This window comes from Streptomyces sp. R33 (genome assembly GCF_041200175.1).
Classification (GTDB): domain Bacteria; phylum Actinomycetota; class Actinomycetes; order Streptomycetales; family Streptomycetaceae; genus Streptomyces; species Streptomyces katrae_B.
The window spans coordinates 7,168,593-7,226,263 of sequence record NZ_CP165727.1 but is presented as its reverse complement, the minus strand read 5'-3'; the positions used below and the strand labels follow the sequence as shown (position 1 = coordinate 7,226,263).

The window sequence follows — 57,671 nt, the reverse complement described above, 5'->3', positions numbered from 1 at the left end:
GGCCGAGCAGACCCCGGCCTCGGTGCACTACTGGCTGAGCCTGGTGGCGGACCTGCTGCCGCCGGGCGTGGTGAACATCGTCAACGGCTTCGGCGAGGAGGCGGGCAAGCCGCTGGCGTCCAGCCCGCGCGTGGCGAAGATCGCGTTCACCGGGGAGACGTCCACGGGGCGGCTGATCATGCAGTACGCGGCGGAGCACCTCAAGCCGGTCACCCTCGAACTCGGCGGCAAGAGCCCGAACCTCTTCTTCGACGACATCTGGACCACCGACGACGACCTGCGCGACAAGGCCCTGGAGGGGTTCAGCATGTTCGCCCTCAACCAGGGCGAGGTGTGCACGAGCCCCTCGCGCGCCCTGATCGAGCGGGGCCGCTACGGCGACTTCCTCGACGCGGCGGTCGCGCGCACCGAACTGATCGTGCCCGGACACCCGTTGGACACGGAGACGATGATCGGCGCGCAGGCCTCCGAGGAGCAGCTGCGCAAGGTCCTCTCGTACGTGGAGATCGGCCAGCAGGAAGGCGCGAAGGTCCTCACCGGTGGCCGGCGGATCGACCACGGCGGCGACCTGGCGGGCGGCTTCTACATGGAGCCGACCATCTTCGAGGGCGACAACCGGATGCGGATCTTCCAGGAGGAGATCTTCGGCCCGGTGGTGTCGGTGACGTCCTTCCAGGACTTCGACGACGCCGTCCGGATCGCCAACGACACGGCGTACGGCTTGGGCGCCGGCGTCTGGACCCGCGACATCAACACGGCGTACCGGGCGGGCCGCGCGATCCAGGCCGGCCGCGTCTGGACGAACTGCTACCACGCCTACCCGGCGCACGCAGCCTTCGGCGGCTACAAGCAGTCGGGCATCGGCCGCGAGACCCACAAGATGATGCTGGAGCACTACCAGCAGACGAAGAACCTCCTGGTCTCGTACTCGCCGAAGCGTCTCGGCTTCTTCTAGAGGCACGAGAAAAGGCGCCTGACCTGGGCTTTTGCCCGTCAGGCGCCTTCGGCTCGACTCGCTCGACGCGAGATGCGATTTACTCTGTTCCTCCCAGTTCCTCCCACCCCTATCCCGCTCCTGACCAGCGCTTCCGGACCAGTCACGGATCAAACCGGTCTCACCCCGTAGGTCCCGCGCCCTGGCTGACGCGGTTCCACTCCTCCATCGATTGCTCGATGAGACGGTTGGCCTGCTCCTGCACACCGTCCAGGAACATGGCGTAGTGCTTGAACAGGACATGGATGGTGTGCCCGGCCCGCCGTGCACACTCAGCGGGGGGTCAACCCCGGAGTGCAGCCAGAACGAGATCCCGGCATGCCGGAGGTCGTAGGGCCGCTTGGCCAGACCCATGGCGAGTTCCGTCCGGGTCAGGACGTACTTCCTTGCCCTCGACCACGTGATGCCGTACGCCCCGGCCTCTACGTAGTTGCCCGCCTGATTCCGGCACAGCCGCCCGTCCGGGGCAACACCGAAACGGTCGATGTGCGCGCGAAGCACGCTAACGAAGTGGGGCGGGATGGGCACAGGGCGCGTCGCCGTAGCGGCACGGCGCTTGAGCGAGTGCACTTCGTACACCTCGCCGTCGTCCGTCCAATCCTTGCCCGCGGCGACGACACCGCCGGACAGGTTGAGCAGCCCCCATCCCGTCTTGGGCAGGTGGCATTGCTCGATGCGGAGGTGAATCACCTCCGCCGGCCTCATCGCGGCGTAGTACATGCAACCGAAGAACGCCTCGAGGCGAGGGCCGCGCCCGCGCTGCTGCCCAACTGCGGCCAGCAGCCGTGCCACCTGGAGGGGGTTGGGCACGGCGGCCGGGTCCACCTCGTCGTTGACAGTCGGCGCGTTCCACCTGATCCCGTTCAGGGGGTTGTCAGCGAAGTACCCTTACTCCACCACCGTGTTCAAGGCCTCGTTGAACGCTGCCCGCTTCCGCCGCGCGGTCTTCGCTGAAGCCGGCTTGCCGTCGAGCTTGCGAGACAGCGCGTCCAGCGCGCGCCGCAATACATCCACCTCCGCCAGGGAGCTGACGGGGAGGGAATTGTGTTTGATCCAGTCGAGTGCGTGCTGCCAGTCATCGGCAGGCTCTTGCTCCCAGGCATTCTTGTTGAAGGCCCACGAGTACAGAGCCCGTCGCAGGACGCGTGGCTCCGCATACGTTGCACCTGGCCGCATCAACGCGGGGGTGATGGTGGCTAACGCATCAGCGAGCGTGCGGCGCGTATTGCCCGGCGTGCGCGCCCATCGATCGTCAATGTATTCATGGGCCAGGTCGTACCATGTCGTTCTCTGCTTCAGGGTCCGCAACTCGGATGCCGGAAGCCCCGTCTCCTCGTCAAACGGCTGCCCGTCCCGGGCTGCGGTCATCAGCTTGGAACGTCGACTGTCCGCGAGACCGACAGTCATGAACGATTCAGACTTTTCGAGCCCGCTGACCGTCCAGCGGCGGACCATAAACGGCTTTCGCCGCCCGGCACGCTCGCGTATTTCCCAGAAGCGGACGTTGTAACTCAGCGCCAAGTGTCAGAATCCTTCTCACAAGCATCCCACCAGGCGTCCAGATCGGAACGACGGCACCTGAGTTCGCCGTTTGGCAGTTTGGTCATCCGGGGCGCTTGCCCTCGCGCGCGCATACGGTAGAACGCCGACGGACTCATGCGGATCTCCGCCAGAACCTCCGCAAGCTTCAAGGCAGGCGGTGACTCCGATTCCGGAGCAGGCTGCTCCATGTTCCCGTGTCTTGCGAATCAGACGCACCCTGACGTCTGGCACCGCGCCTCCTGCGTTCCCGCTTTCAGGGGGCCATCCACGGGACACGGCAGCGGTGGGAGACCTTCCCCTCCGGGCACAGGGCCGCGATCACCGCCTTGCGGAGGGCTCTACGCCTCCGAAGGGAACACACCAAGCGGACACGCAACTCGATCGGCTGCCGAGCGCCACTGGTCCGGGCGGGATGTTCCACGGCCCACTGCTGCGCCAGGAAGTCGTACGCATCGGCGGGTGACGTCTCGCTCACACCGACGATCCGGGCGCCGCGAGAGCCCACGGCGTCCTCGACAAGCGTTTTGACCCAGGCCAGCCCCTCCACATCCGCGTACAAGCCGAACGTGAGGTCGCGCGTCCTCATGCCGCCGCCCCTGTGAACCAGGAGTGAACCGGCGCGAGGGTCGATGAGGGGGGCCATCCGTTTGCCGTCGCCAGGAGCTGCCAGTAGCGCTCCACGAGCGGGTCGGTGTTCGTGCGCAGGCGGGCGAGGAGCCAGCGGCCCAGATCGCTCTCCTCGGCACGCTCGAACGTCTGGGCGTAGAGCTCTCCCAGTGGGTCGGCCGGGGATGCGTCCGCGGTGGAGGCCGGAAACAGCCCGGTAGACACAGCCTCGTTGATCCGTTCGCGCATCGCCAGGTTGAGGGACTCTTGCAGCGCGATGCCGCCCCTCCGGGAGAGCTCTTCCGCTTGGTCCTCGGCTGTCCGCCGGATCGCACCACGGAAGTCCGCTGTCTGGCAGAGTTCGGCAAGTCCCACCCAGGCATCGACCTGCTCGGGCGTGGGACTTTCGGGTAGTTCAGGCAGAACGGATTGCATCAGGCTCACGAACTCGGCATTGGTGTGAAGGCCCGTGAAGGCTTCGTCGATGAAGTCGGCCACGAGTCGATGGCGTTCGGTCCGGGAGAGTGTGGCAAGTCGGTGCACGAGGTCCATCTCCAGAGGAGTAGGGCGGCCGCGCCCGGCGGCCGCTCGAAGAAGGGCGCGGCGCAGGCTCAAGGTACGGATCTGCACGTCCAAGGCGTCGGCGTGAGCTTGCATGACCTCCGACAGGGAAGCCTCCCGGTCCAGCACCTTGCGCACCGTGGCCAGGTCGAGCCCCAGTTCGCGCAGTGTGCGGGCCAGCTCGAGGCGGGTAAGCGCGTCCGGACCGTAGAACCGGTAGCCCGCCGGGCTCCGGTCAGTCGGCGGGACAATGCCCCGGTCGGAGTAGTACCGGATCGTCTTCACCGTCAGTCCGGTCCGGCGGGACAACTCCCCGATGGAATATTGCGTGTCGCTGCGCATACCCCCAGCCTTTCGTCTCCCCCTACGGGAGACTCAACCGGGGCGGACACAACAGGGTTTATGCCGCCGTCTTGGATCACCACGGCTGCTTGCACCTTGTCGCACTTCATTCCGTCCCCATCTTCTTCGGGACCGCCGGGTGACCCAGAGGAAGCACCTTCCTGGCGGGTGCGCGAGGCCGACTGCAGCACTCTGGTGCGTTGTCGGAACGCCCCGTATATGCCCAGTACGGGAAACGCCCCTCCGCATTGCGATGCCCCGCAGCAGACGCCGTGCGCTGATCCACCACGGTTACGGGACAGCCCATTAGGTGGCAGCCGCCCTGCCCCCCATCCGTGGGGCGGACGGGGTACTCCTCGGGTTCGAGTCACAACTGTCCCCACGCACCCCGCGCGAGATTCAAGCACGGGACGTGACGGCCCGACGGGCGGGCGTGCTGGACGCCTGGCAGACGGACAGCCAGGACATGGCGCGGGACACGACGGTTCCGCGGTTGCGTACCGACCGCATTTGTGGCGATATTCAAGGCCTCTGCCGTCGTACTCGGCGCCGATGGTGGGCAGGGCTCCGTTGACGTCCCAGGACGAGGTGCGGAGCACTGTGCTGCCCTTGGCAGCCGTGACGCGATAGCCGTCGGAGTCACAGGCGAAGCCGTGACGGTTCGGGCACGTCATCCCGGCCCTCGTTGTCGGCGGGTCGCGTGCGGTGCAGGTCGTCGAGCCTCCAGCCGGTGCCCAGGCCGCCCACAGCGCCCCGCTGCCTTGCTTGGGACACGAGTCGGCGGCATCCGCTGAACTGCAGCCGTACCTCTGGTCACGCGCTATCGGCCGACCCGTGGCCCGGCGGGTGCCGGTTCGGCGAGAGCGAGGCCGGTCCGGTCGAGCGGGCGCACTCGGTGGGAGTCTGACCGTAGTGCTTCTTGAAGGCTCGGGTGAAGTGACTGCCGTCCGCGAACTGCCAGTGTGCGGCGAGTTCCGAAATGCTCAGGCGACCTGACGGCGAGACAAGGGCGAGCCGGGCCTCATGCAGTCGCCGGTGGCGGATGTAGGTGCTCACCTGCTCTCCCACCGCGGCGAATGCCCGGTGCAGCGTGCGGACGGAGACGTTGAGTTCACGCGCAAGCATCGCCGGAGAAAGTTCGGGATCAGCGAGCCGACGGTCCGCGAGGTCCTTGGCCGCCTGGGTGAGCGCGGGAGCCAACCGGGGCTCTACGTCGTCGAACCGGCCCTTCACCACCGCCTTGGTCAGCTCGATCAGGGTACCTTGGGCAGCTGCCACACCGGCCGGGCCGAGGTCGGCCACGGTCATGTGGATCATGTCTGCAAGGGCCGTCAGCAAGCGCACCTCGGCCGAGTCCGCCGGCCCGGTGACGACCCGGTTCCCGAGCAGGGGTTTGAGCTCGCCGGGGGGCAGGACGAGGAACTTCGCCGTGAGGTGCGCCGTCGTCTCGAAGGCCGTCAGGCGCCCGAGGTGCCGGACGAGGAACTGCCCGGCCGACACGGTCTGGTCGCCGTAGCCGGACGGGCCGCCCAGAGTCCATGCGCCGCTCCGCACGACGTACATGGCAACCAGATCCTGATCGCCGCCCGGGACGTCCGCGGTCCGGGTTGCCGACGCGGCGTGGAGATCGGCGATCGCCGCGCCATGCACCTTGGCAACCTTGCCCTTGACCCGGAAGTCACCGATCGTGTCCGGGCTGAAGGCCGGCAGTTGGAAGACATCGTCGCCGACCTGCGTCTGCCACCCGCGCCGGAAGACGTCGAGTCCCCGCGGTGCGGAATCCGGGGCGGTCGAGTCCACTGCGAACACCCCGCGCGCGCCGTCGACCTCCGCTCCAGTACCGTGCATCCCTCTGCGATCCTCTCGTCTTCATCGCTTCAACGCCGTCCTGTGGTGGTCGTGTTCCGCAGGACGCCGCCATGACCCATGTGGACACCGTGCCAATCTTCCTATAGACGGCTCGCATTGCAGCGGCCGGGAGGCAGAGCTGATGTTTCCGATTCGGCGAGATGAACGACGCGACCCCTGACGATCAGGTCGCAGCCTGATCGTCAGGGGTCGCACTCGCGCTCGGTCCTCCCTCATGGGCTCGTGCCGGGGACGTCTTCGCCGCCTCGGTCGGACCTTTCGCCGGAGGTAACGGTTAGTGGCCGGCACGGAGTTCGCCGTGTGGGCCGATGGCGTCGGCCACGCCCACGCAGGTGCTGCCCCGGAGGCACCGAGTAGTGCACAGCCCCGGTGTCGACGGAACGGACCGTGAGCGCGACCTGGTAGTTGCCCGGGTAGGTCACTCACCGAGCCGCAGCCGAATCCGGGCGTCTTCCGGCCTGCGGGCCATGCCGATCGGCCTGCCAAGCCGTGTCGACCAAGATCATCCTGTCGCGGTCGTGTCCCACCGGGAACCCATCCGTGCCGGTGCCGGCTCCGGTCACCTGCAGGTTGCGCGGCTCGACGGTCAGCGGGCGATCGACATCGCGAAGGGGGTGAATCCGATGGACCGGATGACGTGCGGTACGAACAGTATCGCGGCCTCCGTGGCGCGAGCGGTCTGGATCCCGCCGAGGTCGGTGATCCATTCCTTGCGCCAGCCGAGGTCGATGAGCAGTTCAAGGACGGTCCGCTTGGCCTCCGGTTCCTCGCCGGAGAGGAAGGCGGTTGGCGTCTGGGTGAGCGTGGCCGGGGCGGTCATCACCGGGAAGAGCATGGTGTTGAGCGTCTTGACGACGTGCGTTTCGGGGAGCGCTGCCTGGAGTTGCTCGGCGAGGCTTGAACCGGGGTAGATCAGGGCGGCGGGCAGTCCGTCCGGTCCGTCGACGGTGGCGTTGGAGACGTCCACGAGGATCTTGCCGTGCAGCTCTTCGCGCAGGGCGGCGAGACGTTCCAGGGAGCCGGCGCCCGGGGTGGCGTTGATGACGATCCGGGCCGCCCGGGCGGCATCGGCGGCGGCGCCCGGCGCGCGGTCCGCGACGGTCACCTCGTGCCCTGCCAGGGTGAGGGCTTTCGCCAGGTTGCCGCCGACGCGGCCGTTTCCGAGAACTGCGATCGTGGTCATGATGTTCTGGTCCTTGCGTTGGGTGCGGGTTGTGGTGTGCGGGGTCAGCGGGAGAGCGTGGCGACGGCTTCGGCGTGGACGCCGGGCGCGGCGGCCAGGAAGCTCTCGCTCTGCGGGGTCCAGGGGCGGCCCTCGGCGTCGGAGATCTGTCCGCCGGCCTCGGTGACGAGCAGCGCGCCGGGCAGCAGGTCCGCTCGGGCGCCGGCGAACTGCCAGAAGGCGTCGATGCGGCCGGCGGCCACGTTCGTGAGGTGCAGGGTCGCGGGCACGGCGGTGCGGACGACGAGCGCGTCGAAGAGCATCGCGGTGATCGAGGAGCCGACGCGCCGTACGACCTTCTCGTCCTCGTCCGGCCGGGCCTGGCTGGTGGCCACGATGCTCAGGCCGAGGTCCGCGGTCGGGGAGACGCGCAGCGGCCGGCCGTCGAGGTAGGCGCCGGCGCCGGTGAGCGCGGTGTAGGTCTCGCCGGTCAGCGGCAGGTGGACCGCGGTGAGCACCGGCTGGTTCTCACGCACGAGGGTCGCGGTCACCGCCCACTCCGGCAGCGCGTGCAGGTGGTTGACGTTGCCTTCGGCCGGGTCCACGACCCACCACTCGCCGGGCGGCAGCGCCCCGCCGTCCAGCTCGTCCTCCACCCAGCCGGCCTCCGGGCGCAGGCTCGTGAGGCAGGGGCGCAGGATGTCCAGGGCCGTGTCGTCGTTGACGGCGAGCGCACGCATCAGCTCGTCACGGGTCTCGTAACGGACCACATCGCCGAAACGCTCGCGCAGCGCCGCACCGGCGGCGCGCACGGCGGTCGCGGTGCGGTCGAGCAGGTCGGCGTCGGAGGTGACGGCGTCAGTGGTCTGAAGCGTTTCGGACATGGTGGTGCTCCTGTCTGAGGAGGGGTGATGAGGCCGGTCGGGGTCGCGTTCGACGGACGACGGACGACGGACGACGGGGGGATGAAGCGCGTTGTGGAAGCGCCGTGGGCGCGGAAGAAGGCTCAGTCGATCAGTTCGGCGGCCCGTTCGGCGATGGCGTAAACGGTCGCGTTGGTGTTGGCCGAGGGGATGGACGGCATCACCGAGGCATCGGCGACACGCAGTCCGGCTATTCCGTGCACGCGAAGGTTCGCAGGGTCGACGACGGCATCGGCGTCGGTTCCCATGCGGCAGGTGCCGGTGAAGTGGAAGTAGGGGCCGGTGGCCTTGCGAATGAACTCGTCCACAGATTCGCCGCTCGTCCCGGAGCCCGGCACCGCTTCCTGCTTGCGCCAGTGGGCGAACGCGTCTGCCTCGCCGATGCGGCGTGCCACTGCCAGGCCCTTGCGCATGACCTCCAGGTCACGGTCGTCGCTCAGGTAGCCCGGGTCGACGACGGGAACACTGGCGGGATGGGCGTCCGCCAGGCGCACGGTGCCGCTGCTGTGCGGAGCCATCGCGGAGAAGGCTATGGAGTAGCCGTTGGCCGGCGGCTGGCCCCAAGCCGACGGGAGCGGTGCGGCGACGATGTAGACCTGAAGGTCCGGCCGGGCCGCGGCGGGATCGCTGAACAGCAGGCCCATCATTTCGGCCGGCGGGTTGGCAGGAACGAACGGTACGGGCTGGTCGGCCTCGTACACCACGCCCGCCATCGGATGGTCCTGCAGATGGGATCCCACTCCCGGCAGGTCGGCGACGACGTCGATACCGTGTTCCTCAAGGTGTTGGGCCGGGCCGATCCCTGACAGCATCAGGAGGTGCGCGGAACCGATGGCTCCCGCGGTCAATATGACCTCGGCGCTGTCGATGGACAGGTGCTCCCCACCGATGGTGTACTCGACGCCGGTGCAGCGGCCCGCGGTGGTGCGCAGCCGCTGCACGGTCGCGTCCGTGACGACGTCCAGGTTCGGCCGGTCGAGGAACGGACGGATGTAGGCGTCGGCCGCGCTCTGGCGGGCGCCGCCGGGCAGATTCATGTCACTCCACCCGAACCCGGTCTCCAGCCCGCTGCCGATGTCATCGGCGCGTGCGAACCCGGCCTCCGCTGCGGCGTCGACGCCCGCCGTGGCCAGGGGATGGGGTTCCGGGACCGGGGCGACCGCGACCGGCCCGTCCGTGCCCCGCACGGAGGCATCACGGCTGCGAGTGCTCTCGCTGCGGCGGAAATACGGCAGCAGATCGTCGAAACCCCAGCCCGGAGCGCCGAGGCCGGGCCATTCGTCGTAACCGGACCGGTGCCCCCGCAGGTGGTAGAGGCCGTTGATGCTCGACGATCCGCCGAGCGCCTTACCGCGCAGCACGTCAGCGGCCCTGCCTGTACCGGCCTGCACGGTCGAGGCGCCCAGCCAGAGGGATGACGGGTCAAACCCCAGGAACCCCCAAGGAGATGCCATCGCCTCGGTTGCGTCCCCGGCTCCCGCCTCCAGCAACAACACCCGCACGCCCGGGCGTTCCGAAAGCCGGGAGGCAATCACGCACCCCGCCGTCCCCGCTCCCACCACGACATAGTCATAAGGACTCTTGCCCATCATGTCTCCGCTTCCCACGGCAGCACTGTCCGACCACCGGGTTTCAGGAAAAGGCTCCTCGACGATCAAAGAGCTGATTGCTTGCACGAACTAATGGGGCCGAGAAGTCCGAGCTCGGCGCGCAGAAGGCGTGGAACCGGCTGATCAGCAGCGAGCGGGCTCCAGTGGAGCGGGGCTGTCCGCAGGCAGGCCGCGCGCGCTGCTGGTGCTGACGGACACCGAGGTGGCCCGGCGGCAAACGATCACCTTGATCCGACGGGCCTGGGAGCGCCCGGTCCGGCCATTGCCGATCACCCCGTTGGGGATGTCCATGCCGGCGCATGTGCCTGCGATGACGGCCTTCCGGCTGGACTTCTCTTGTTTCACGCGTTTCTTGTCCTTGGTGTGTACCCGTCCTGGAACAGCCCGGGTTTCCCTTCTGCCGTCGAATCTTAGGAAAACGGACACGGCGCGTACTTGAACCTCCGCGACGTTCGTTCGGAACCTCAGCGCCATACGTGTGGCGAGACAGTCGGCGTCACACAGCACTGGGTCAGGCTGCTCGTACACGCCGACCGACTTCTTGCCCTGCCACAGGTGGCCGCCCTTTCCCACCGACGGCCGCGTGAACCTGGGTCGGCAGCAAGGACGTTAGGCGGCCGCAGTTCCGGCCACGGCGGGCCCGTGGCATCGGGGATGGGTGCGGATCCTCACGTCCGTCCACCGGGAGATCGACCTCTGGCAGCAGGTCGACGAGAACCTCGGCCCGGAAGCCACCCTCCGCCTGCTCTCCTGCACGGCTCCCACACCGAGTCGATCGGCGAGTGGTGGGGCTCCGGCTGGTACGAGACGATGTTCCGCCGCGCGGTTGTCCGCGCGGCGGACGACGGAAGCCTCCCGGCAATCATTCCCAGAACTTCCCGGCCCACCCCACGCCAGGAGCGTCACCTTCCAGGACCTCGCCGACTGGAACCTGTCGGCGACCTACGTCATCTACGCCGTGTTCGCCTTGCTGTCCACCCCGTTCGTGGTGTTCTGCATCAAGGAGACCAAGGGCAAAACCCTGGAGGAAATGGGCTAACGCCCGCTCACCCGGCTGGCCGGGCTGGATCCGACCAGCCGGGTGACCAGTTGATCGGCCAGCTGGCGGACCGGGCCAAGGCCGACGGGACCAACCTCACAGGCCAGGGCGGGCTGCGGGCCCTCGGGCCTGGGCTTGGCCCACCGGCTCGTCAATCAGCCGGTCATCCACAGACCTCGACAGCGCCTGCTCAGTCGGCTCGGCAGACTCGTCCACGGTCACGTTCTTGCTGATCATCGATGCACTTCCATGATCAGGAGTTACACCGACCTTTTACAGTCCCCCGGCAGCGGGAGGCACTCCATGGCCGGCGCGTGTTCACGTGACCTGCCGCGGACACTACGTCGGGCCTCCGGTCGGCTGGTGCCCCGCGTCCTCGCACCGGTCGACGAGGATGACCGCCACGTCGTCCGCGAGGCGGCTCTGGGCGTTGCGGAGCAACGCTTGGCGCAGGCCCTCCAGGAACGCCTGTCGGGTGTGGTCACGCATGGCCATCATGGCCTCGGGCAGGTCGAAGAAGGTGTCGTCCCAGTCGCGGGCCTCGATGACGCCGTCGGTGTACAGCTGCAGCCGGTCCCCCGGTGCGAACTGATAGCTGTCCGTCAACGCAGGAGGGCCGCTGATGAATTCCTCAAGCCCGAACGGCGGCAGGGGGACGGTGGGCATCAAGGGCCGGACCGTGCCGTTGCCCAGGAGCAGCGGCAGCGGGTGACCCCGGTTGATCGTCTCGAAGTGCGGGCTGTCCGGGATCTGGGCCACGAGCGCGGTGACAAATGCCTCCAGGAGGGCGTCGTCACCGCCGACCACGCCCGCGACCGCGACGACGGCGTCCCGGCGCAGGGCCTCTCCGCAGTGGTTGATGACCTCCGACCAGGTCGTCCTCGTAGTGGACGACCTCCCGGAACGCACCCAGCACGACCGCGGCGGCCCGTACGGCGGGCAATGCCTTGCCCCGGACATCCCCGACGATCATCCGGACCCCGTACCGGGTCTGGACCACGTCGTACAGATCGCCGCCGATCTGCGAGCCCGTCTCGGCCGCCAGGTACATGCTGGACGCCCGTACGGGGCCCAGCCGGTCCGGCACGGGCCGTAGGAGGACCTCCTGGGCGGCCGTGGCGATCCGGCGAACCTGGTTGAGCTCGTTCTCCCTGCGCGTGCGCGCAGCGCTGCTCGTCATGAAGCTCGCGGCCGAGACCAAAAACAGGGCGAGGAAGTTCGTGTAGACCTGTTGGCTGCCCCAGGCCTGGTTGTAGGTGGCGGTGGCCAAGCTGACACCGACGGCCGCCCCCACCGCCGCGAGCGTGCCCTTCGGCCCCATCGTCACCGCCGCCAGAGCGGGTGTCGCCACCAGTGGCGGGACGGTGTACCCGACGTGCGCGGGCGTGAACTCGATGAGGAGCACCAGCAGGGCGATCGCGAAGGGCACGCACTCCGGAAGGGCGAAAACGACCTGGTGGTGGCCGCCGGCTCCCGGTCCCGGGGGCGAGCGCAAGGGCTGGGCCAAGGCCGTCTCAGGCTGAGGGCGGGGCGGTCCCGTCCAGGCGTGCGTCCGCCTGTGCGGGCCTCACACCGGTGGCCACTGCGCTCACGGCCGCTGTCCGGTCCGCCTGCGGGCCGTGTCACCGTTTGACCGCGTTGTGGATGTACTGCCTGACCGCACCGCCGAGACCTTCGCGGCCTGGCTCACCGAGCACCCCGGCGCGTCTCGGAAGCGCCTTGCTGATCATGCCTGATGGGGTCCTAGAAACCCCCATCATCGCAAGCCACAAGGAACTTCTTCGTTTCCGGAGGAACTATCCATCGAGCCGGTGGATCCGGGCTCAGCAGTTCGATCAGAGGCAGATGCTGGGAGGGGCCGCGTTCGGGCCAATGTTGCGAACCCAGGTGTTGGCCGTGCCACCGGTGCCGGTGCCGGTGGTGTTGTCGCGGCAGTCGAGCATGCCGCTGCCGCGGGCGACGTTGAAGCTGATGGTGTTGCCCCCGTTGCCGCCGGCATCGATGCGGATGCCGTCGCCCGCGTTGCCGGTGGCGATGTTCCGGGAGATGACGGAGTTCGCGAGGGAGTTCGCTGCCACGCTGATGCCGTGGCCGACGGTGCTTGATTCGGAGTTTCTGATGGTGTTGCCGGTGATGGTGACGTTGGTGTTGGGCGAGAGGCCAAAGGCGTTGGCCCGCACGCCCAGGAAGCCCCTCTCAATGAGATTGGAGGTGATCCTCAAGTTCGTATTGCTGTCGCCGAAGAAGATCCCGGGGGCGCCAAAGTTGTCCCGGATGGTGTTGCTCCCTACGGCGACGTTGCTGGACTTGAAGATGAACGCAAAGGCCCTGTCCTCCAAGGATGTGTTTCTGTTTACTCTGACATTATCGACTCCTCCGGGTGCCAGTGCGTCCAGAAGGACACCAGAGTTCTCGTTACCGGAAAAGGTGTTATCTTCGATGTCCGCGTTCTTCAAGCCCGCATCCGAGTAGACTCCATTGCCGCTTGCGGAACCGGGTTCATTGTTCTGGCGGATACAGTTCTGTTCAACCTCGGAAAGGATTGCGCCGCTGGAGTTGAAATAGACTCCGAACACATTACCCTGGATCAAGTTCTGCCGCACTTGGTGGCCCGAGTGTGCCGCACTCATGACAATGCCATAACTGGAGGTATTGTTCTGAACGGTGAAGCGGGAGAACCTGATGCCGTTCTCCGCCAAGCGGACAGTGCCTGAACCGTCCGCCGACTGAATGATTGCCTGACTAGTCGGATCCGGAGCTCCGACCTGGCGGCACGCTGTCCCTCTGGGGGCGGCGGCCGGTCCGACCAACCGCAAGTTCGCCTTGTTCACGGTGACAACCTCATTGTATGTGCCGGCGCAGACCCTGATCTCGTCTCCCGGCGAGGCCGCGGTAATCGCTGCCTGGATCGTGGTGAAAGCTGCCTCCGGGCATTGCGCTCCGTTGTCATCCACAACGAGTACGGCCTGAGCTGCCTGGCTGGGCACTACCGGGAAGGCTGTAGCCGCTGCCACGCACACCACGACAAGAATGGTCTTCTTCATGGTCTTCTCCTCGACTCTCGGCGCAGACCGCGATCCGGTAGTGCGGCAGTACAGTCGGCTAGTGCTGTGACCTGGCAGCCGGACTGATGAATTAGCTTCCATTTGCCGACTCCATCAGTTACGTAAACTGAACGAAGCCCGGGCAAGCACAGGCTGATTGCGAAGCTAGGCGGGGTCACACTGGGTGTGCAAGCGGTAGTACTCCGTACGCGTCGCTGGGAGCTCCCAGCACGATCACGGTTGGGCTCGCTTGAGGCGTCGCCCGTAGATGAGGGCCGCAGGCGATGGAGACGAAGGCGTCGTAGAGTTCGGTGCGGCGTTCCGATACCCTCCATGCGCTCCCGGATCACGTCCCGCCTGAAGCGCCCCGTCGAACCGGGCTGCTCGGAGCGCGGCCCGGTTCAGCCGGAACACGGCGTGCGCGTCCCGCCACCTCGGCCACCATCAGCCGTTCCTGCCGGGCGCGGGTGTCGCGCGTTCTGTGGGCGCCTGACGAGCTGGCTTACGGCGCACTCGCGGGCACGGTCCTGCTGCCGGATCGGATCCGCACCCGGAGCCCAGGCCCGTAACCGGAGCGGGGCCCACCAGACAGAGGACCTGCCCCCCCTTCTGCGACAGTGACGCGAGGTACGACGGGGCATGCCCTTGCCCGCCCAGGAACGGGGCCCCGTAGTCGTCGGAATTCCTGAAGCGTGTGGCGATGTTGATCTCGTCGACCTCACGTCCGCCAGGCCGGCCGCTCGCAGGAACTCGTCCAGCTCCCGACTGCCCTCGTCCAGGGAGACTGCGGTTCCCAGAAGTAGCGGATGAGTTCCATGCCTCCCTGGGTGTAGTCCCAGAGGTACGCGGGGAGCGTCCCGCCGGGGCGCAGGATGCGGGCCATCTCTGCAATGGCCGGCTCAGGAGCAGGGACGAAGCTGAGGACGCCGCTGTTCGCCACCGACGCCCGCCGTCCGCGAACGGCAGCCTCATCGCATCGCCGCGTACGAACTGGGCCCGGGAATCCATGACGTGCACCGCACAGCCCTCGACTCGATAGGAGCCATACCAACTGCCGTTTGCCCTGGTCAGCGTGGGTGCAGCTGCTGTACCACCAGGAGACGAAGAACCTCCTGGTCAGCTACTCCCCCAAGAAGCTGGGTTTCTTCCAGTTCTCACGTGGACCACGAGGGAGGAACGCGCGGATCAGGGACGTAGACGCAGTAGGTTCCCGTGCGGATCGTCCGGTCGAGGTGGTCGCTGAGGGCCGGCAACACGTCGTGGAGACGGCCGATGGCCTTGCGTACGGACTGGGTGACGGCGGCCCGGGCCCGTTCGGAGGCTGCGCCGGCGTGCCGGTCGCGCCCGCCGAGACCGACGGCCCGGGTGAGTTCGCTGATCAGGAATCCACGTTCGAGTTCGCTCTGTTCCTGCCTGGCGATGTCGTTGTCGGCGCGGGCCTCCTCCATGTCCTCCTCGATCTCCGCGAGCCGCCGGCGGTACATCTGCTTGGCGCGGGCGTCCAGGAGGGGGCCGGCGTCGCCGGCGCGGGCGAGCCTGGCTGCGGCGTCCGGGTCGGCGGTGTCGGCGGCGGCGAGGTCGAGGACGTGGAACTCCCGGCCCGGCGCGGCGAGGAGGCGGGCGAGGTGGTGCATGCCCTTGCTGTCCCGTGCGGTCACGCGCCGGCCGTCGAAGACGACCCTCCAGTAGTCGCCCTCCCGGACGAAGGAGTCCAGCTCGGCCCCGTCCGTCTGCGGCTCCTCGGCCGCGGGAGCGCGGGTGATCCGATCGAGCTCGGTGCGCGCCGCCTCCCGCTCCAAGGTCTCGGCCCGGAGGTTGCCCAGGGCCCGCTGGGCGTCCGCGAGCCGGAGCCGGCACTCGGCCGTCTCGTAGGGGGCGCCGACTTCGTTCCAGGCCCGGACGGCATCGGTGAAGAACGCGGACGCGCCGGCCGCATCGCCCTCGGCGAGCAGGACTTCCCCCCGGGCTCGCAGTGCGGATGCGGCGAGCGCGTTGCTTTCGAAGGCGGCGGCCACCTCCTCGAGCTCGCGGGCCGCGACCCGTGCCGTCTCCAGGTCGGCGCCGGCCACGGCGATCCTGACCTGTGCGTCCAGCAACGGTGCCCGCCGCAGTTCGGAGGTGGGGGGCAGTTCCTTCGACGGCACCGGCAGCGGCCGCGCCAGTGCCTCCCGGATCGCGGTGGCCGCCGTGTCGACGTCGCCGTCGGCGAGCCGGACGAGCGAGAGCCCTGGTTCGGGATCCCATCCGAGGCGATGGGCGGCGAGCAGCGCCTCTTCCGCGCCGGTCCGGTTGCCACGCCGCAGCCGGATCCGGCCCAGCTCCGTCAGCGGCCAGCCCAGCTCGCGCCGCACGTAGGGGCGCAGCTCCTCGCACGCGAGCAACACCTGCTGCTCGGCGCTCGCGCACTGGCCCCGCAGACGCAGGATCTCGGCCCGGTGCACGCGGCACCGGCCGTGCAGGCTGCCGATCGCGTTCGTGCGCGCCCACCGCTCCATCGCCTCGGTCCACTGTTCGGCCAGGTCGTACTGGGCCAGGCCCTGCAGTGCGCACACCAGCTCGCAGTAGACGACTCCGGTCGACAGCGCATCGAGGTCGCCGGCCATCGCCGCCGTGCCGGCGTCGTCGAGGAGTTCCAGGCCCCGTGCGACGTCACCGTCGAGGATCACCAGTCTCGCCTGGGCCACTCGTCCGATCGCCGCCGCCGCCGGATCGGTGTGCGAGCCCGTCTCGATCGCCCGCTCTGCCCAGCTCCGCGCGGCTTCCAGGTCGCCGCTGAGGAGGCGCTCGAAGGTGCGCACCGCCGCGAACCACGCGTGCGCTCCGGTGAGCGGTGGTGGGGTGGCGAGCAGGCGGTCCGCGCGGCGTAGCCACCCTCGTACGGGTGCCATGAGTGCGGTGTCGAACAGCAGGTGCATGGCGACCCGTACGGCGGCTCCGGCCGCTGCGTTGTCCTCGCCGAGCCGGGACAGTTCGCCGTGGAGCTGCTCCCAGGTCTCGATCGTGACGTCGAGGTGTCCGGCGGCATACGCGACGTCGGCGAATTCGGCGAGCCCGTTCGGGTCGAGATCGCCCGCTTCCCTGGCCGTCAGGAACCCGGCGTAGGCGTCCGACCACGCTCCGCAGGCCGCGGCGTTCCGCGCCCGCTCCAGGCCGGTTCCGTCCCCAGCGGCGTGGGTCACGGGCATTCCCTCGATCCCGGGCTCGGTCGGTTACGGCGGTAAGCGTCCTGCTTACGCCTCCATGGTGAGCCACAAAACCGCATGGGAGGACGTCATGGACACCGCCACAGTGAACGGCATCCGGCTGGAACACGAGATCCGCGGAACCGGGGAGCCGGTCCTGCTCATCAGCCCGGTCCTGGCCGATGGGTTCGCCCCGCTCCTCGCCGAACCGGCACTCACCGAGCGCTACCGGCTGGTCCGCTACCACAAGCGTGGCTGGGGCGGCAGCACCCACACCCCCGGGCCGGTGGCCGTCGCCGACCACGCCGCCGATGCCATCGCGCTGCTCGACCACCTCGGCATCGGCCGCACCCACGTGGCCGGACACTCGAGCGGCGCGGCAGTCGCCGCCCAGATGGCCCAGGACCACCCCGACCGCATCGTGACGGTCGCCCTGCTGGAGCTCTCCCTGCTGTCCGTGCCCTCGGGCGAGGCGTTCTTCGCGCAGGCGGCGCCGGCGTTCGGAGCGTACGCCGACGGGGACGGCGAACGCGCCATCGAGCTGTTCCTGTCCCTCGTCAGCGGCATGGACGGGGAACGCTGCCGGGCCCTGCTCGAGGAACGCATGCCGGGCAGCGTCGAGCAGGCGGTCAAGGATGCCGACACGTTCTTCGGGATCGAGCTCCCCGCCCTGGCCGAGTGGCGGTTCAGCCCGGAAAACGCCGCGGCGATCCGCCAACCGGTGCTGTCCCTGCTGGGAAGCGGCACCCTGCAGCTGTGGGTCGAGGTCGCCGAGTTCCTCCGCTCGACCGTGCCCGACATCGAGGAGTGCGTCATCGACGACGTCGGCCATCTGCTCCACATCGAACGGCCCCGGCCGGTCGCCGAGGCCCTGGCCCGGTTCCTGGAGCAGCACCCGATCGCATCCTGACCACGGGCACCACGACAGCGCCCGGGGCACACGATCGGGTTGCCCGGTCGACCGTGTCGGGGGCTCAGGGCGAGGGGAGGTGCAGGATGCTGCCATGGACCGCCGACAGATCAGCTCCATCGCCCACACCGGCCACCCCGTCGCCGCTCCGCTGAGCGACGAGTCCGTGCACAGGCTCCTCGAACGGGCCCTGCCGAGCAGCGACGTCCGGCTGCTCGACCTCGGGTGCGGATCGGGCACCTGGCTGATGCGTGCGCAAGCCGCTCGCCCGGACCTGCGTGCCGACGGCGTCGACGACGACGCGGAGGCCATCGCCGCCGCCGGCCGCGCCGTCGACGAAGCGGGGCTCGGCGGCCGGATCGCCTTCCACGCCCAGGACGCCGCGGAGTTCACCTCGCCGCACCGGTACGGCCTGGTCCTCAGCATCGGCGCCACGCACGCGTTCGGAGGACTCCTCCCCACCTTGAAGGCCGTCGACGGCCACCTCGCCCCGGGCGGAAGCGTCCTCATCGGCGAGTGCTTCTGGGAACGCGAACCCGACCGCAAGACCCTCGACGCCGGTTTCGCCGCCGACGACTACGCCGACCTCGCGACGACGGTCGACCGCATCACGGCCGACGGCTGGGTGCCGGTCCACGGACACGTCAGCAGCCTCCAGGAGTGGGACGACTACGAGTGGTCCTGGACCGGGTCGCTCTCCCGCTGGGCCCTCGACAACCCGGAGCACCCTGACCACGGCCAAGCGCTCGAGGCCGCGGCCAGCCACCGCAAGGCCTGGCTCCACGGCTACCGGGGCACGCTGGGCTTCGTCACCCTGCTCCTGCGCCGCCCGGCCCGGCCCTGAAGCCCGGCCGGGTCGGGACGTGGCTGCGGGGTCGCGCCCCGTTCAGCCGTCGGTGCGCTGGTACAGCGTCCCGTCGCTCCAGATCCGGGCGACCCTGCCCCACTCGGCGGCCGAAGCCACGTCGGGGAAGAAGCCGTGCCCGTTGAGGTTGGCGCTGGTGTTGCAGAGCACCGGGACGCCGCTGAGCCGTCGATAGGCCGACAGGACGGCGAAGAGCAGGTCGTCGTCGTCCGGGCCGACCGTCTGGAGCCGCGCGGTGCCGTCGAGGTGGATGACCGCGGGGATGCGGTCCACCCATTCCGCCCGGACCTCGTGGTCGAAGAGCATGTGCGGGTCCGGCGTGCCGGGAGCGAAGATCGCCGGTGCATCGGCCTCGAGGCAGATGGGGGCGACGGGCCGGTAGGGCTCGCGGTCCTTGACCCGGTTCAGCTCGTCCTTCATCGACGCGCTGACCGGGGCCGCCAGGATGCTGCGGCCGCCGAGTGCGCGGGGGCCGAGCTCGGCTCGTCCGTGCAGGACCACCACGGGCTCTCCGGACTCGTGGAGGATCGCCGCGAGTTCCTCCGGAGCACACGCCGACGCCGACCAGCCGGCGGGCAGCTCGGGCGACGGCGTCAGCGCCGGGCCCAGCCGGGGGTTCCACGTGAGCGGGGCGAGGCCGTCGCGCTGCGCCCGGCCCAGAACGGCCGCTCCGATGGCGGAGCCCGAGTCGTTGGGGAACGGCGGGACCCACACGTCGCGGAAGTCCGGCGCCTCGCGCAGCGCGCTGTTCCACTTGATGTTGAGCGCGCAGCCGCCGGCGAAGCACAGGTTCCAGGGGCCTTCGCCCTTGGCGGCGCGGACCTTGGCGGTGATCCGCTCGACGAGGAGGTCCTCGAAGAAGGCGTGCACGCTCGCCAGGACGTCCTCGTCGCTGATCCCGTTCTCCGACACCCGGGTGCGGACCGCGGAGAAGAACTCGTGCACGGGAGGCACGGACGGCTCGAAGAGACTGCCGTACCCGCCGACCGCCGCGCGGTACTCCACGGCCGCCGGCTCGTCGCTCTCGAAGACGCGGTGGAACTCCTCCCGCAGAACCGTGAGGACGCGCTCGTCGACCTGGCCCAGCGCGATGTACGCCATGAGCTTGCCGGCGACCGAGAGGTCGTCGACCGTGGGTGACTGGACGGTCTTGCGGAAAGGCCCGAAGTGGTGTCCCGCAATGGCGTACGCATGGCCGAGGAGGGGGAAGAGTTCGCCCAGGTTCTCCACGCCGTCGCGCGGGTCCACCCAGTAGAGGCGGGGGAAGAGTCCGCCGTCCCAGACCAGGACGAAGGAGCCTTCGCCGCGCTGGGCGAAGGGGCTGGATGCGTAAGCGCTCGCCACGTGTCCGGCAGCGTGCGGGAAACTGGTGTACGCGTAAGTCTGGCCGTCCATCGGGAACTTGCCCGAGACGCTGGGCGAATCGAGCGCCGGGCACGCCGCCGACTCCCGGTAGGGACCGACCACGATCTCCGTGGGCACCCCCTGGTCGAGAAGGGCCACTGTTCCGGAGACGTCTCCGTCCCAGCCGTCGACGACCCACTGGTCGACGTCCTCCGGCTTGTAGCCGAAGTCGGAGAGGATTCCGGGGATCAGGCTGAAGTCGGCAACGGTGCTGTAGCGCAGACCGTTCCCCAGCTTCTCCATCTCGACACTGAACACGAGACGGTCGTCGTCGAGCAGGGCGACGGCACCATCATGCGTGAGTTTCAACCCGCAGATTATCAACTGTGTCACTCCTTGGTCTGCTTGAGTCGGCACATGGAAGTGCTTCGGTCTCCGACGGCTCGGAGGTGAATCTCAACTGGTAGAGGCTGGATCTTCGGCCCGGACGGAAGAGGGCGCGCCATTCGTCACGGATCTCGCTCGCCGGGACTTCCGAGAAACCCAGCTTCCCGAACCATTCGCCGCTGTACTGGGTCAGGGCCAGCAGAGAGCCGTATCCGAGTTCTCTGCCGATGGTCTGGGCGATACCGACCAGGTGCCGGCCGATCCCCCTGCCCTGCCAGTCGACCGCGATGCACAGGTTGTAGACGAGCAGGCTGCTCCCGGAGGGTGCCACCCCTGCGCAGCCGACCATGCGGTCCCCCTCACAGGCGACGACGAAGCCCTGTGACCTTTCGGCCAGTTCGGCCAGCGGGCGAGCCACCAGCAGGCCCTGCTCGACGAACGGGGCCGAGAGCAGGGCGATCTGCTCCGCGTCCTCGGGGCGCGCGGGTCGTGCAACGAGCACGTCCGTCGCGGTCAGGAGCCGGGAGGCGGTCTGCGCGGACTCACGCACCCTCCGCACCACCCGGCCGGGCGGTCGGACTGCCGGCCACGCCGAGCCCGAAGTGCTGCTCGGCCGACATCAGTTCGATCATGTTGACGTTGACCCGGGCGGGCTGCGAGAGACACCAGGCGACCGCCTCGGCCACGTCGTCGGCGGTGAGCGGTTCGATGCCCTGGTAGAGCGCGTCGGCGCGCTCCTCGTCCCCGTCGTAGCGGACCTTGGCGAACTCGGTCTTCGCCATACCGGGCGCCACACAGCTCACCCTGACGCCGGTTCCCTGGAGGTCGACGCGCATGTTCAGCGACAGCTGGTGGACGAATGCCTTGGTGGCGGCATAGACGTTCCCGCCCATGTAGGGGTAACTCGCCGCGATCGAGCCGATGTTCACGACGTGCCCGGACCCGCGCGAGACGAGGCGGGGAAGCACCAGACCGCTGAGGTTGAGCAGACCGGAGATATTCGTGTCGATCATTTCGCGCCAGGCATCACCATTGCCCGATTGAAGGGTGTCGAACCCTCGCGAGAGGCCGGCGTTGTTGACGAGGACCGCGATGTCACGGAATTCCGGAGGCAGCTCGTCGAGGGCCATGGCCAGACCTTCTCGGTCACGGACATCGGCGGCCACCGGCAGAATCGCTCCTGTGGAGTCCTCTTCCGCCAGCTCCTTCAGACGGTCCGCTCTGCGGGCCAGAGCCACCACGGAGTAGCCCTGCCGGCTCAGCACCTGTGCAATTCTCCAGCCGAATCCCGAAGATGCACCCGAGACCACGGCCACGCCACGCTTTTCCTGCGTCATGCACACACCCCTTCGGCCCCGTTGCGCTGTATCGCGACGAAGCCTTCACGCGTTCAACCCGCACTCCCGTCAGGGGCGGGGTTCTGGACACCTGCTTCAGCGGCATCGGGGTCTCCTTGCACGCCGACCGGCCAGAGTTACGCCTCGTTACGCCGAAACACCCTCGCCGACAAGGCTCCAGGTCGACTGACCTCTTACCCGTAAACTCCTCGCCAGTGAATCACGGGCCGATGCGGCGGTGGCAATTCTTCCATTTCACTTCCAGCCGATCGGAAGCGGGGCTCAAGGCGGACTCGACCGGGTTCACGGTATAAATCGTCGGGTGGGTCGGCCTGAAGGACGATGACGTGGAGGGTGCGCCGGTTGCCTGTTGACATTCCAAGTCCACTCCGTGATAGGAATGTTGGCCAAGAGGCCGGGAGCTGTGCATTTCGAGTCGAGTCCCACTCGAGGGTCAGTGCATGACGACCGCTCCGGACTTCTCGTACCGCGCCCTCCGTTGAAGTCATTTCCGGTCGCCGAGTACGAACACCGTTCGCGACCGCTGAACGCCACCTTCGACTGACAGGGGAAACCGTGTGCCTCCATTCAGAAGTGCCACGTTCACGTGTCCGTCTTAGCCCGGCCACTGCCGAATCGGTTCTGCCCGAGGTGCTCCGCGCGCCCGCCGACGACATACGGGGGCGGCTGTGAAACCGGGGCCCCTCGTGGAGTGGGACCCGCCGCGCACCGCGAAGGCCCTCCTCGTGTGCCTGCCCCACGCGGGTTCCGGCGCCTTTCAGTTCCGCACCTGGCAGGAACTGCTCGGCCCCGACATAGCACTGCTGGCCGTTCAGCTCCCGGGCCGCGAGAACCGGTGGCGCGAGGAGCCCGCGACCGGCATGGCGCAGGTGCTCGACGAGCTGGCGCCGGCCGTCGCCGCCCGGCTCGACCTGCCCTACTTCGTGTACGGCCACAGCATGGGAGCACTGGTGGGCTACGAGCTCGCCCGCGTCCTGGGGCGAGAGTACGGCCGGTGGCCCAGCGGATTCGTCGCCTCGGCCTCCCGGGCCCCGGACGACCAGGGCGAGCCCTCCGACACGCCTCGGCTGACCGACCGGCAGCTCGTCGACGAACTGGTCGCGGAAGGCGTCGTGCCCGCGGCCGTGGGCGCCAACAGCCGCTTGGCCGCGGCGGTGGCCCGGCCCCTGCGCGGCGACAACGCCATCTGCGACTCGTACGCGCCACCCGGCGAGGACGCCCTCCTGCCGTGCCCGCTCGGCGCATGGCGGGGGCAGGACGATGCAGGCGTGACCGACGACCACATCCGCAAGTGGCCCGCCTGGTCCGCCGCTGCCGGCACCGTACGGACCTTCCCCGGCGACCACTTCTACCCACTCGCCGACCCCCTCCGTGTGACCGCCGAACTGAGGGCGTTCGTCCTCGGCCAGCTGTCACCGCACGGCTGACCGGCGACGCTCCCGAGCGTCGCCCGACGGCAGAACCGCTCAGTACCTCCTGTCCCCCCGACCGCCCCGGCCACCCGGGACGGGACAACCCCGAAGGATTCGCATTGCCAAGCAACAATCCGCTGCCCGAGCTGGGGGATCCGGACCTCCGGTCACCCCGGAGCTATCTTCGATGGCTGATCGGCAGGCAGTCGAGCACACTGTTCCTCGGGGTGTTGTGGGGCTGCCTGTGGATGGCCAGCATGGGCCTGACCCCCTTCGCCATCGGCCGGGCCATCGACGCCATGACGGAGAAGGACACCGACCGGCTGCTGGTCTGGACCGGCGTCATCATGGGGCTCGCCCTGGTGACCACGGCCGGCAGCGTCCTGCGCCACCGCTGTGACACGATCGGCCGGCTCAAGGCCAACTACCTGACCTTCCGCCTCGTGGCCGCGCACGCGGTACGGCTGGGCGCGACCCTGCCCAAGCGGATCTCCACCGGCGAGGTCGTGGCCATCGGCACGGCCGACATCACCCGCATCGGCGCCCTGCCCGGCGCCGTCGCCCGGGGCATCGGCAGCGCGGTCACCGTCGTGCTCGTCGCCCTGGTGCTGCTCTCCACCTCGGTCACCCTCGGCCTGCTCGTCCTCATCGGCGTCCCCGTCCTGCTCGCGGGCACGGGACCGCTGCTCAGGCCGCTGCACAAGCGGATCGGCAGCTACCGCGACCTGCAGGGCGACTTGACGAACCGGGCCGGCGACATCGTGTCCGGTCTGCGCGTGCTGCGCGGCATCGGCGGCGAGGCCGCGTTCGGCGAGCGTTACCGCAAGGACTCGCAGCGGCTGCGGCAGGCGGGCGTCCACGTGGCGAAGGTCGAATCGGTGCTGCCCGCCGCCGAGGTGCTGCTCCCCGGGATCTTCGTGGTGGCGGTCGTCTGGATCGGTGCCCGCCTCGCCGTCGGTGGCGGTCTCACCGCCGGTGAACTCGTCGCAGCCTACGGGTACGCCGCATTCCTCATGCTGCCGATGCGCACGGCGACTTCGGCGGTGCAGTCGTTCGTCGGCGCCGATGTGGCGGCGCAGCGCGTCGTGCGCGTACTGGCCCTCGAGCCCGACGCCACCTCCGACATCGCACGGGCCGACCTCTCCGAGGCGCCCGACCTGTACGACGCGGAATCGGGGCTGCGGGTCCGGCCGGGACTGATGACCGCGATCGCCGCCTCCACTCCGGAGGAGGGCGCCGCGATCGCCGAACGGCTCGGGCGCTACGCCCCGGGTGAGGTGACCGTCGGCGGTGTGCCGCTGGACTCGCTGCCGCTGGAGCAGGTGCGTGAACTCATCCTCGTGGCCCGCAACGAGGACACCCTCTTCTCCGGTGTCCTGGCCGAGGATCTGGGCGGACGCTCGGACCAGGTGCGCGCGCAGGCCCTGCACGACGCCAATGCGGACGACATCGTCGAGGCCCTGCCGGACGGTCTGGCCACCGTCGTCACCGCAGGGGGCTCCGCCTTCTCGGGCGGCCAGCAGCAGCGGCTGCGGCTGGCGCGCGCGCTGGCGGCGCAGCCCGGGGTCCTCGTCCTGGTGGATCCGACCAGTGCCGTGGACGCGCACACCGAATCGGTGATCGCCGAACGGCTCCACAGGTCCAGGGCGGAGCTCACGACCGTGGTCGTGAGCAACAGCCCGCTGTTGCTCGACCAGGCCGACGAGGTCGCCTACGTGGAGGACGGCAAGGTCGTCGCGACCGGCACACACCGTGAACTCGCCACCGGTGCGTCCCAGTACGCCGCCGTTGTCATGCGGGAGGAGACGTGATCGTCACCGTCCCCAGTCCTTCCGACAGCCGCCCTCAGAGGAGTGCCCAGTGAGTCTTCCGGTAGCCGACGCGAAGACGGTCCGCCGTCACGTACGGGGCCTGGTGCGCAGCCATACCGGTCTGCTGACCCGCACCGTGCTCTGGTTCGTCCTCGCCACGGTCTGCGGTCTGGTGGTGCCCGCCCTGCTGGGCCGGCTGGTCGGGCAGGTGGAGAAGGGCATCACCACCGACCAGGTGGACTTCACCGTGCTGACGATCGCCGGACTCCTGCTGCTCCAAGGCGTGTTCACCCGTACCGCCCGCCTCCAGGGGGCCCGGCTCGGTGAGCTGGTCCTGGCCGACATCCGCGAGGGATTCGTGCGGCGGGTGCTGACCCTGCCCCTGCACACGGTGGAGAAGGCCGGGGCCGGCGATCTGCTGACCCGCAGCACCCGCGACGTGGATGCGCTGTCCAACGCCGTGCGCATGGGGGCGCCGTCGATCCTGGTGGCCAGCCTCTCGGTGGTGCTGACGCTGGTGGCGCTGGTCGTGACCAGCCCGATCATGGTCCTGCCTTGCCTCATCGCCGTCCCGCTCATCGTCTGGTCGACGCGCTGGTACCTGGCGCGCGCCCGGGATGCCTACCTGGCCGAGGCGGCCGGCTACTCCGACCTCGCCCAGGGCCTCTCCGAGACGGTCACCGGCGCCCGCACCGTGGAGGCGCTGCACCGGTCCGGCCCGCGCATCCGCCGCACGGACGAGGACGTCGAGCGGGCGAACGGCGCGGAGCGGCGCACGCTGTTCCTGCGCAGCGTCTGGTTCCCGCTGATGGACTTCGGCTACGTGCTGCCGGTCGCCGCCACGCTGCTGTTCGGCGGGCTCTTCTACATCGAGGGCTGGGTGAGCCTCGGCGAGGTGACCGCCGCGACCCTCTACACCCGGGCCGTGATCGACCCGCTGGACGAACTCCTCGGCTGGCTCGAGGAGCTGCAGGTCGGCGACGCCTCGCTGGCCCGCCTGATCGGCATCGAGGCGGGGGCCGGACCGGAGAGCGACTCCGGTCGGCGGCCCGAAGGCGACCGGCTGGCCGCGGACGGCATCGCCTATGCCTACCGGGCCGGTCACGACGTGATCGAGGACGTCAGTCTCAGCGTCGGATCCGGTGAGCGCATCGCCATCGTCGGCCCTTCGGGGGCCGGCAAGTCGACCCTCGGCCGCATCCTCGCCGGCATCCACGAGCCGCGTACCGGATCGGTCACGCTGGGCGGAGTACCGGTCCACGAACTGCCGTTGGAAGAGCTGCGCCGCAACGTCGCGCTGGTCACGCAGGAACACCACGTGTTCCTCGGGACCGTGCGCGAGAACGTCGCACTGGCCGCGCCGGACGCCACGGACGAGCAGGTGACGGCGGCCCTGGCTGCGGTGGCCGCCGAGGAGTGGGTCCAGGCCCTTCCGAACGGCCTCGACACCGAGCTGGGCACCGACGAGAACCCCGTGTCGCCCGGCCAGGCACAGCAGCTGGCCCTGGCCCGGCTCGTCCTGGCCGATCCGCACACCCTGGTGCTCGACGAGGCCACCTCGCTGCTCGACCCGCGGGCCGCCCGCGACCTCGAGCGTTCGCTCGCCGGCGTACTGCGCGGGCGGACCGTCATCGCCATCGCCCACCGGCTGCACACCGCCCACGACGCGGACCGCGTGGTCGTGATGGAGGCCGGCCGCATCACCGAGCAGGGGGCTCATGACGAGCTCGTCTCGGCGGGGGGCGCGTACGCCGGACTGTGGGAGTCCTGGCACGGGCGCGGCCCCTCGGCCTCTTCGAAATCCCCTGTTCCTTCACCTTCTTTGGACCAGTCCGAACACTGAGCGCCAGGAGAGACCGTTGCAAGCTGACCGCACACGCATACTCGACGCCGAAGCCATCGCCACCATCGTCACGAAGGTGGGGCTGGGGCAACTCTACGATCTGACGATCGCCCGTCTGGAAACCGTTCTCGCCACCGGCCGCGACGCACCGGTGGAGATGAAGCAGCGGGACGGATTCCTCATCGAGACACCCCATCTGGGACTGCTGGAGTGGATGCCCGCGCTCCGGCACGGCGCCACGGTGTCCATGAAGATGGTCGGCTACAACCCGCACAATCCGGTCAAGAACCAGCTGCCCACCATTTTGTCCACCCTGTGCGCCTTCGATGCCGACAGCGGCCACCTGCGGACGGTCATCGACGGGACCTTCGCCACCGCCATCCGTACGGGCGCGGCGTCCGCGCTGGCCAGCCGGGTGCTGGCGCGTCCGGACTCCGCGGTCCTCGGTCTCGTGGGCTGCGGCGCGCAGGCCGTGACCCAACTGCACGCCCTGTCCCGGGTCTTCTCCTTCTCCGAGATCCTGGTGTGCGACGAGGACGTGCGGGCGGAGAACTCCTTCGCGGCCCGGTCCCGGCTGCCTGCCGGGGCCGTACGGATCGCGCCGTTGGCAGAGGTGGAGGAGCGGGCCGATGTGCTGTGCACCGCCACCTCGGTCGCACCGTACGCGGGCCCGGTCATCCGGGGAACCAACCTCAAGCCCTGGGTGCACATCAACGCCATCGGCTCCGACATGCCGGGGAAGACCGAGCTGCCGCTGGAGCTGCTGCGCAGGGCGGTCGTCTGCCCCGATCACGTGGCGCAGGCGCGGGCCGAGGGCGACTGCCAGCAGCTCGCTCCCGAGGAGATCGGGCCCCCGCTCGCCGAGATCCTCCTGGACCCGGAGGCCCACCGGAAGCTGTCCCCGGTCACCACCGTGTACGACTCGACGGGTCTGGCGCTGCAGGACCTCGTCATGGTCGAGGTGTTCGAGGAGCTCGCACGGGACCTCGGCGTCGGTCACCACCTCGCCATCGAGGCGACCGCCGACGACCCGCAGGACCCTTACTCGTTCCTGCCGGGGCCGGTCACCCGGTCCTGGGAGGGGCAGCCGGGGGCACGGCGATGACCGCGGCGTCCCCTGCCCCGGGGCACGCCGGACCGGTGGTGGACATCGGTGTGTCCTCGGTCCTGGAGCTCATCGACCGCGAGGTGGCCGCGCACCCGGGGGCGCCCGCGGTGCGCGAGCCGGGCCGGGAGGTGTCGTACGCGGAGCTCGACCGTCTCGCGGACACCGTCGCGGACCGGCTCGGGCGGGACTTCGGCATCGCGCGCGGTGACACGGTGCTCATCGCCGCCCGGGCGGGTGCCGACTTCACCGCTGCGGTCCTGGGCACGCTGCGGGCCGGGGCCGCCTATCTGCCGGTGGACACGACGTACCCGCCGGAGCGCATCGAGCAGATCCTGCGCGCGAGCAGCGCGGCACTGCTGGTCCTGGCCGATCCGGGGGCGCTGGACACCGGTGCCTCGGGGACGCGGGCGACCGCTCTGGCGGGTCTGGTGGCACCGGACCCGGCGGGCGGTGCGGCGCCGGCGGCGGTCCGCCGGCGGCCGGCGCCGGAGGATCCCGCTTACGTCATCTTCTCCTCGGGTTCCACCGGCAACCCCAAGGGCATCGTCCAGACCCATGGCTGCCTGGCGAACTTCATCTCCTGGCAGGTGGACGGCTCCGGGCTCGGGCGCGGACGGCGGGTCCTGCAGGTGGCGCCGCTGACCTTCGACGTCTCGGTCCAGGAGATCTTCTACACGCTCGCCTCGGGCGGGTGCCTCCATGTGCCGGAGCCCCATGTGCGGCGCGATCCCCGGGATCTGATCGACTACGTCATCGACGAACGCATCGAGGTCGTGGACTTCCCGCAGTCGCTCATCGACGTGGTCATGGCGCTGCCGACGAACTTCGAGCACGCCGCGGACCTGCGCCACATCATCAGCGCGGGCGAGACGGTGCGGTGCACGGAGGCTCTGGAGGGGCTGCTGACGCGCCGGCCGGAGATCACCCTGCACAACCACTACGGGCCGGCCGAGAACCACATGGTGGCCAGCCACTCGATGAACGCGGCGGCCGGCAATCTCGAACCGAGGCCGCCCGTCGGGTCACTGGTGTGGAACACCTACGTCTACGTGCTGGACGAGCACGGTGTTCCGGTGCCCGACGGGGAGGTCGGGGAGGTGTACATCGGCGGTGCGGGGGTGGCCCTGGGGTACACCGATCCCGAGCTGAGCGGCACCGCGTTCGTGCCCGATCCGTTCCGTCCGGGCAAGCGGCTGTACCGCACCCGGGACCGGGGGGTGTGGCGGGCCGACCAGACGCTCCAGTTGCTGGGCCGGATGGACGACCTGATCAAGATCCGGGGCAATGCCGTGGAACCGCGGGAGGTGGAGGCGCGCCTCACGGACTTCTCCGGGGTCAAGGACGCCGCGGCGTTCGCGGTGGTGCGGGCCGGCGGGGCGGTGGAGCTGCACGCTGCTCTCACCGGTGCTCCGCCGCCGGCCTCGGAACTGCGCCGGGCGCTGCTCGCGGTCCTGCCCGACTACATGGTGCCGGTCCGCTGGTGGCTGGTGGACGGCCTGCCCGTGTCACCCAACGGCAAGCTGGACCGCAAGGCCCTGCCCGGCGACGGGGCGCAGCCCCTGTCCCTGGTGCCTCACCAGGCGAACGCCTCGCGGTAGCCGCGCTTCTCGATGCAGTACGTCCGGAACGCCTCGGCCTTCTCGACCAGCGCGTCGTCCCCGGTGCGCACGGCGGCTTCGACGAACCAGTCGAACGCCGCCGTCGCATCGGCCTGGCGGGTGAAGTGGACCGCGGCGAACTTCCGGAAGGAGGCGCGCAGGTCGGTGGCGTTCATATCGGCCGCGGAGGACATCAGCTCGGCCACGTCGGCGTCCGAGACCGGCGGACGCGAAATGATGCGGACGGGCAGCTCGGACTGGATGGTGTTCTTGATTTCAATGGGGGCTTCGGCGTCCGAGAAATCAAGGCAGAGGGACAGCCTGGGAAGTCGCGAGACGCTCCGGGCCGAGTGCGGAACCGTGGTGTGGATTTTCCATACCTCGCCACGGCGGAGGTGATAGACGATGTCGTTCTCGGAATGCAGGGAATCCTCGTCCGTGCGCAGGGGTATCTGAAGCCTCGTACCCGGCTCGGAGAATTCTAGAAAATCGACATGGGGCGCGAGAATTCCGTCACTGAGGCCGAATATACGGACCCACTGCAGCCTCTCGAGGGGGAAGTTGTCGGTGACGAGCGACATGATGTTGGGAAGCTTCCTGCCCAGCTCAGTCAGGGCAAGCTGCCCCTCGTAGGGCCGGAAGGCCGTGTCCTTGGCGCTGCCCCCGGAGTTCGCGAGGACATGCGCGGACCAGTGGCCGAAGGAAAATGCGTCGTACTCGCCACCGGCATCATTGGAATCGATGACCGAAAGCTCCTCGGCCAAGTCGTAGGAATCGATCGGAAGCGTGGCGAGCCTTTGTGATTTGAGCATGCGAGATCCCGTCGGTTGATGAGCGCACTGTGGCGCCGGACTCCGATGATCGGCAATCATAACGATTGCCGGAAGAGAGGGCAATGGCCGACCGTGGGCATCGGATTCATGATTGACAAGGGTTATTCACCTTGCGCAGGATCTTAAGGGGACATCATGTTCGTCGGAACCATCGAAGGTATTGGGTGAGCGTACAAAATGCTGAGTGACAATGCCCTGAGTGAATCCTGGCTCGCCCGGCTGGTGGCCGGCCGCGGAGTTCCCTTCCTGGATGTCGTGTCCCCGGACGGAGACACGCCGGAATGCGTCCTGGAACCCGCAGTCACCGAGCGGCTGGACGCCCTGACGGGCGGCGACGCGACCGGCCTCCTGCTGCTGACCGTCGCGGCCACCCGGCTCGCGCTGGCCGCGCTCGACGAGGAATCCGGGCACGTGGTCCTCGTGCCCGTGCCCACCTCGCCGCCCGGGGCGGGCTCAGGGACCGGCACGGACGCGGTGCCGCGCGAGCTCGCGCTGTGCGCGCCCCTCGACCGCGAGGCACCGGCCTCGGCCTTCCTGATGGCACTGCACGCCGAACTCGAATCCGCCCTGCCCCTCGCCTGGCCCGACCGGGAGGCGATCGCCTCCCGTCTTGAGCTCGCCGGGGTGCCCGTGGGCCGTGCGCTCGGCCGGCTCGGAGTCGTGTGCGAGGAGGCGGGCGGCAAGCTGCTGCAGCCGGTCGGCCTGTGCCTGACCCTGCGCCGGGCCGACGGCCGGCTGACCCTGACCGCCGAGGCGGACGGCGAGCTGCCGGTGGCCGCCGCAGCCCTGCTGCGTTGCACGGCGGCCGCTCTCGCGGAAGTCGGCCGCTCGCCTCGGCGGCCGGTCACGGAGCTGGACGTCCTCGGTCCGGCGCAGCGCGCCGAACTGGAGCGGTGGTCGGGCCTGCCCGTCGTGGCGGACTTCGCCGACGCGACCCTCACCGGCATCGTCGACGACGCCGCGAACCGCTTCCCGGACCGCGAGGCGGTGTCCGACGACGACGTGGCGTGGAGCCACCGGGAGCTGGCGCTGCGCTCGTCGCGGGCCGCGCGGTCGCTCACCGTCGACCACGGGGTGAAGCCGGGCGACCGGGTCGCACTGCTGCTGCCGAAGAGCCCCGAACTCGTGCTGGCGGTGCTGGCGGTACTGCGGGCCGGCGCCTCGATGGTGCCCCTCGACCCCTCGCACCCGCCGGAGCGGGTCGCCCGTCAGCTGCGCCTGAGCGGAGCGGTCTGCGTCATCTCCGCCGAGGACGAACTGCCCGGCCAGGTGGCCATCCCGGTGGTGTCCCCGCAGGCCCTCGCCACCGCCGACGGCCCCGGGGCGGCGGCCGCACCGGGTCCCGACGACGAAGCCATCCTCTTCTTCACCTCCGGATCGACGGGCCTCCCCCGCCCGGTGGCGCTCACCCACCGTCAGCTCGCCCACAAGACCCTCACCTCGGGGCGGCTCCTCGGTTTCGACGAGGAGATCCGGTGCGCCCTGCTGTCGGCGGTGACCTCCGACGCCCTGACGTACCAGATCTTCACGACGCTCGCCGCGGGCGGCTGCGTGGTGGTCATGGGCTCACCCCAGACGCTCTCGCCCGCGGAGTTCTGGGCGGCGACGCGACGCCTGGGCGTCAACGTCGTCAACTGCGTCCCCTCCCTGCTCGCCGTGATGGCCGAAGGTCTGCCGGCAGGAGCCCCGGAAGACGTGCGCATCGTTCTGCTGGGCGGCGACGAGATCCCGGCGGGCCTCCTGCCCCGGCTGGCGGACCGACTGCGCGTGGGCACCTTCGGCAACCTGTACGGGCCCACCGAGGCCACCATCGAGGCCACCACCTTCACCTGCCCCGGCTCGGCCTTCCCCGAGCTGACCACCGTCCCGGTCGGCAGGCCCTCCGAGGGCTTCGGCGTGCTGGTGCTCACCCCCCACGGGGACCACGCACCGCCCGGCGTCCCCGGCGAGATCCACGTACTCGGCCCCGGCGTGGCCCGTGGCTACGCCGATGACGAACCGACCGGCCCGGGGCGGTTCTGCGAGCTCCCCGCGCACCCCGGCGTCCGGGTGTTCCGGACCGGCGACTTCGGCCGCTGGAACCAGCGGGGCGAGCTGGTCTTCCTGGGCCGCCGGGACAACCAGATCCAGATCCACGGCAACCGGGTCGAGCTCGGCGAGGTGGAGGCGGCCCTCAGCTCCGTCGCGGGCGTCGTCTCCGGCACGGTCCTTCCCTTCACCGCTCCCTCGGGACCGCCCACCGTCGTGGCCGTCTACACCTCGGACCAGAGTCTCGAACCGGCCGACGTGCGCAGCCGGCTGGAGCTGCGCCTGCCCGGCTACATGGTCCCGGGCCGCATCCTGCGGCTCGACGAGCTGCCCGTCACCCTGCACGGAAAGATCGACCGCGTGGCCATCCTGGCCCATGTGGCCGGCCTGGACGGACAGGTCTGGCAGCCCGACGACGAAGCCGGCCGCACCGCCGCCCGGATCTGGGCCGACGTGCTCGGCACCGCTCCGCGCACCGCAGACGAGGACCTCTTCGCGGCGGGCGGCCACAGTCTCACCGCCGCCGTCCTGGCGGGCCGGCTCGGCGCGGCTGCCGGCGGCGGCGCCATCACCGTCCGCGACGTGTTCACCGCCCGCACCCCCGAAGGGCTCGGCGCGCTGCTGCGCCGCGCCGCGGCCGACGGGCCCGCAGCCCCCGCCGCCCGGACACCGTGGCCCGAGACCCCGGAACCCGTCCCCGCGAGCAACGCCCAGCGCCGGATGTGGTTCCTCGAGCAGTACGAGGGCGGGGAACTGCGCCCGTACAACATGGTGGAGGCCTTCCGGCTGCCCGGCTCCCCCGAAGCGGCCGACGTGGCGGACGCCCTGGAGCGGACGGTGCGCCGGCACCAGGCCCTGCGCACCGTGTTCCGCACCGACCCCGACGGCCTGCGCCAGATCGTGCTGGCTCCCGAGCGGGCCCGGCCCGCACTGCAGGTCCACCGGTCGGACGCCGGGGGCACCGCCGGTCTGCTGCGGCGCATCGCCGATGCGGAGCAGCGCCACGTTTTCGACCCGGCGCAGGGCCCCCTGCTGCGTGCCCACTGGCTCGTCGAGGACGGGCGCCCCGGCGGCACCCTCCTGCTGTCCGTCCATCACAGCGTCTGCGACGGCTGGTCGTTCGCGGTGATCCTGCGCGACCTCCAGCGGTTCCTGAACGGCACGGAACAGGTACCGGATCCCACCCAGTACGGCGCCTACGCGCTCGACCAGCACGCCCGCGGGGACGATGCGCGGAGCAGCGCGTTCTGGCGGCGCGCCCTGGACGGCGCGCCGCGTGTCGACCTGCCGCTCGACCGCAACCGGCCGGCGGAGCGCAGTTCGGCGGCGGGCACGGTCCGCCTGACGCTCGGCGAAGGCACGACCCGGTCCGTGCAGGACCTGTGCCGGCAGCTCGGCACCACCTCGTTCACGGCGATGGTGGCCGCCGTCCGAGTCCTTCTGATGCGCTGGAGCGGGGCGGACGACATCGTGCTCGGCACGGTCGTCTCGGGCCGTGACCGTCCCGAACTCGCCGACTCGGTGGGGCTGTTCGTCAACACCGTGGCGCTGCGCACCCCGATCGGGCCGGAACTCGCTTTCACCGATGTGGTCGCGGCGGTCGCGGCGCACGCGCGGGAGGTCCGCGCCCATGAGGAGTACCCCTTCGAGGACCTCGTGGAGGCCATGGGGCGCGAACGCATCGCGGGACGCAATCCGCTCTTCGACGTGCTGGTCGAGGCCGCCGTCTCCGGTACGGACCCGCTGGGCACCGAGGAGGGCCCGGCAGCCGAACACATCCGCCTGGACAACGGCGCGGAGGGGTTCGACCTCACCTTCAGCTTCGGCGAACCCGGCCCGGAGCGTCCGATCGAGGTGGCGATCACCTACCGCGAGGACGTACTCGACGCGGGGACGGCGCACCGGCTCGCCGAGCAGTTGGACCACCTCCTGACCGCTCTGGCCGAGGCCCCCGGGACCCCCGTCGGCACGGCCCCCCTGCTGCCCGGTGCACAGCGCGCCGCGCTCATCGCGGCCGGCACCGGGGAGAGCCCCTCCGCCGCGCAGTCCACCGGCACCCTCCTGGACCTCGTACTCGCGCAGGTGCAGCGCGCGCCCGAGGACCCGGCCGTCGTCTGCGGCGACCGTGTCCTGACCTACCGCGCCCTGGACCGCCGGGCCGATGTGCTGGCCGCCCGAATCGCCGCGCTGGCGCCGACCGGCCCCGACCGCTTGGTCGCGGTGCTGTGCGAGCGCTCCGAGTGGATGCCGGTCGCGTTGCTCGCCGTCCTCAAGACCGGTTCGGCGTTCCTTCCCCTCGATCCGCAGCAGTCGCCGGCCCGGATCGCGCGAGTGCTGCGCGACAGCGGCGCGGTCGCCGCCGTCACGTCGGCGGACTTCACGCAGACCACGGTCGCCGAAGGCCTGCCCACGGTGACCGTCGGCGACGCGACCGAGGCCGCTGCGGTCCGGGACGAGCCCCGGCCGCTCCGGCCCGCCGGCCCCGCCGACCTCGCGTACGTCGTGTACACCTCCGGCTCCACCGGAACACCCAAGGGCGTCATGGTGGAGCACCGCGGCATCGTCAACTCCGTCCGGTTCCAGATCGACCACTACGGGCTCGGCTCGGGCGGGGCGATCCTCCAGGTCGATCCGATCCATGCCGACGCCGGCATCGCCGACGTGTTCGGCGCGCTCGGTTCGGGCGCGCCCATGGTGATCGTCACCCGGGAGCAGCTGCTCACGCCGGACGATGTGGCCGCGATCATGCGGAAGCACCCGGTCCGGCACGTGATGCTCGTGCCGAGTCTCTACCGGATGCTGCTCGACGAGGTCGGCCCGGCGTTCCGCGAGGTGCGCAAGGTCGTGCTCGGCGGGGAGCGGGTCACCCGCGCGCTCGCCGCCCGGCATGCCGAAGTCCTCCCCGGCGCCGAGCTGTTCAACGAGTACGGCCCGGCCGAGGACAGTGTGGTCACCACTTTGGATCCGGTGGTCACGGCAGGGGCCCCCGGCGCGCCCGGCACCTGGTCCGGGACGGCTTCCGGCGACGCCTCGATCGGCCACCCGCTGCCCGGCAAGTGGGTGGATCTGCTCGACGAGCGGGGCATGCTGGTGCCGCTGGGGGCTCCCGGCGAGATCTGCATCGGCGGAGCGGGCCTGGCCCGCGGCTACCTCGGCGACGCGGAGCTGACCGCGGCCCGGTTCGTGACCAGCCGGGTACGCCCGGGAGAACGCATGTACCGCACCGGCGACCTGGCCCGCCGGCTGCCCGACGGACGCCTGGAGTACCTGGGCCGGGTCGACGACCAGCTCAAGATCCGGGGCAACCGGGTCGAGCCGAACGAGGTGGCCGCGGTCCTCGCGGAAGCCCCCGGCCTGCGCAACGCCGCCGTGCTCCCGACGACCGGCGCCGAACCACGGCTGGTCGCCTACGTGGTCGGGGATGCGGACCAGGCGGCGCTCCGCCGGCACCTCGCGGAGCGGCTGCCCGCCTACATGATGCCCGCCGCCTTCGTGTACCTGCCCGCCCTTCCGGTGGCCGCGGGCGGCAAGCTCGACCGCCGGGCGCTGCCCGCTCCCGACGAGGCCCTGGCCACGTCCGAATCCCCTGCCGCCGCCCGGCCGTTCACCCCGGCCGAGCAGCACGTCGCCGACGTGTGGACGCAGGTTCTGGAGCGTCCCGTCACGGACCCGGACGCCAACCTGTTCGAGATGGGCGGCCACAGTCTGGCCGCCGCGCGCATCGCGCACGCCCTGCACGTCAAGGTGCGCACCGTCTTCGACTTCCCGACCGTGGCCGCGCTCACCACGGCACTGGAAGGGCAGTCGGCGAAGGCCGCAGCAGAGCGGGGCCCGGTCGCGGGGGCGTCCTCGGAGAGCGGGTTCCTCCCGCTGTCCCGGGCACAGCGCCGCGTCTGGCTGACCTCACGCTGGGCGGGCTCGGACACGTTCATCATCTCCGACCTCGTACGGCTGGGCCGCCGGCTCGATGCCGGCGCGCTCCGCAGCGCCCTCGAGGCCGTCGTCGAGCGCCAGGACATGCTGCGTGCGCAGGTCCTGCCCCGGGGAACGGACGCGGAGCTGACCGTGCTGGACCGGTTGCCGGAGGGCGCACCGCTGGTCGTCGTGGACCTGCCCGGTGCGGACCCCTCAGGTCCGGAGGTCGCGGCCGCGCTGCACGACGCCCGACGGGTCGGCTTCGCCCTCGAGAAGGCGCCGCTGTTCGAAGTGCGGCTGCTCGCAGGGCCCGTCGGCGGCGATCTGCTCACCGTCACCGCACACCACCTGATCTACGACGGCGCGAGCGTCGACGTGCTGCTGCGCGACCTGTTCACCGCGTACGAGCAGGTCGTCGCGGGCCGGCCGGCCCGGCTGCCCCGGCTCCCCTACACCTACCAGGAGTGGGTCCGCGAGGAGCAGGAGTGGCTGGCCGGGCCCGAGGCGGAGCTCGAAGTGGAGTTCTGGCGGGAGCGGTTGCGCGACGTCGCGGAAGGGCCCGATCCCGTGGACCCGGCCCGCCGCCGCAGCCGCCGGGGCCGGACCGGACTGGTCCGCCGGTCCCTTCCCGCGGCCGTGCTCCGCGATGCCCCCGGGACCCCGTTCGCGCAGGTGGTCACCGCGTTCGCCCTCACCGTGCACCAGCGCACCCGGGCCACCGACCTCGTCGTCGGCTTCGCCGCGGGGCTCCGCCACCGGCCCGAGGCCGACGCGCTGATCGGCTACCTGGTCAACGCGGTTCCCCTCCGGGTCACTCTGGACGACGCGGTGTCCGGGGGCGAGCTGCTGCCCCGGGTCCAGAGCGGGCTCGTCGAGGCGTACGAACACTCCCGGCTGCCGTTCGACGTGCTGGCGCAGCGGCTGGCGCTGCGCGCGGCACCGGGCCGCAGCCTGCTGCTCGACCTGGGCGTGAGCTGGGAGAACGCAGGCCTGCGCCCCGAGAGCCACGTGGTCGAGGACCTGCTGGTGGACGATCTGCCCGCCACCAGCGACCTCTGGCTCTACGCACGGGTCAAGGGCGACGTCCTGCACCTCGACCTCACCTACGACGACAACCTGCTCGACGAGTCGGAGGCCGGCGGCTATGCCGACCACGTCGCCGCGGTGCTGCGCGGCCTGGCCACCGGCCAGGACGCCCCGCCCGCCGGCGCCCCGTCGCCGGCCGTGCCCCCGACCCCGGACCCGTCCGCAGCACCCGGCTCTGATTGGAGCGACACGCACTATGACTTCTGACACCGCCCTCAGGCTCGGGGACGGGGCGACCCCGACCGAGTCCGACCCGACGCAGCGGCTGTGCGAGCTGTTCGCCACGGCACTCGAACTGGACGCCGTCACTCCGGACACCGACTTCTTCCTCGCCGGCGGACACAGCCTGTCCGCGCTGACCCTCGCCGTGGCCGTGGAAGAGGCCTTCGGCGTGCGGGTCCGCGTACGGGACGTCTTCGACGCCGCCACGCCCGAGCTGCTCGCGTCCCGGCTGGCCGGGCTCGTCCCCGGCGCCGTGGAACCCGCTGGGCCGGCCCCCGCGCGCCAACGGCCCGACACCGGGCTGCCCGGGGCCGAAGTCGCCGAAGCCACCCGCTGGCTGTGGCTGGAACGGCAGCGCGGGGACGGCGACTCCGGGGCCTACACCGTGCCCTGTCTGCTGGACGGCGAGGGTGCCGTGGACGCCGACAGGCTGGCGGCCGCGCTCGCCGGCCTGGCACGGCGCCACCCGGCGCTGCGGACCGTCTTCGTCGAGGCCCAGGGCGAACCGCGGGCGGTGGTCACCGACGACGTCCTGCCGTTGGAGGTCGTCGACCTGCGCGGGCACGACGCGGGCGACACCCGGTTCGACGCCTTGGTCGACGAGCGCCTCGCCATGCCGTTCGACCCGTCGGCCGGCCCGCTCACCCGGACCACCCTGTTCCTGCGCGACGACGCCCGGTGGTCGCTCCTGCTGCTCGCGGACCACCTCGTGTGCGACGGACGCAGCCTGGAGATCCTCGCCACGCAACTCGTGGCGGCCTACGCGGATCCGGCTGCCGCCGTGGCGCCCCAGGACCGGCCCGCTCACCGCTCGAGCGGTCAGGAGGCCGCGCTCGACCACTGGCGCCGCGTCCTCCTGCCCCCTCCGGCGCCGCTGCCCCTCCCGGTGCGCGGTCTGCGGACGGAGCAGGCCGGCTCCGCCACCGGCATCGCTGTGCAGGAGATCGGTCCGGACCTGCTGCGACGGCTGACGCAGCTGGGCCGACGGCACCACGCGGGCCCGTTCGTGCCGCTGGCCGCCGCCGTCGCCCGTACCCTCGCCGCGATCACGGGCAGCTCGGACATCTGTCTGGGCACCCCCGTGGACCGGCGGGCCCGGCTCGGTGCGGACGACGCGGTCGGCTTCCACGTCGCGACCGTCCCGCTGCGGTTGGAGGTCCGGGACGGGACTTCGGCGGACGACCTCGTCCAGCAGGTCGCGCAGCGCACGATGGACGCGGTGGACCACAGCGAGGTCGCCTTCGACACGCTCGTCGCGGCACTCGCTCCCCCGCGCTCCCCGGGACGGATGCCCTTCTTCGACGTGTGGGTCGCCCTGTATCCCCGCATCGACACCGGGCCGTGCGCGCCGGGCGGGATCGCCCTGCGGGGCGGCCCGATTCCCCTGCGCGTCGGCATGTTCGAGCTGTCCTTCCAGTTCGTCCAGCACGTGGACGGCATGCGCCTGGTGCTCCAGTACGACACCGCGCGCTACGCCGCGGACACCGCCGAGCGGATGGTCCGGCGGCTCGGTGACGAAGTGGCGCGCCTCCTCGGGGACCCGGCGGAGCCCGGCCCCGAAGCGGCCCCGGCTCACCGGGCCTTCGGCGGGTTCCGGTTCGACGACTGACCCGACCTGTTGCCCTTCCCATGAGGAGATGAACCATGACGACGTCCATCAGGCCCCGGACCGGGACGGAGCTGCGGCTCACCGCGGCCGAGGCCCGCCAGGTGTCCGAACTGACACTGCGTCTGGCCGAGCAGTACCGCGCGGCCGACGACGAACGGCTGCTCCAGGAGCTCCCGTTGCTCACCGGCGGGCTGCCCGTGCGGATCCGCCGCTTCCTGCGTGCCTTCTCCCTCGACCAGGCACGCGGTTTCTGCTCGGTCAACGGGCATCTCGTGGACGACGAGCGCATCGGGCCCACGCCCGCGCACTGGAAGGACGAGACCCGGATCCACCGCGAGCTGCCCGAGGAGATCCTCGTCCTCCTCTACGGTTCGCTGCTCGGCGAACCGTTCGGCTGGGCCACCCAGCAGGACGGGCACCTGGTCAACGACGTGTTCCCGATCCGCCAGTACGAGCGCGAGCTGCTCGGAACGGGCAGCAAGACACCGCTGACCCTGCACACCGAGGACGCCTTCCACCCCTACCGCGCCGACTACATCATCCTTTCGGCGCTGCGCAATCCGGACGCCGTGCCGGTGACCGTGGCGGAGGCGGACTTCTCGGTACTGCCCCAGGACGTCCTCGACGTCCTGTTCCAGAACCGGTTCCACATCGTTCCCGACAAGTCGCACCTGCCGGAGAACAACACGGTGCGCACCGACGAGGACCGGCTGGTGTTCGAGAACATCGCGCGCCTCATCGACGGTCTCGGCCTGGTGCCCATGCTGACCGGCTCCCGGTCCCACCCTCTGCTGTGCTTCGACGCGACGCACATGTCGGCTCCCGAAGAGGACCTCGAGGCCGTACGGGCCTTCGAGGCGGCGGCGAAGCTGCTCGACGCCGGGCTGACCGACTGCCCCCTCGAGGCGGGCAGTTGTGTCTTCATGAACAACCACCGGGTGGTGCACAGCCGCAGCGCCTTCCAGGCGCGCTACGACGGCACGGACCGCTGGCTCAAGCGCGTCAACGTCACCCACGACCTGCGCAAGTCCCGTGCCATGCGCCGGTCCGTCGGCTCCCGCCTGATCGGCTAGCCGGCGACCCGCACAGCGGGAACACCACGCACTGTGCCCGGGGCTTCCCAGCCCCGGGCACAGTGCGTGGTGGCGGCGCGGCTACGCCTCCTGGTCCTGCATGGCCCTCCGCACCAGTGCGGAGACCTCGCGGACCGTGGGGGTGAGGAAGAAGTCACCCATGTCGACGCTCACGCCCAGCTGCTTCTCGATGGCGTCGATGACGGCGATCGCGAGCAGGCTGTGCCCGCCCTCGTCGAAGAAGTCCGCGTCGAGATCGACCGGGCCGGAGGCGAGGACCTCCTCGAAGACGGCTCCGACCTTCGCCTCGATCCCGTCGCCTCCCGCGCCCGTCTGCGTCGGTGCGGACGCCGGTGCCGGCGCGGCGCCGGCCTCGGCGAGACGCACCAGGGCGCCCCGGTCGATCTTGCCGCTCACCATCCGCGGCAGCTCGTCGATCAGCGTGAGGGAGGTCGGCACCATCGCGGGCGGCAGTGCGGCATTGGCCCGCGCCCTGATCTCCTCCACCGTGGTGTCCACGGCTTCCAGCCAGGCCGCCAGCGCCGGGGCGCCGTCGGGGCCGCTCACCACGGCGACCGCCGCCTGCCGGACTCCCGGCAGCAGGCCCAGTACGCTCTCGACCTCTCCGGGCTCCACCCGGTGGCCGCGTATCTTCACCTGGTCGTCGGCCCGCCCGGTGAACTCCAGCATTCCGTCCGGACGCCACCAGACGAGGTCCCCCGTACGGTAGCTCCGCCCCCCGGGCGCCTCGGTGTCGGCCACGAAGGCACCCGCCGTCAGCTCCGGCCGGTTGCGGTACCCGTCCGCGAGGCCGTGTCCCGCCAGCCTGAGCTCTCCGACGAATCCGATCGGCAGGGCCCGGCCGTCGGCGCCGGTGACGGTGGCGACGGTGTTGGCGACGGGCCACCCGATCGGGAGGCCGGGGCCGGCGTCCGTGCCGTGGTCGAACGCGGTCGCGCCCACCGAGCTCTCCGTCGGGCCGTACTCGTTGATCAGCCTGACCCCGGGCAGCAGTTCGTGGTGGCGGCGCACCAGATCGGGCGTCGTGGCCTCGCCGGCGACCGTCACGGCGCGCAGCGAGGCCGCGGCACGCGGGAGTTCGCCCAGCAGGACCCGGTAGAGGCTCGGGACGTTCGTGAGATGGGTGATGCGGTGCTGCTGCGCCAGCTCGGCCAGCTGACGCGGCAGGAGCTGGTGCGTGTCCGCGAGGACGAGGCGCCCGCCGGAGGCCAGCACCGGGAACAGGTCGGCGATCGAGCTGTCGAAGGCCAGCGAGGGCAGCTGCAGCAGCCTGGTGTCGAGGTCCAGCCCGTGGTTGCGCCGCTTCCAGTGCACGTAGCTCGCGATGGCACGGTGCCGGATCTCCACGCCCTTGGGCCTGCCGGTCGACCCCGAGGTGTACACCACGTACGCGAGGTCGTCCGGGAGCGGCCCGGGCAGGGTCCCGGGCTCGGCGGCGGGGCCGGCGACCGCGGCCTGGATGTCGATCACCGGGGCGGTGAGCCCGACCGGCAGCCCGGTGAGCAGCTCGGGCGCGGCGAGGACGGCTGCGCACGCGGCGTCGTCGAGGATCTCGGCCAGCCTCGCGGCCGGTGACCTGGGGTCGAGGGGCACGTAGGCCGCGCCCGCGAGCAGGGTGCCGGTGATCGCCGGCACGGCGTGGATCGTCTTGCCGGTGAGCACACCGACCCGGTGTCCCCGTCCGATGCCCGCTGCGTGCAGACGAGCCGCCACGGCCTGCGCGGCCTGCCAGAACTCGCCGTACGTGAGGGTCTCGGCACCGGCGACGACGGCCGTACGGTCCGGGTGCGCGCGGACGGTCTCCTCGATCGGCGCCGTCAGCGTGGTGAGGACGCCCTGCGGTTCGAAGCCGCGTCGGCCGAGCGCAAGGGCAGCCGCCGTATCCTCGGCCGCGGCCGACGGCAGCGCCGCGGCGGGGCCGTGCGGATCGATGAATCCCGCCAGGACACGGGACACCGACCGCAGCAGGACGTCCAGGAACCACGCCTCGGCGCGATCCGGTCCGGCCTCGGCCACGAGTGCGCGTACGCCGTCCGCACCGGGCTCGGTCAGTCCCAGCTCGATGACGTCCTGCCGGGACGCAGGGGCAGCGGGGCCGGCACCGACCCGGGCCGAGCCGACCAGGAGCGCGCCGGCGAGCGCCGCCTCCTCGTCGGCGACCACGGGCGCCGACCGCAGTGCCGCGTCGGCGGCCCGGACCAGATCGCCGACGGTGGCCCCGGCGGCGAGCCCGATGCCGGCCAGCACCGGCCCGGCGGGGCCGGACACGGCCACCACCGGCTCGTCGGTGTGCTCCGCCGCGCCGACCACCAAGGCCGACGCCGCGGTGAGGGCGACCAGTTCCTCCAGGGGGCGGCCGCCGGAGATCTTGGCCAGGCCCTCGACGGCGGCCGCGGTCAGCGCGAGCCTGGCGTGGGCGCGCGCCGACGGCGCGGCGCCCGTGCGTCGGGGGCGGATCGTGGTGGCGGGCACCACAGGGTCGGACGTCATGGGCACATTCCCTTGCTCGGGGGACGAATGAAGACAACTGCCCGTCGGCCAAGCGGCGTTCTCCACAGGCGATGGGGACGCCATGGGGTTCGAACACCGCATCGGGCACGTGCGGGCACACTCGTCACCGAGGTGGGACGCGAACGGACCGCGCACCGCAGGGCCGTGGCCGAGCCGGTACGCGGGTCACCGCTGACACCACAGGGTGCCCATGCACTTGTCGGCTCGGAACACCGGGCGGCCGCAGCTCGGCCGCCCGGTGTTCCGGCCAGGCCGTCGCCTCGCGTCAGCCGCGCTTCGCGATCATGTTGGCCATGCCTTCCTTGCCCTGCGTCTTCAGCGCCTTGAGGCGGTCCTGGCGCAGGCGGGCATCGCTCCGCGAGGCGATCCACTGGTTCTCGCGGAGCAGCTTGTGGTAGCTGTCGAGGCGGCGCTGCTGCAGCATGCCGTCCTCGATGGCCTCGCGTACCGCACAACCGGGTTCCGCGACGTGGTCGCAGTCCCGGAACCGGCATTCCTCGGCGAGCTGCTCGATCTCGGAGAACGTCTGCTGCAGGCCGTCGGAGGCGTCGTACAGGCCCACGCCGCGAATACCGGGCGTGTCGATCAGCACCCCGCCGCCCGGCAGGGGCATCAGCTCCCGGGTGGTCGTGGTGTGGCGGCCCTTGCCGTCGCTCCTGGTCTGCTGGGTCTCCATCACCGAGCGTCCCATCAGCACGTTGGCGATGGTGGACTTGCCCGCGCCCGACTGTCCGACCAGGACGCTGGTCCCCGTCAGAACGGCCGCGAGGACGTCCATGCCGTCGTCGGTGGTGGCGCTGACGACCAGGACGTCCACTCCGGGCGAGGCCTGCTCGACCGTCTCACGGACGCTGTCCGCGTCCTGCGCGAGGTCGGACTTGGTGAGGACCATCACCGGCTGCGCTCCGCTCTCCCACGCGAGGGCGAGGAACCGCTCGATCCGGCCGAGGTCCGGCTCCGTGTCCAGGGCGACGACGACGCCGATGGTGTCGACGTTGGCGGCGAGCACCTGGCCCTCGGAGCGCTGGGAGGCGCTGGAGCGGACCATCGCCGTACGACGCGGCAGGACCGCCTGGACGTACGTGCCGGCCGCGCCGGCCTGGACCGCGACCCAGTCGCCCGTACAGGGCATCTTCATCGGGTCGGGGTCCGCGACCGGACCGGTGTCGGCATGGACGACGGTCACCTCGGACTCGCCGTCGGCGATCACGACGTCGCAACGGCCCCGGTCTACCCGGATGACCCGGCCGGGCACCCAGGAGGCGTCGGCAATTGAGGAGAAGTGGTCGTCGAGCTCAGGGGACCATCCGTAGGCCTCCAGGGGCCGCGGGTAGATCGAATCGGCCGATGTCGATGAGTGACGCAACGCGATGAGCCCTTCGGGAGGTTTCCGGCCGGCGCACGCAAGTCGGGTTGCACCGGCTGCTGGACAAGGGGCGGAGGGGGGTGGGCGGCTCTTCGGGCCCGCTACGGCGGTGGTGACATGAAGGTCGCCCACCTCGGCTGACTCCGACGTACCAGGCATTCAATGCACTCGACGCTACGACAGCGGGCAAAGGCCCGCAACACCCCTCAAGCGCCGCTGAGTTGAGACTCCAGCGGGCCTCTGGCAGAGCTCGACCACTCACCCGGGAGCGCGCCCGGGTGAGTGGCCGGCCGTCTACCGTTCGGCGGGCGCCGAGGTGCGGTACAGGGCCCGCATCTCCTCTTCCAGCACCTTGACCTCGTCCAGCCTCGGCCGGCTCTTGGGGGCGAACAGCCCGTCCTGCTCCCAGCGCTCCGGGTCCAGGCTCAGCGCCGAGACGTTGAGCCAGCCCCGGGAGCGGATCTCTTCGAGGCGCTCGGGAAGAGCGTCTTCGAGGGCGAGGTAGAAGATGACGTGGGCCAGCTCCTCGATGCGGTCCAGACCGTCGCGCACGCTCGTGAGCACCTTGCCGAAGGCGGGTATCTCGTCACCCGGCAGGTTCTGCTCGAAGAGCCGGGCGAGCGTGGGAACGTCGTCGTAGTAGTCGATGTAGTCGAACGCGAAGACGCCGCGGTAGCTGCGCGCCCAGGCCTGGAACAGGTTCATGATGGTGCCCTGGGTCGCCACCGCGTGCGCGCCGAGTGCGCTGAGCGTCGTGCTCGCCGACTCGTCCAGGAAGGTCTTCCCGTAGAACTGCGGGTCGGAGAAGGACCATCCGACGTAGTAGTCCCAGATCGTCTTCAACGACATGATCACGGCGTTGTCGTGGAAGGCGTAGGAGCCCTGGATGTTCAGGGTGAGCCCCTCGGCGAGCGAGAGGAACCAGCGGTTGGCGTACCGCACGAAGCCCTCGTCGAAGGACTCCTTCACGTCGCGGCCGACCATCTCGGTCACGAAGCTGTTGGCGTAGCCGATCAGGTTCGACCCCACGGAGTAGTAGGGGTCGGCGAAGACCGCGGCGTCGCCGACGCACGCCCAGCGGTCCTGCGAGAAGACCTGCTGCGAGGAGTGGCTGTAGTTCTTCAGTACGCGGAAGTCGAGGACCGGCAGTTCGCGGACGGCGGGGTCGAGGCCCGGAACGCGCTCGGCGACGAAGTCGATGGCCTTCTCGATCCGGTTGAACTTGGTGACCGGGTGGAGGTCGTCGGACACGACGATGCCGACGCTGGTGTGGTTGGGGGCCAGCGGGATGGCCCACACCCAGCCGCCCTCGAACATGAAGTGGTTGGTGGACTGCCAGCGCGGTTCGGTGATGCGGTCGTGCCAGACGGAGTGCTCGGCGCCGACCGCCTCGTCGGTGTCGAGCCGGCCCTCGAGCCGGAACCAGACCGAGTTGTGGGGCTTGGGGTACCGCTTGGTGAGGTCGAGCTTGCGCTGCAGCAGCCGGTGGCGGCCCGTGGCGTCGACGACCCATCGGCAGGTGACGCTGGCCGGCTGGGCACCGTCCTCGTCGACGGCCTGGTACGTCACCCGGTGCGGGGCGTCCTGCTCGCCGAGCTCGATGTCGAGCACCTTGACGCCCTGCGTCAGCTCGGCCCCGGCAGCCGTCGCCACCACGCGCAGGTGCTCCTCGAAGGAGCCGCGGTTGAGCTGGTAGGACTTCGCCGGGAGGAAGCGGTTGACGCCGAACTCGGCTTCCTCCTGGAGGCCCGAGCCGCCGCCGTAGAAGTACCGGAGCCCCAGCTTCTCGAGGTGGTGCTCCTCCAGGTAGTCGTACAGACCGAGGACGTGGTGGAAGTAGTACGCGCCCACCTCGACCGAGGACTCGCCGACCTTGTGCGCGGACAGCGGGATCGGTGAGCGCTCGCGCTCGCAGACGAGGACGGAGAGCTCGGGCTGCGCGTCCTTGAGCTGCTTGGCCAGGCAGAGCCCGGCCAGGCCGCCGCCGGCGATGACCACGTCGTAGTCGACACCGCCGAACACGGAGTCAGTACCGATTTGCCTGCTCACTTTGTACCCACCTTGTCGTTCTGTCGGTTCTCGATGTTGAGGGCCAGGCTCCGGACCGTCCGGTCCGTGTAGGGGTCCGAGACGTCGAGCTGGACCCCGATCTGCGTCTCCACGCGGGAGAGCAGGTCCATCACGCTGAGGGAGTCGCCGCCGAGGTCCACGAAGTCGTCGTCCAGGCCGATGTGCAGGGGCGCGAACAGCTCCTGCCAGATCTCGAGGAGCGCGGCCTCGACCTCCGTCGCCGGCTCCGGGCCGTCCACGCCGTGGCCGACGGCGCCCGCGTACAGGGCCACCAGGGCCTTGTCGTCGACCTTGCCGTGGCGGGTGAGCGGCACGGTGTCGACCGGGATGATCGCCGACGGGACCATGTACTCCGGCAGGTTCTCCTGCGCCATCGCGCGCAGCCGGTCGATCTCGTCGGCGCCGGGCCCCTGGACGAAGGCGATCAGGAGGGGCGTATCGGAGTCGGTGGCGTGGCGCAGCAGGTGGACGTGGCCGACCGCGGCGTCCTGCGAGAGGACCTGGGCCACGTGGCCCAGCTCGACCCTGCGGCCACGGATCTTCACCTGGCCGTCCCGGCGCTCGATGAATTCGAGGTCACCGTTGCCGTGCAGCCGGACGATGTCCCCGGTGCGGTAGACGCGCTTCCCGGCGGCGGCGGACGAGGTCGGCGTGAAGAACCGCTCCGCGGTCAGCCCGGGATCGCCCAGGTAGCCCCGGGCCAGGCCCGCCCCGGCCAGGTGGAGCTCCCCGATGCCGCCCGGCGGCACGGGCGCGCCGTCCTCGTCGAGGACGAACGCCTCGGTGTGCTCGATCGGCCGGCCCATGAGCACGCGCTGGTCGGAGGCCGCGAGGCGGTGGACCGTGGAGCAGACGGCGTTTTCGGATGGTCCGTACTCGTTGTACAGCTCCACCTGCGGAACACGCTCGAAATGTTCCTGGGTCAGACTCGTCGTGAAGCGTTCACCGGCGATCGTGACGCACCGCAGGGATTTCACCCGCTGGGCTTCCATGCCTTCCAGGAGGCGCTTGTAGAGCATGGGGGTGATCAGGAAATGGGTGACGTCCCGGTGCTCCATCAGGCCGGTCAGGTAATGCCGGTCGGTGATGCGGTCCCGGCGCGGCAGGAGGAGACGCGCACCGGAGGTGAGGGCCGAGAAGGTGTCCACCACCGCACTGTCGAAAGAGGGCCGCGGAATGGCCAGCGTCACGTCTTCCGGACCGAACCCGTAATAGGCATTGCGCCACGCCAGGGTGTTGACGATCGCGCGGTGCTCGACGGCCACGCCCTTGGGGTTCCCGGTCGTTCCCGATGTGTACACCACGTACGCGAGATCGGACGGCGTGGCCACCGGCTCGGGGTCGCAGTCCGGTGTGTCGAGGGCGCTGCCCATGACGTCCAGGACGAAGAGCTCACCGTTGAAGAACATCGCGCCGGCGGCCGCAGACGACTCGATCACCATGGCCCGGGGTGCCACGGCCTCGACGATCCGCTGGGTGACAGCGGGCGGGTTGTCGGGGTCCAGGGGGACATAGGCACCGCCGGCCTTGAGGGCGGCCAGCATGGCGATGATCACGTCCGGGGGATGCCGGACCAGGATCGCCACCCGGTCGTCGGGGCCGACGCCGCCGGTGTCCCGCAGGTGGTGTGCCAGCCTGTTTGCCCGGCGGTTCAGCTCGCCGTAGCTCAAAAATTCACCTTCGAATTCCAGAGCCGTATGATCCGGCAACCTTCTGGCGCATTCCTCAAAAAGGAGAGTCAGGGTCTTCGGATCGCCATGGTTCATCAACAAACGCCCCCTGCCGAATTACTGTAAATTCTCGATTTGAAAAGCGTAGCCGCCGCCGATCGAAGCGCCCTCTATTCACACTCGAGTGCAAAGACGGTGCGCCGGTCGCCACGGCGGCCGCCCGGGCCTACGGCTTCGCCGGGTCGACGGCCGGCCAGATGCGCTCGGCCCGGTCGCGCAGGAGCTCGGCCGTGATGCCGCGTTCGGCGCTCAGCCGGGTGAGGACGCCGGCCTGCTGGACCTGTTCGGCCTCGGGGTCGAATTCGGAACCGGTGAGGTGCTTGAGCCAGGGCTCGAGGCCCATCGCGTAGGCGTAGACGTGACGGGCGCCCAGCTGCTGGGCCAGCTCGTCGGCCTGGGCGGCGTTGCTGCCCTTGAGCCGGCGCCCGTTGTTGTGCTCACGGGAGAGCTTCCCCTCCAGCATCGGCCCGTACAGCCACTTCAGAGGGGCTCCGACGCACTCGAGGCCGATGAACAGCGCGTCGAGGGGAGTCGACGTGAGGCCGGGGATGTTGTCGAACAGCGCGGGCTCGAGCGGCGTGATGTCGGTCGCGAAGAGGAACCTGCGGCCGCCGGCCCGGACGAGGGGCACCATCTTGGTGCGGATGTCGAGGTCGGCGTGCTCGCCCACGAAGGGCAGGGCGGTGACGTCGACCTGGTCGGCCACGCGGTGGGTCTCGAGTTCGGCCAGCTCCTGGACGTTGGTGAAGCCGAGGGCCTGGAGCATCGACTTGAGGCTGGGATCGGGCAGCGATCCGCCGGAGGCGCGCGGAACGACGATCGTGCCGATGCGGGTGCGGAGTTGGAGCAGGGTCTCCAGCGAAAAGTGGTCGGAGTGGAAGTGGCTGATGACGACCGCGTCGATGTGCCGCGGAAGGTCTTCGAGGGTGTAGTGCTCGTGGCCGTCGCCGGTGTAGCCGATGAGCGGGTCGAGCAGGACGGACGTGGTGCCGGTCTCGATCAGCACGGTCGCGTGGTTGAAGTACCGCACCCGGACGTCTCCGGGCGCGGGCGGGGTGTGCTGCGGCGGCGGCGTGTCGTGGAACAGCTCGGTGAACGCCGGGAGGTCGGCATCGCAGACCCCGAGGCGTTGCGCGAGCTGCGGGACGTCGACGGGGTCGAGGCGCGCGGCGAACAGCTCGTCCCACACCGGGGAGTCGAAGGGCAGATCGATGTCCAGGCGGTCGGCGCGCGGCAGGACGGGGCTGCTGTACACGAAGGGCTGGGCGCTCGGCGCGGCGGCGGTCAGGGAGACGCACTGACCGTGGCGCTCGTACGCGGGCGAGCCGTACATCAGCGCTTCGAAGAAGCGGAAGGTGGGCCGGTGGGCCGTGTCGTAGACGAGCTCGACCCGCCCGCGCAGGGAGGCGGGGACCAGGGGATAGAGAGGCTCCATCGGCCCGCCGAGAGCCTTCTCCCGCAGCAGGGCACGGAGCTCGGCTATGTCGTCGGCGAGCTGGAGCTTGGCCTGGCCTTCCTTGACCATGGTCTCGCGCGCCGCCCGGACTTCGTCGAGGGTGGCGCCGTCGGGGTCGAGGAAGGGCGCGCCGTAGCGGTGCGGGTCCGCGATGACCGCGTCGTGGAGGTGAGGTGCCTTCAAGTAGCTGTCCACGATGGGCAGCAGACGGTCCCGCAGATTGAGGGCTCCGGTGTGGGGCGCCAGGAGATAGGGCCACGCGTACCAGCGGTGCAGCAGGGGTTGAGGAACCACGGACGGGCGAAGGTAGCGCTTCTGGTGTGCCGGCACGGCAATTCCCTTACGGTCGATGAGGTCACGGGAGCATGAGGCCGAGTCAGTTCCTTTGCCTCGCCTATTCGTTCACACTTATCACGAACAACAGTTCATGAATCCGGCAATTTAGCAGGACACTTGCCGGACGCTCACGCTCCTGACGTATTTCTGGATTTGATTCCGAGAGCGGCTCGAGGCGAATTCAAGGCGATATGCATTAAGGGGAGCCGGGGTGCGCCGCTCGTCGCCGGGGCCCCGATGCGTGCCACCTGCGGACGAGGAAGATCGCCGCCGAGGCCGCGAAGAGGGCCGCGGTGATCAGCAGCCAGCGCTCCAGGAACACGTCGGCCGGGAGCCCCGTGGCCGCCGTGTAGTGGCCGACCCGGCGCAGGATCAGCGGCCACCAGACCAGCAGCAGGAGCCCCGAGACGAAGGCAGGCACCCGTACGTGGTTGACGCCCGGCCGCAGCGACCCCTCCCCCGCGCCCGCCCTGCCCCTGAACAGCAACTGCACGGCCCGGTCGGTCACCGAGTACAAGGGGAGCAGCACGAGGTCGTGGAGGAGCGCCGCCCCGACGAACCACAGGGCCACGCCCAGGGCGTCTCCCTCCAGCAGGCGCACGCCGGCGTACGCGGCGAGGGCGAAGGAGGCCAGTACGAGGAGCAGGTGGAGCGGGGAGGCTCCGTAGCGGCGGCGGAAGGCGGTCGCGGCGGTCATGCCGGCTCTCCGAAGGTGAGGCGGGTGACCCACTTGGTGTTGTGGACTCCGGGGGCGCCGGGGACGATCACACGGGCCGGGTAGCCGTGGTCCTCGGACAGGACCGCCCCGTTGACGCGAACGGCCAGGAGCGAGCGGGGGTCGCGCACCTGGTTGTCCCTCAGGACGACCGAGCTGAACGGCCCTCCCCGCTGGACCGATTCCACCCGTGCCTGCGGTGTGTCCGTACCCTGCCCGACGAGGGCTGCCAGATCGGTGAGCCGCACGCCGCTCCACAGCTGGTCGGGGGTCGACCAGCCCTCCACGCAGGCGATGGGCAGGGCCGCCTCGTGCTGCTCCATGGCCAGCAGTTCCCCGCGGGTGAGGATGACCTGGCGGCCCGGCCCGCGTACGGTCAGCCGCCAGGCGGGTCCGATGTCGCTCGGCCGGATGCCGACGGATGCCGCGGTCTTGTTGATCTGGAAGCCGTTGGGCCCGGATCCGGGGTCCTGGCCATGCGGGGCGAGCAGCGCTGTCCGGCGCCACCGGCCGCCCACGCTCTGCCCGGCCGTCACCGCGAGCAGTGCCAAGGACCCCAGTGCGACCATGCCCAGGGCGCCCCGGCGGGAGATGGTCGGCGGCGCCGGGCGGGGCGACACCAGCCCGGCCGCCTCCTCGGTACCGGCCTCCGGCCGAGCCCTCGCGTACCTCACCGCGCGGACCGCTCGGGGCAGACGCGAGGCCACGTGCACCACGAAGGCGCCGATGAACACCCACGCCCCGTAGAAGTGCAGGACGTAGAAGGAACCCGGGAAGATGTAGTGCAGCTGCACGTTGAGGATGCCGGTGGCGAACTCGAAACCGGCACCGCCCACCAGCAAGAGCAGGGACAGGCGTTCGATGCCGTGGCCGACCGACCGCACGGGCGGCCACTCGAACAGCTTGGGGATGACCGACCACAGCTTGGCCAGGAGCACCGGCACGAGGACGACGCCCAGGACCACGTGGACGCCCTGGTTCACCCGGTAGAGCCAGTACGGCGAGGTCGGCCAGGAGAACAGGTAGAAGCCGAGCCACCCCTTGTCCGGCGTCTGGTCGTTGACCGCCGACAGGTCCGGGTTGTACGCCGCGTACGACAGCAGGCCCGTCACGAACAGCAGCGTGACCCCGGCCAGCAGGACGAGCCCGAACACGGCCGTCAGCCACGGCCCCCGCAGCGGGCTGCGCCAGAACTCCGGACGCGTCGGCCCCGGCGGCAGCCGGGGTCTGCGCTCGGGCCGTTCCCGCTTGCCTTCACTCACCGCCACCGGGGCACCTCCGCACGCTCGCCGACCGTCGGGGAGAACATCCCGCACCGAGCCTCCGACGGGGCGCCGTGACACGCCCGCCGACGGGCGACGGCCGGTGTCCGGTGCCACCCTGAGGTCGTACAGGACCTGAAAGGCATGGGCATGATCACCACTGACTTTGCGCCCGGTTCCCCCTGTTGGCTCGACCTCGGCGCCCCCGACGTCCGGACGGCCGCGGCCTTCTACGGCGCCGTCCTCGGGTGGGACTACGAGTCCATGGGCGAGGCGGAGGACATGGAAGGCGGGATGTTCCGGAAGGACGGCAAGGTCGTCGCCGGGCTCGGCAAGCTCACCGAGGAGGGCGCACGCCCGGCCTGGATGATCTACTACCGCGTCACCGATGCGGATGCCACCACCCAGGCGGTGGAGCGCGCGGGCGGCACGGTCCGGGTGGCTCCGAGGGGTCTCGACGCATGGGGCCGGATGGCGCAGTACAGCGACCCGCTGGGGGGACAGTTCGCGGTCTGGGAGCCCGGAACGAACAAGGGCGCCGAGCTCGTGGACGAGCCGGGCTCACTGTGCTGGACCGAGCTGTACACGAGCGACGCCGCGGCCGCCAAGGAGTTCTACGGCGGCGTCTTCGGCTGGCAGTTCAGCGACATGAACATGCCCGGCGGTGGGGGGACGTACACCCTCATCACTCCCGCCGGACTTCCCGAGGAGCGCATGCACGGCGGCCTCATGCAGCTGCCCGCGGAGAACCTGGCCCTCACGAGCGGACGGCCGTACTGGCACCCGGTCTTCGCCGTCGCCGACTGCGACGCAGCGGTCGCCAAGGTCACCGAGAACGGCGGCAGCGTGCAGATGGGACCGGACGACGCGGAGGGCGTCGGCCGGCTCGCCGTCTGCCTCGACCCCGCGAACGCGGACTTCGTGGTCCTCACCCCCGTCCGCAGCTGAGCCCGGGAGCGAGGTCGGGTGCCCGGAGGGGGATCGCGGAGATCCCCCTCCGGGCGCACCTGCGTCAGGACGGGAGCCAGGCCCGCCAGGTGGCTTCGTTCGCCTTCACCCAGCGGCGCGCCGCCTCCTGCGGCGACAGCTTCTGGTCCGCGATCATCAGGGCGACGTCGTTCTGCATCTGCGTCGTCCACCGGAACTTCTTCAGGAAGGCGGCGGCGTCGCCTCCGCCGTCGGCGAAGCGGGCGTTGAGGAACTTCTGCAGCGGCGTGTGCGGGTAGGCGCAGGCCACCTTCTGCGGGTCGGCGTCGCAGCCCTCCTTGTATTCGGGCAGCTTCACCTCCGTCATCGGAACCTTCTCGAAGAGCCACTGGGGCTTGTACCAGTAGCTCAGGAAGGGCTTCTTCTCCTTGGCGAACTGCCTGATCTGCGTGATCTGCGCCGCCTCCGAGCCCGCGAACACGACCTGGTAGTCCAGGCCCAGGTTGTTCACGAGGGCCTTGTCGTTCGTCACGTAGGACGGGGAGCCGTCCAGCAGCTGGCCCTTGCCGCCGCTCTCCGCCGTACGGAACTGGTCGGCGTACTTGTCGAGGTTCTTCCAGTCGGTGACGTCCGGGTGTTCCTCGGCGAAGTAGGTCGGCACGAACCAGCCGATGTGGCCGGTGACCCCGAGGTCGCCGCCGGGTTCGATCGTCCCCTTGTCGTCGACGTACCGCTTCTCCTGCTCCGGGTGGCCCCAGTCCTCCAGGATGGCGTCCACCCGGCCCTGGCTGAGCGCGTCCCAGGCGGGTACCTCGTCGATCTGGACTGTGTCCACCCGGTAGCCGAGCTCGTGCTCCAGCAGGTACTGGGCGACGGCGACGTTGGCCTGCGCGCCCACCCACGACTGCACGGAGAGCGTCACCGTGCGGGAGCCCTTCGCGTCGGCGTACGGGGAGGCCTGGCGGGTCATGTCGGCGGCGCCGCAGCCGGTGAGGGCCGTCAGGGCAAGTGCGGCGGCGAGTGCGCAGCCGCCGAGTGCGAAGCGTGTGCGAGCCATGTCAGGCCCCCTTTCCGGCGGGGTCGCGGCGCTGTGTCGGCTGGGTGACGCGGTCGAGCATCAGGCCGAGGCAGACGATCGCCGCACCGGCGACCAGACCGGTCGCCAGGTCGCCCTGTGCGAGACCGAAGACCGCGTCGTACCCGAGCGCCCCGCCGCCGACGAGGCCGCCGATGACGACGACCGCGAGGACCAGCACCACGCCCTGGTTGACGGCCAGCAGCAGCGCGGGCCGGGCCAGCGGCAGCTGGACCTGGAACAGCTGCTGGCGCCCGGTCGCGCCCAGCGAGCGCGAGGACTCCAGAGCCGCCGGGTCCACCGCGCGCACGCCCTGGGTCGTGATCCGCACCACCGCGGGCAGCGCGTAGACCACGGCGGCCGCGACCGCCGGGGCCCGGCCCACACCGAACAGGGCGACCACGGGGATCAGGTACACGAACTGCGGCATCGTCTGGAAGACGTCGAGCACCGGACGCAGCGCGCGCCCCAGACGGGTGCTGCGGGCCGCGGCGACCCCGAGGGCGAAGCCGAGCAGCAGCGTCACGGCGACGGCGGCCAGCACCTGGGACAGCGTGTCGAGCGCCGGGTCCCAGACGCCCAGCACGCCGATCGCGGCCATCGCCAGGACGGCGGTCGCGGCGGTGCGCCAGGTGCCGATCAGCAGGGCGAGGGCGCCGACGGCCAGCAGGACCGCCCACCAGGGCAGCCACTGCAGTCCGTCGCGCAGGGGGTTCAGGACCCACGTGGTGAAGTGCCCCGCCCAGTCGGCGGTGCCGCCGACGACGGGCACGCCGGAGTAGAGGTGGGCGGTCATCCAGTCGACCACCCCGTTGACGGGCTCGGCGATGTCCGCCGTCCACGCGTCGGGCCAGGTGAGCCGGTCGGACAGACGACCCGCGACGGCGACGGCGGCGGTCGCCACGAGGGCGACGGCCCAGCCGAGCCCGGCCCGGCGGGCCGGAGCCGCGCCGATCCGCTCCCCCGCCGCGGCGGTGACCCGGTCCAGGACGATGGCGAGCAGCACGATCGGCACGCCGGCGGCGAGCGCGGCGCCGACGTCGACGGAGGCCAGCGCCTGGTAGACGCGGTCGCCGAGACCGCCCGCGCCGATGACGGACGCGATCACGGCCATGCCCAGCGCCATCATGATCGACTGGTTGACGCCGAGCAGCAGCTCCTTGCGCGCCAGCGGCAGCCGGGCCGTCAGCAGCCGCTGCCTGCCGGTGGCGCCGAGGGAGGTGGCGGCCTCCACGACCCCGGCGTCCGCGCCGCGCAGTCCGAGCGCGGTGAGGCGGGCCATGGGCGGGGCCGCGTAGACGACGGTCGCGAGGACGGCGGCGGGCACGCCGATACCGAAGACCAGGACGACCGGCAGGAGGTACGCGAAGGCCGGCAGCACCTGCATGGTGTCCAGCACCGGCCGCAGGATCCGGTGCATGCGGTCCGACAGGCCGCCGGCCAGTCCGAGGAGGCCACCGAGCAGCACGGACGCGGCGACGGCGACCACCATCAGCGCGAGCGTCTGCATGGTGGGCACCCACATGCCGAGCAGTCCGCACACGGCGAAGGCGGCGACGGAGGTCAGCGCGAGCCGGACGCCCGCGACGCGCCAGGCCAGCAGCCCGGCGGCGGCGGCGACGCCGGCCCAGCCGAGGGCGAGCAGCAGCAGGTACACCGCGCGGACGGAGACGACCACGACGTTGCTGACGTGCCCGAGGAAGTAGAGGAAGAGGGGGTGTCCGTCGCGGTTGTCGATGATCCAGTCGCTGGTGCGCTCGAGCGGTCCCGACAGGTCGACGGAGAGCGACGCCGGCCAGTTCCCGGTGCCCAGGAGCAGGGAACCGAGGACGAGCGCGAGGGCCGCGCCGGCGCCGATCAGCCGGCCGCGGTGGCGCGCGAGCGCGCGCAGCACACCGGGCCCGGCGTCGGTGGCGGTCTTCATGGAACTCGCAGAAGCGGGAGTGACGGTGGCGGTCATCGGCCCCACCGCCCGGCGACGGCCGGCACGGCGCCGGCGCCGGTCGTGCCGCACGGCGGCGGCCAGGTCGTATGGGAATACATCAGGCCACCGCCTTCCCGGTCGCGGCCGGTACCCCGGCGACGACACCCAGGAGTCCCGCGTGGTCGACCACACCGAGGCACCTGCCGTCCTCGACGACCCGCGCGTTCACGCCCGTGCGGACGACGGCCTCGATGGCCTCGTGGACGGTGGCACCCGGGGCGAGCGCGGGGCCGGCCTCGGCCTCGGCGGCGAGGGCGGGGCGCATCGCGGAGCGGACGGTCAGCACCTGCTCGCGCGGCACGTCCCGGACGAAGTCCCTGACGTAGTCGTCGGCGGGGGTGCCCACGATCTCCTCCGGCGTGCCGAGCTGCACGATCCGGCCGTCGCGCATCAGCGCGATGCGGTCGCCGAGCTTCAGCGCCTCGCTCAGGTCGTGCGTGATGAAGACCATCGTGCGGCCCTCCTCCCGGTGCAGGCGGACGACCTCCTCCTGCATGTCGCGGCGGATGAGCGGGTCCAGCGCGCTGAACGGCTCGTCGAACAGCAGGACTTCGGGGTCCACGGCGAGCGCCCGGGCAAGGCCCACGCGCTGCTGCTGGCCACCGGAGAGCTGGCTCGGCCTGCGGTGCTCCATGCCCTCCAGGCCGACCTTGGTGACGAACTCGGCCGCCCGCTCACGCCGTTCGGCGCGTCCCACGCCCTGGATCTCCAGCCCGTAGGCGATGTTGTCGAGCACCGTCCGGTGGGGCAGCAGCCCGAAGTGCTGGAAGACCATCGCCGCCCGGTGCCGGCGCAGCTCGCGGAGCCGGCCGGTGTCCATGGACAGCACGTCCTCGCCGTCGATGGAGATGCTGCCCGAGGTCGGCTCGATCAGCCGGGTGAGGCAGCGTACGAGCGTCGACTTGCCCGAGCCGGACAGGCCCATGACGACGAAGACCTCGCCCTTGCGGACGTCGAAGGAGACGTCGCGGACGGCGGCGGTACAGCCGGTGCGCTCGCGCAGCTCGGCGGCGCCGAGGGCCCCGAGCTCCTTGTCGGCGGGCACGCGGTCGGCCTTCGGACCGAAGACCTTCCACAGGTCGCGTACGGAGAACACGGGCTGCGGCGGGGCAGTGTGCGCAGTGTGCTGCGTTGTCATCGGGTGGTTCCTCCCAGCAGGTCGGCGCATTTCTCGCCGACCATGAGCACGCCGATCATCGGATTGACGGCGGTCATGGTGGGGAATACGGACGCGTCGGCGATCCGGATGCCGTCGAGGCCCCGGATCCTCAGGTCGGGCCCGACGACGGCGAGTTCGTCGTCCACGGAGCCCATCCGGCAGGTGCCCGCCGGGTGGTAGACGGTGTGCGCGACGTGGCGTGCGTACGCGCTGAGTTCCTCGTCGGAGGTCACCTCGGGCCCCGGGCACACCTCGCGCTTGAGCCATCCGGCCAGCGGTTCGCTCGCAGCGATCTGCCGGGCGATGCGGATCCCGTCGACGAGGGTCCGGCCGTCGTAGTCGTCCTCGTCGGTGAAGTACCGGAAGTCGAGCGCGGGCTTGTCCTCGGGGTCGGCGCTCGTCAGGTAGAGCCGGCCGCGGCTGCGCGGCTTGGGGATGTTCGGGGTCATCGACACGCCGTGCGCGGGCCGTTCGTAGCCCAGGCGCTCCGGATTGTCGGTGAAGGGGATCTGGTAGAAGTGGAACATCAGGTCCGGGCCCTCGGACTGCGGGTCCCGGCGGACGAACAGGCCGGCGTCGGAGTCCATCGCGGAGTTCTCCGGGATCGGGCCGTGCGTCTCCCAGACGATGACCGACTCGGGGTGGTCGAGCAGGTTCTCCCCTACGCCCGGCAGGTCGTGCACGACGGGGATGCCGAGCTTCTCCAGGTCGGCGCGCGGCCCGATGCCGGAGTGCAGCAGCAGGCGCGGGGTGTCCACGGCCCCGGCGCACACCAGGACCTCG

Annotated in this window: 41 protein-coding genes and 1 pseudogene (2 of these 42 cut by a window edge); 13 read left to right on the top strand and 29 right to left on the bottom strand. The window is 70.6% G+C overall.

The window, feature by feature from the left end; all coding sequences use genetic code 11:
• Positions 1-955, top strand: partial view of an aldehyde dehydrogenase family protein gene (locus AB5J51_RS33215; RefSeq protein ID WP_369779309.1) — the 3' portion only. 569 nt of this gene lie to the left of the window's left edge; 955 of the gene's 1,524 nt are visible here — the last part of the coding sequence; its start codon lies beyond the left edge, outside the window; it ends in the stop codon at positions 953-955.
• A gap of 927 nt (positions 956-1,882) precedes the next feature.
• On the opposite strand, the gene AB5J51_RS33210 is transcribed toward AB5J51_RS33215, so the two are convergent.
• From AB5J51_RS33210 to AB5J51_RS33175, 8 genes are all read right to left on the bottom strand, one after another.
• Entirely contained in the window at positions 1,883-2,515 is a 633-nt protein-coding gene (locus AB5J51_RS33210) for a hypothetical protein (RefSeq protein ID WP_369779308.1), read from the bottom strand.
• Positions 2,506-2,724, bottom strand: a complete 219-nt coding sequence (locus AB5J51_RS33205; protein WP_369779307.1) for a helix-turn-helix transcriptional regulator — start codon at positions 2,722-2,724, stop codon at positions 2,506-2,508. The genes AB5J51_RS33210 and AB5J51_RS33205 overlap by 10 nt, the downstream gene beginning before the upstream one ends.
• 65 nt (positions 2,725-2,789) lie before the next feature.
• Positions 2,790-3,122 (bottom strand): hypothetical protein, encoded by a 333-nt coding sequence (locus AB5J51_RS33200; RefSeq protein WP_136222342.1) that lies wholly within the window; start codon positions 3,120-3,122, stop codon positions 2,790-2,792.
• The gene (locus tag AB5J51_RS33195; RefSeq protein WP_369779306.1) at positions 3,119-4,045 is read right to left on the bottom strand and encodes a MerR family transcriptional regulator; all 927 of its coding nucleotides are present in this window, start codon (positions 4,043-4,045) and stop codon (positions 3,119-3,121) included. Before AB5J51_RS33195 ends, AB5J51_RS33200 begins: the two co-directional genes overlap by 4 nt.
• An 813-nt stretch (positions 4,046-4,858) precedes the next feature.
• Complete coding sequence (locus AB5J51_RS33190) at positions 4,859-5,845, bottom strand: helix-turn-helix domain-containing protein (protein ID WP_030296791.1); 987 nt, start codon at positions 5,843-5,845, stop codon at positions 4,859-4,861.
• Positions 5,846-6,500: 655 nt separating this feature from the next.
• Positions 6,501-7,097 (bottom strand): NADPH-dependent F420 reductase, encoded by a 597-nt coding sequence (locus AB5J51_RS33185; protein ID WP_369779305.1) that lies wholly within the window; start codon positions 7,095-7,097, stop codon positions 6,501-6,503.
• 44 nt (positions 7,098-7,141) lie between these two features.
• The gene (locus tag AB5J51_RS33180; RefSeq protein WP_369779304.1) at positions 7,142-7,960 is read right to left on the bottom strand and encodes an inositol monophosphatase; all 819 of its coding nucleotides are present in this window, start codon (positions 7,958-7,960) and stop codon (positions 7,142-7,144) included.
• Positions 7,961-8,082: 122 nt separating this feature from the next.
• Complete coding sequence (locus AB5J51_RS33175) at positions 8,083-9,657, bottom strand: GMC family oxidoreductase (RefSeq protein WP_369779303.1); 1,575 nt, start codon at positions 9,655-9,657, stop codon at positions 8,083-8,085.
• A gap of 859 nt (positions 9,658-10,516) precedes the next feature.
• Between AB5J51_RS33175 and AB5J51_RS33170 the strand changes: the two are divergent.
• Positions 10,517-10,648, top strand: a pseudogene (locus AB5J51_RS33170) (MFS transporter); the annotation flags it as partial.
• Positions 10,649-10,744: 96 nt separating this feature from the next.
• Here AB5J51_RS33170 and AB5J51_RS33165 read toward each other — a convergent pair.
• The 6 genes from AB5J51_RS33165 to AB5J51_RS33140 form a co-directional block, all read right to left on the bottom strand.
• The gene (locus tag AB5J51_RS33165) at positions 10,745-10,885 is read right to left on the bottom strand and encodes a hypothetical protein (protein WP_369779302.1); all 141 of its coding nucleotides are present in this window, start codon (positions 10,883-10,885) and stop codon (positions 10,745-10,747) included.
• A gap of 102 nt (positions 10,886-10,987) precedes the next feature.
• A complete protein-coding gene (locus tag AB5J51_RS33160) occupies positions 10,988-11,557 on the bottom strand; it encodes a PP2C family protein-serine/threonine phosphatase (RefSeq protein ID WP_369779301.1) in 570 nt (189 codons plus the stop codon).
• Positions 11,442-12,155, bottom strand: coding sequence for a hypothetical protein (locus AB5J51_RS33155; RefSeq protein WP_369779300.1), 714 nt, complete (start codon positions 12,153-12,155; stop codon positions 11,442-11,444). Before AB5J51_RS33155 ends, AB5J51_RS33160 begins: the two co-directional genes overlap by 116 nt.
• A 328-nt stretch (positions 12,156-12,483) precedes the next feature.
• Positions 12,484-13,692, bottom strand: a complete 1,209-nt coding sequence (locus tag AB5J51_RS33150) for a nitrous oxide reductase family maturation protein NosD (RefSeq protein ID WP_369779299.1) — start codon at positions 13,690-13,692, stop codon at positions 12,484-12,486.
• A gap of 718 nt (positions 13,693-14,410) precedes the next feature.
• On the bottom strand, positions 14,411-14,575 hold the full coding sequence (locus AB5J51_RS33145) for a hypothetical protein (protein ID WP_168724151.1): 165 nt from the start codon (positions 14,573-14,575) through the stop codon (positions 14,411-14,413).
• Positions 14,576-14,846: 271 nt separating this feature from the next.
• On the bottom strand, positions 14,847-16,871 hold the full coding sequence (locus AB5J51_RS33140; RefSeq protein ID WP_369779298.1) for a transcriptional regulator: 2,025 nt from the start codon (positions 16,869-16,871) through the stop codon (positions 14,847-14,849).
• Positions 16,872-16,965: 94 nt separating this feature from the next.
• On the opposite strand from AB5J51_RS33140, the gene AB5J51_RS33135 reads away from it, so the two are divergent.
• Positions 16,966-17,784 carry an alpha/beta fold hydrolase gene (locus tag AB5J51_RS33135; protein WP_136222359.1) on the top strand — a complete coding sequence of 273 codons (819 nt, stop codon included), beginning with the start codon at positions 16,966-16,968 and terminating at the stop codon, positions 17,782-17,784.
• Between the two features lie 94 nt (positions 17,785-17,878).
• Positions 17,879-18,628 carry a cyclopropane-fatty-acyl-phospholipid synthase family protein gene (locus tag AB5J51_RS33130; RefSeq protein ID WP_369779297.1) on the top strand — a complete coding sequence of 250 codons (750 nt, stop codon included), beginning with the start codon at positions 17,879-17,881 and terminating at the stop codon, positions 18,626-18,628.
• A gap of 42 nt (positions 18,629-18,670) precedes the next feature.
• Here the strand turns inward: AB5J51_RS33130 and AB5J51_RS33125 are convergent, their stop codons facing one another.
• From AB5J51_RS33125 to AB5J51_RS33115, 3 genes are read right to left on the bottom strand one after another with little or no spacing between them, the layout of a single operon-like run.
• Positions 18,671-20,362: a carbamoyltransferase N-terminal domain-containing protein gene (locus AB5J51_RS33125; RefSeq protein ID WP_234382942.1), complete on the bottom strand. Its 1,692-nt coding sequence runs from the start codon at positions 20,360-20,362 to the stop codon at positions 18,671-18,673.
• On the bottom strand, positions 20,346-20,930 hold the full coding sequence (locus AB5J51_RS33120) for a GNAT family N-acetyltransferase (protein ID WP_369779296.1): 585 nt from the start codon (positions 20,928-20,930) through the stop codon (positions 20,346-20,348). Before AB5J51_RS33120 ends, AB5J51_RS33125 begins: the two co-directional genes overlap by 17 nt.
• Positions 20,923-21,717 (bottom strand): SDR family NAD(P)-dependent oxidoreductase, encoded by a 795-nt coding sequence (locus AB5J51_RS33115; protein ID WP_053790799.1) that lies wholly within the window; start codon positions 21,715-21,717, stop codon positions 20,923-20,925. Before AB5J51_RS33115 ends, AB5J51_RS33120 begins: the two co-directional genes overlap by 8 nt.
• Before the next feature lie 689 nt (positions 21,718-22,406).
• On the opposite strand from AB5J51_RS33115, the gene AB5J51_RS33110 reads away from it, so the two are divergent.
• From AB5J51_RS33110 to AB5J51_RS33090, 5 genes are all read left to right on the top strand, one after another.
• Complete coding sequence (locus AB5J51_RS33110) at positions 22,407-23,165, top strand: thioesterase II family protein (RefSeq protein WP_053790800.1); 759 nt, start codon at positions 22,407-22,409, stop codon at positions 23,163-23,165.
• 104 nt (positions 23,166-23,269) lie between these two features.
• Positions 23,270-24,961: an ABC transporter transmembrane domain-containing protein gene (locus AB5J51_RS33105; RefSeq protein ID WP_369779295.1), complete on the top strand. Its 1,692-nt coding sequence runs from the start codon at positions 23,270-23,272 to the stop codon at positions 24,959-24,961.
• Between the two features lie 49 nt (positions 24,962-25,010).
• Positions 25,011-26,804: an ABC transporter ATP-binding protein gene (locus tag AB5J51_RS33100; protein WP_136222365.1), complete on the top strand. Its 1,794-nt coding sequence runs from the start codon at positions 25,011-25,013 to the stop codon at positions 26,802-26,804.
• A 16-nt stretch (positions 26,805-26,820) separates the two neighbouring features.
• Positions 26,821-27,909: an ornithine cyclodeaminase family protein gene (locus AB5J51_RS33095; RefSeq protein WP_053790803.1), complete on the top strand. Its 1,089-nt coding sequence runs from the start codon at positions 26,821-26,823 to the stop codon at positions 27,907-27,909.
• Complete coding sequence (locus AB5J51_RS33090; protein WP_133898727.1) at positions 27,906-29,510, top strand: amino acid adenylation domain-containing protein; 1,605 nt, start codon at positions 27,906-27,908, stop codon at positions 29,508-29,510. Before AB5J51_RS33095 ends, AB5J51_RS33090 begins: the two co-directional genes overlap by 4 nt.
• On the opposite strand, the gene AB5J51_RS33085 is transcribed toward AB5J51_RS33090, so the two are convergent.
• The gene (locus AB5J51_RS33085; protein ID WP_053790805.1) at positions 29,486-30,322 is read right to left on the bottom strand and encodes a putative nonproteinogenic amino acid hydroxylase; all 837 of its coding nucleotides are present in this window, start codon (positions 30,320-30,322) and stop codon (positions 29,486-29,488) included. The genes AB5J51_RS33090 and AB5J51_RS33085 overlap by 25 nt on opposite strands.
• A 198-nt stretch (positions 30,323-30,520) precedes the next feature.
• Between AB5J51_RS33085 and AB5J51_RS33080 the strand changes: the two genes are divergently transcribed.
• From AB5J51_RS33080 to gntD, 3 genes are read left to right on the top strand one after another with little or no spacing between them, the layout of a single operon-like run.
• On the top strand, positions 30,521-37,579 hold the full coding sequence (locus tag AB5J51_RS33080) for an amino acid adenylation domain-containing protein (protein ID WP_369779294.1): 7,059 nt from the start codon (positions 30,521-30,523) through the stop codon (positions 37,577-37,579).
• On the top strand, positions 37,569-39,203 hold the full coding sequence (locus AB5J51_RS33075; RefSeq protein WP_369779293.1) for a condensation domain-containing protein: 1,635 nt from the start codon (positions 37,569-37,571) through the stop codon (positions 39,201-39,203). The genes AB5J51_RS33080 and AB5J51_RS33075 overlap by 11 nt, the downstream gene beginning before the upstream one ends.
• A gap of 35 nt (positions 39,204-39,238) precedes the next feature.
• Positions 39,239-40,276 carry a guanitoxin biosynthesis L-enduracididine beta-hydroxylase GntD gene (gene gntD, locus AB5J51_RS33070; RefSeq protein WP_053790808.1) on the top strand — a complete coding sequence of 346 codons (1,038 nt, stop codon included), beginning with the start codon at positions 39,239-39,241 and terminating at the stop codon, positions 40,274-40,276.
• Positions 40,277-40,357: 81 nt separating this feature from the next.
• Here the strand turns inward: gntD and AB5J51_RS33065 are convergent, their stop codons facing one another.
• From AB5J51_RS33065 to AB5J51_RS33035, 7 genes are all read right to left on the bottom strand, one after another.
• Positions 40,358-42,787, bottom strand: coding sequence for a non-ribosomal peptide synthetase (locus AB5J51_RS33065; RefSeq protein ID WP_136222371.1), 2,430 nt, complete (start codon positions 42,785-42,787; stop codon positions 40,358-40,360).
• A gap of 286 nt (positions 42,788-43,073) precedes the next feature.
• On the bottom strand, positions 43,074-44,174 hold the full coding sequence (gene rsgA / locus AB5J51_RS33060) for a ribosome small subunit-dependent GTPase A (protein ID WP_078988096.1): 1,101 nt from the start codon (positions 44,172-44,174) through the stop codon (positions 43,074-43,076).
• A 294-nt stretch (positions 44,175-44,468) separates the two neighbouring features.
• Complete coding sequence (locus tag AB5J51_RS33055) at positions 44,469-46,223, bottom strand: NAD(P)/FAD-dependent oxidoreductase (RefSeq protein WP_369779292.1); 1,755 nt, start codon at positions 46,221-46,223, stop codon at positions 44,469-44,471.
• On the bottom strand, positions 46,220-48,010 hold the full coding sequence (locus AB5J51_RS33050; RefSeq protein ID WP_369779291.1) for an amino acid adenylation domain-containing protein: 1,791 nt from the start codon (positions 48,008-48,010) through the stop codon (positions 46,220-46,222). Before AB5J51_RS33050 ends, AB5J51_RS33055 begins: the two co-directional genes overlap by 4 nt.
• Before the next feature lie 130 nt (positions 48,011-48,140).
• A complete protein-coding gene (locus AB5J51_RS33045; protein WP_078988102.1) occupies positions 48,141-49,760 on the bottom strand; it encodes an MBL fold metallo-hydrolase in 1,620 nt (539 codons plus the stop codon).
• Between the two features lie 202 nt (positions 49,761-49,962).
• Positions 49,963-50,463: a hypothetical protein gene (locus AB5J51_RS33040; RefSeq protein ID WP_369779290.1), complete on the bottom strand. Its 501-nt coding sequence runs from the start codon at positions 50,461-50,463 to the stop codon at positions 49,963-49,965.
• Entirely contained in the window at positions 50,460-51,743 is a 1,284-nt protein-coding gene (locus AB5J51_RS33035; protein WP_369779289.1) for a molybdopterin-dependent oxidoreductase, read from the bottom strand. Before AB5J51_RS33035 ends, AB5J51_RS33040 begins: the two co-directional genes overlap by 4 nt.
• Positions 51,744-51,893: 150 nt before the next feature.
• Between AB5J51_RS33035 and AB5J51_RS33030 the strand changes: the two genes are divergently transcribed.
• Positions 51,894-52,691 (top strand): VOC family protein, encoded by a 798-nt coding sequence (locus AB5J51_RS33030; RefSeq protein WP_053790842.1) that lies wholly within the window; start codon positions 51,894-51,896, stop codon positions 52,689-52,691.
• A 64-nt stretch (positions 52,692-52,755) separates the two neighbouring features.
• On the opposite strand, the gene AB5J51_RS33025 is transcribed toward AB5J51_RS33030, so the two are convergent.
• From AB5J51_RS33025 to AB5J51_RS33010, 4 genes are all read right to left on the bottom strand, one after another.
• Positions 52,756-53,727, bottom strand: coding sequence for an ABC transporter substrate-binding protein (locus AB5J51_RS33025; RefSeq protein WP_369779288.1), 972 nt, complete (start codon positions 53,725-53,727; stop codon positions 52,756-52,758).
• Position 53,728: 1 nt separating this feature from the next.
• Entirely contained in the window at positions 53,729-55,705 is a 1,977-nt protein-coding gene (locus tag AB5J51_RS33020) for an ABC transporter permease subunit (RefSeq protein ID WP_369779287.1), read from the bottom strand.
• A gap of 82 nt (positions 55,706-55,787) precedes the next feature.
• On the bottom strand, positions 55,788-56,867 hold the full coding sequence (locus AB5J51_RS33015) for a glycine betaine/L-proline ABC transporter ATP-binding protein (protein WP_136222382.1): 1,080 nt from the start codon (positions 56,865-56,867) through the stop codon (positions 55,788-55,790).
• Positions 56,864-57,671 carry the 3' portion of a GMC family oxidoreductase gene (locus tag AB5J51_RS33010; RefSeq protein WP_369779286.1) on the bottom strand. Its footprint extends 719 nt past the window's final position, so 808 of the gene's 1,527 nt are visible here — the last part of the coding sequence; its start codon lies beyond the right edge, outside the window — the gene reads right to left on this strand; it ends in the stop codon at positions 56,864-56,866. Before AB5J51_RS33010 ends, AB5J51_RS33015 begins: the two co-directional genes overlap by 4 nt.

Coding starts and splice junctions, on each gene's coding strand:
- AB5J51_RS33205 (WP_369779307.1), bottom strand. CDS start 2,724: ATGGAGCAGCCTGCTCCGGAATCGGAGTCACCGCCTGCCTTGAAGCTT.
- AB5J51_RS33200 (WP_136222342.1), bottom strand. CDS start 3,122: ATGAGGACGCGCGACCTCACGTTCGGCTTGTACGCGGATGTGGAGGGG.
- AB5J51_RS33195 (WP_369779306.1), bottom strand. CDS start 4,045: ATGCGCAGCGACACGCAATATTCCATCGGGGAGTTGTCCCGCCGGACC.
- AB5J51_RS33185 (WP_369779305.1), bottom strand. CDS start 7,097: ATGACCACGATCGCAGTTCTCGGAAACGGCCGCGTCGGCGGCAACCTG.
- AB5J51_RS33180 (WP_369779304.1), bottom strand. CDS start 7,960: ATGTCCGAAACGCTTCAGACCACTGACGCCGTCACCTCCGACGCCGAC.
- AB5J51_RS33165 (WP_369779302.1), bottom strand. CDS start 10,885: ATGATCAGCAAGAACGTGACCGTGGACGAGTCTGCCGAGCCGACTGAG.
- AB5J51_RS33150 (WP_369779299.1), bottom strand. CDS start 13,692: ATGAAGAAGACCATTCTTGTCGTGGTGTGCGTGGCAGCGGCTACAGCC.
- AB5J51_RS33145 (WP_168724151.1), bottom strand. CDS start 14,575: ATGGCCCGCATCCTGCGCCCCGGCGGGACGCTCCCCGCGTACCTCTGG.
- AB5J51_RS33135 (WP_136222359.1), top strand. CDS start 16,966: ATGGACACCGCCACAGTGAACGGCATCCGGCTGGAACACGAGATCCGC.
- AB5J51_RS33130 (WP_369779297.1), top strand. CDS start 17,879: ATGGACCGCCGACAGATCAGCTCCATCGCCCACACCGGCCACCCCGTC.
- AB5J51_RS33115 (WP_053790799.1), bottom strand. CDS start 21,717: ATGACGCAGGAAAAGCGTGGCGTGGCCGTGGTCTCGGGTGCATCTTCG.
- AB5J51_RS33090 (WP_133898727.1), top strand. CDS start 27,906: ATGACCGCGGCGTCCCCTGCCCCGGGGCACGCCGGACCGGTGGTGGAC.
- AB5J51_RS33085 (WP_053790805.1), bottom strand. CDS start 30,322: ATGCTCAAATCACAAAGGCTCGCCACGCTTCCGATCGATTCCTACGAC.
- AB5J51_RS33080 (WP_369779294.1), top strand. CDS start 30,521: ATGCTGAGTGACAATGCCCTGAGTGAATCCTGGCTCGCCCGGCTGGTG.
- AB5J51_RS33075 (WP_369779293.1), top strand. CDS start 37,569: ATGACTTCTGACACCGCCCTCAGGCTCGGGGACGGGGCGACCCCGACC.
- gntD (WP_053790808.1), top strand. CDS start 39,239: ATGACGACGTCCATCAGGCCCCGGACCGGGACGGAGCTGCGGCTCACC.
- AB5J51_RS33065 (WP_136222371.1), bottom strand. CDS start 42,787: ATGACGTCCGACCCTGTGGTGCCCGCCACCACGATCCGCCCCCGACGC.
- AB5J51_RS33050 (WP_369779291.1), bottom strand. CDS start 48,010: ATGAACCATGGCGATCCGAAGACCCTGACTCTCCTTTTTGAGGAATGC.
- AB5J51_RS33040 (WP_369779290.1), bottom strand. CDS start 50,463: ATGACCGCCGCGACCGCCTTCCGCCGCCGCTACGGAGCCTCCCCGCTC.
- AB5J51_RS33030 (WP_053790842.1), top strand. CDS start 51,894: ATGATCACCACTGACTTTGCGCCCGGTTCCCCCTGTTGGCTCGACCTC.
- AB5J51_RS33025 (WP_369779288.1), bottom strand. CDS start 53,727: ATGGCTCGCACACGCTTCGCACTCGGCGGCTGCGCACTCGCCGCCGCA.
- AB5J51_RS33020 (WP_369779287.1), bottom strand. CDS start 55,705: ATGACCGCCACCGTCACTCCCGCTTCTGCGAGTTCCATGAAGACCGCC.
- AB5J51_RS33015 (WP_136222382.1), bottom strand. CDS start 56,867: ATGACAACGCAGCACACTGCGCACACTGCCCCGCCGCAGCCCGTGTTC.